The organism is Nisaea sediminum (genome assembly GCF_014904705.1).
GTDB classification, from domain to species: Bacteria; Pseudomonadota; Alphaproteobacteria; order Thalassobaculales; family Thalassobaculaceae; genus Nisaea; species Nisaea sediminum.
The window spans coordinates 168502-224107 of the sequence record NZ_JACZCQ010000002.1; the positions used below are offsets into that span (position 1 = coordinate 168502).

The window sequence follows — 55606 nt, forward strand, 5'->3', positions numbered from 1 at the left end:
AGCATGGTCATGCCGCTGTCCGCGAGTTCGACCATCACATCGAGCACTTCGGAGATCATTTCCGGATCGAGGGCCGAAGTCGGCTCGTCGAACAGCATGATCTGCGGGTTCATGCAGAGCGAGCGGGCGATCGCCACGCGCTGCTGCTGGCCGCCGGAAAGCTGGCCCGGATACTTGCCGGCCTGCTCCGGAATCTTCACGCGGCGGAGATATTCCATCGCGCGCTCTTCCGCCTCGGCCTTCGGGGTCTGCTTGACCCAGATCGGCGCCAGCGTGCAGTTCTCCAGCACGGTCAGGTGCGGGAACAGGTTGAAGCTCTGGAACACCATCCCGACATCGCTGCGGATCGCGTCGATGTTCTTCAGGTTGTTGTCCAGGGTCACCCCGTTGACGATGATGTCGCCGCCCTGATGCTCCTCAAGACGGTTGATGCAGCGGATCAGGGTCGACTTGCCGGAACCGGACGGTCCGCAGATGACGATCTTCTCGCCCTGATAGACGGAGAGATCAATGCCCTTGAGGACATGAAACTCGCCGTACCACTTGTTGACTCCGAGCAGTTCGATGACGACTTCGTCGCTCTTTGTCGACTTGTGGCTTTCGAGGTTTTCAACCTGAGCGTCCATGCTCATGTTCTGAACTCCTTGTTTCGAGGCACGAATTCGGAATTGGGAGGCCCGGAATTACTTCCGGACCTGTCCCGCTCCAAGCGTGCGTTCGAGGTGCTGGCTGTATTTCGACATGATGAAACAGAGAACGAAGTACAGCATTGCACCGAAGAAAAGCGGCTCCGTATGGATACCGTTCCATTGCGGGTTCTGGCTGACGGCCTTCAGCATCAGCAGCAGATCGTAGAGGCCGACGATGGACACCAGCGTGGTGTCCTTCAGCAGGCCGATGAAACTGCCGACGATATTCGGGATCATCAGTTTGAGAGCCTGCGGCATGACGATGAGGGTCATCATCTTCCAGTAGCTGAGACCCAAGGCCTGGGCCGCCTCGTACTGCCCTTTCGGGATCGCCTGGAGGCCGCCGCGAACGGTTTCCGCCATGTAGGCCGAGGAGAAGATACAGACCGCGATGATGGCCTGGACGATCTTCACCGGATTGATGGCCTCCGGCAGAAACAGCGGCACCATGGTCACCGCCATGAAGAGGACGGTGATCAGCGGCACCGAGCGGAACAGCTCGATGAAGGCGACGCAGAAGACCCGGATGATCGGCATCTTGGAACGGCGTCCGAGAGCCAGGACGATCCCCGCCGGAAGCGAGACCGCAATCCCGATGCCGGAAATCACCAGAGTGACGAACAGGCCGCCCCAGAGGTTGGTATTCTGTTCCTCAAGCTGCCAGCCCGCCTGAAGGGCGAAGACCACGACCGCAAGCGCGACGAAGAGTCCGATGACCGGATATTTCTGCGCCGAGTCAGGTTTGGCCGCGAATCCCGTCATCGAGACGATGACGTTCCGGAGCGTGTTTCCTGTCCCGAGACAGACCAGTACGTGGAGCCAGCTGAAGATGAACGAAGTGATCGCGATCGAAATCATGAGCTGCAGGAACAGCCCCTTCTCCCCGCCTGCGAACAGATATCCGAGCAGGAACGGCGAGATCAGGATCGCGGACGCGCCGATGGCGATCTTGCCGGTGACCCGAGGGAACCAGAACGGCGCCATCCAGAGGATGAGCGTTCCAAACCCGAGATTGATCCGCCAGACATCGGTGTCCGGATAGCGGCCATAGATGAAGTTCTTCATCCAGTGGCTCACGCCGGCCCAGCAAGCGCCCGAGAGCCCGACCTTGTCGAGACATTCGCGGCGCGTTTCGGCCTCCCAGACCGCGTTCAGAATGGCCCAATCGAAGACATTCGAGACCAGCACCCAGATCACATAGAGAGACAGGAGGGTGAGGAACGCGTTGAGCGGACTGCTGAACAGGTTCTTGCGGACCCATCCGACCGCTCCCACCGTGTTCGGCGGCGGCGGCAGGCTAGGCTTCGGCTTGAAGGTCACGTCCGAGGACGATGCGTCGAGATTTGCCATGTCTTACCGCTCCTTCAGCTGAACGAGCTTGTTGTAATAGTTCAGCGCCCCGGAGATCGTCAGGCTGACGGTCATGTAGAACAGCATCACCATGGCAACGATTTCGATCGCGTGACCCGACTGGTTCAGCGAGGTCTGCATGAAGACCGCGACGAGGTCGGGGAAGCCCACGGCGATCGCCAGCGACGAGTTCTTGACCACGTTCATCCAGTTGCTGATCAGCGGCGGCACGATCGCCCGCATGGCCTGAGGAATGATGACCAGGCGTAGTGTCAGGCCGGGCTTCAGGCCGAGGGAATAAGACGCTTCCGTCTGACCATGGCTGACCGACAGGATCCCCGCGCGAACCATCTCCGCGATATAGCAGGCGTGATAGATCACCAGTGCGATGAAGACCGCGCAGAAAGCCGGCGGAACGGACGCGCCCCCCCGGAAATTGAAGCCCTTGAGCTCCGGTATATCCCACTCAAGCGGAGATCCCGTAACCAGGAACACGAGCAGAGGAGCACCGACAACGATGCCAATGCCGGTCCAGAACGCCGGGAAACGCTCTCCGGTCGCATTCTGACGCTTCTTGGCCCAGACCGCGACCACATAGGCCGCAATCACGGCAGCCAGCAGGGTCAACATCGTGGCCCCGAAAAACTCTCCCGGTACCGGCGCCGGAAAATAGAATCCGCGGTTGTTCAACTCGAACAGGCCGAGACCGAGAACATCGAAGCTCTGCTTCGGACGTGGGAGAATTGCAAAGACCGCGAGATACCAGAAGAGGATCTGCAGCAGCAGCGGCGTATTGCGCAGGATCTCGACGTACCAGGACGCCAGCTGGGCCACCAGCCAGTTCTTCGAGAGCCTGAGAACGCCGATAATGAAACCGAGGATCGTCGTCGCCACAATGGAAACGAACGAGAGCAGCAACGTGTTGGTGATACCTACCAGATAGACCCACAGATAACTGTCACCGGCCTCATAAGGAATGATCGAAAACGAGATGGAGAACCCGGCCGTGCTTTGAAGAAAGCCGAAACCGGCGCTCATACCGCGCGCTTCGAGATTGTGCGCCGTGTTCGTGAAAAGGTACCAGCCGGCCCACATCACGACGGCAAACACGAGAATTTGGTAGAATACGGAGCGGTAGCGCTCGTCGTTCACGATTTCGGATAACGACGACCCCTGTCCTGACGCCCCTCTGTCAACGACAGCCATATCAGCCTATCTCCGAGTAAGAGTAGGGAAGCCTAGAAGCAGAGAGGCCCGGCCCTGAGGGCCGGGCCTGCTGCTTAGGAGGTCTTACCGGAACGGCGGGGAGTACATCAGGCCGCCTTTGGTCCACAGCGCGTTCGGGCTACCGTCGCGCGGGATTCCGATGGCGAACTTGCCCTTCTCGCCCATGTACTCGTCGTACACTTCACCATAGTTGCCGACATGCTTGATGATGCGGACAACCCAGTCCTTCTCGAGGCCGAGGCCCTTGTTGAGGTCGCCCTCGACGCCGAGCATACGGGCCATTTCCGGATTGGCCGGATTGGCGACCATGGCATCGATATTGGTGCTGTCGATCCCCATTTCCTCAGCCTGGATCAGCGCGAAGACGGTCCACTTCACGATGTCCATCCACTGGGAGTCGTTCTGGCGCACGACCGGGCCCAGCGGCTCCTTGGAGATGGTTTCCGGCAGAATGACGTAGGCGCTCTGATCCGGGAACTTCGCACGGGTGGAAGCAAGGCTGGACTTGTCGTTGGTGATCGCGTCGCAGCCGCCCTTGGCGAAGGTATCGTCACGGACGTTGGAATCCTCGAACACAACCGGCTCGATCTCAAGATCGTTGGATCGGCTGTAGTCGGTCAGGTTCAGTTCGGTCGTGGTACCGGTCAGAACGCAAACGGTCGCGCCCTTCAGCTCCAGCGCGCTCTTGATGCCGGAATCCTTGGTCACCATGAAGCCCTGGCCGTCATAGAAGTTGACGGCGGTAAAATCGAGACCGAGCTGCGTGTCGCGGAACAGCGTCCAGGTCGTGGTCCGGGAAAGGACGTCGGACTCACCGTTCGCCATCGCGGTGAAACGCACAGCGCTGGTCACGGACTGGAACTCGACTTTCGACGGATCGTCGAAAATCGCAGCGGCGATCGCCCGGCAGATGGCGACATCGCTGCCGTACCAGTTGCCCTGTTCGTCAAGCTGATAGAAGCCCGGCGCCGGCGTACCGACCTGGCACCGAAGCACGCCACGCTGCTTTACAATATCAAGCGTGCTCTGCGCGGACGCCTCGCCGGCAGTAACGCCGAGGCTGGCAAGCATGCCGAGGCCAAGGCCCAAAAGACTCAGTTTCTTCATCCTGAAACCCACCCTGTTATCGTTTCGGTTAACGACGGCCGGTTGTCCCGGTCTGCAAATCCCTGACATTTATTCTGGGATCGCCCCCGTTGATCCCGGTCGTTGTTCACCGCCATGGGTCCCGGCTTCGCGGCTTTTGACTTGGCCTCACTCCGTTCTGCTCGAACGAATACTGGGCGACCTGGGAGCCGGTCTGCATGGCAGTTGATTTAATTCCAACACGCAGTTGACGTGTTTTGCAAGTGCGAGAAGACCTGCGCGTACATATATGTTCACGCCTCGAACACCAATCTGTCCGGTTTTCGGCGGACAACCGTGGTTTTTTACCCCTAAGATTTCGGGCACCCGCCAGGTGCAGATCGCTTGTTATTTCCGGAGAAGTCATGAAACGCGGCGCCAAAACCCGAAAGAAAACGCTGATCACGCATGCCGGGCGCGATCCCCACGCCAACCACGGCGTCGTCAATCCGCCCGTTTTCCACGCCTCGACGATTCTGAAACCGTCGCTCGACGCCCTCGAAGCGTCACGGAAGGCAGACTTCAAGGGATATCGCTACGGGCGCCGCGGCACACCGACAACCCGGTCCTTCGAAGAGGCGGTCGCAGCGATCTACGGCGCCGATGACTCGATTGCGGTGTCCTCGGGCCTCGCCGCGATCTGCTCGGCAATTCTGAGCCAGGTTTCAGCGGGCGACCATGTCCTGATCACCGACAATGTCTATCTCCCGACACGAAAGTTCGCGTCAGGATTCCTGCAGCGGTTCGGTGTCGAAAGCACGTTCTTCGATCCGATGAGACCGGAAGAACTCGATGCGCTGATCCGGCCGGAAACCCGTGTGGTCTATCTCGAAGCGCCGGGCACGATGACGTTCGAAGTCTGCGACATCCCCGCTCTCGCCAAGATCGCCCACGAGCACGGTGCCACGGTCATCATGGACAATACCTGGGCGACGGCGCTCTATTTCGACGCGTTCGGGCACGGGGTCGATATCGTGGTCGAGGCGGTGACGAAATATATTTGCGGCCATTCCGACGTGATGATGGGGGCGATCGTCAGCAAGGAAGCCCATGCGGACGCCATTCGGGACTGCGCCATGATGCAGGGGAATTGTTCGGGTCCGGACGATCTTTACCTCGCGCAACGCGGGCTCCGGACCATGGCCGTCCGGCTCGCCGAAAACCAGGCGAATGCATTGGAGCTGGCGAAATGGCTCGAAACCCGCCCGGAGATCGCTAGGGTTCTTCACCCGGCACTGCCCTCCTGTCCCGGACACGACATCTGGAAACGAGATTTCACCGGGGCCAGCGGGCTTTTTTCCTTTGTTCTCAAACCTGTATCGCGCGCCGCACTGGCAGCCTTCCTGGACGGTCTTGAATACTATGGTATGGGCGCCAGCTGGGGCGGGTACGAGAGCCTGATCCTGCCGGGCGACCCCTCGGGAGCCCGGAGCGCCACGTCATGGGACGAACCGGGCCAACTCCTGCGGATTCACGCGGGACTGGAGGACGTGGAGGATCTCAAAGCCGACCTCGAGGCCGGCTTCGAGCGTATCGGGGCTCTCGCCTGAGCTCAGTGTCCGTCAGCGGTAGGACCGGAAGGAGATCCCGCCTTCGCGGCCGATCTGATCGACCAGGGCGACCTCCCAGGTGAGGTAGGCGTTCATCCGCCGCTCCATCTCCTCGCGGCCCGCATCCTTGTCATAGGGCCGCATATAGACGTCGTCGGGCTCCGCGAGCGGGTCCCCCATCCCGGCCGCCATCGGCAGTCCGGCGGCCTCCCATGCGGCCGTTCCGCCCGCCACGGCGGCCGCCTTGATCCCGATATCCGCGAGATCCTTCGCCGCAAGCCGGGCAAGCCGCTCGTCGGCGGAGATGAGAACGACACTGTCCGCCCCGCTCCGCGCGACTGCTGCCGATAGCCCTTCGCGCGGGCACCATCGTGCGCCCTCGGCATGATTGTCCCGGTAATTCAGGCTCCGCGTCAGGTCGACGAAAAGCGCACCTGCATCGACCCGCTTTTTCGCATCGCCGGGAGTTAGCGTCTCGATGGCGGGCAGATCCCCGGCCAGCGACGGTTGCCGCGATCCGGTCTCCAGCCGCTCCCCGTCCAGCCCGCCTTCAAGCACGTAAACCTCTTCCCAGCCGAGCTGCTTCAGCCAGCTACCTGTCATCTCCGCCCGCACCATCTCTGGATCGACCAGAACGACTCGCGCGCGCTGGGTCGCCATGTAGGCATCCGTCGACTGAACCAGCTGGCCGCCGGGTGCATGGCGAGAATCAGCCAGATGACCGGCGGCGAATTCCTCCGCGGTCCGGACGTCAAGAACGTAGAGAGTCCGGCGTTCCTGTTCGCTGCGCCATGTTGCGAGCGTCTTGCTGTCGACCCTGCGGACGCCGAACCGTTCGGCGGCCATGCGTGACCTGCTGCGGGCGGTTTCCGCCCCATCCGCACTTACCTCCGGCGGCGGACGCATATTCCCGTGCTCAAGTTTGTAGCCGGCGAGATGCCAGCCCATGGTCCCGTTGCGGAGCGCCACGACCTTGTTCGGAATGCCCGCATTGATCAGGGACTGCGCGCCGATGATGCTCCGCGTTCGGCCGGCGCAATTGACGACCACGGTCGTCCCCGGGTTCGGCGCCGCTTCCTGGACACGGTACACCAGTTCCGCCCCGGGCATGTCGATGCCGGTCGGAATGTTCATCATGGTGAATTCGCTCATCGGCCGGGAATCCAGCACCACCATGTCCTCGCCGGACTCCATCATCGCCTTCAGCTCCTCGGCGGAGACCGAGGGCGTGCCGTATTCGTGCTCGACGAACTCGCCGAACGCCTTGCTTGGGACGTAGAGGCCGCTGAACAGCTCCAGCCCCGCCGCCCCCCAGGCATTTACCCCGCCCTCGAGAATGGAGATATCGGCATAACCGAACCCGGCGAGCTTCGCGGCGGCGACCTCCGCCAGACCCTCGCCGCCGTCGCAGAGTGTGATCGGCGTGCCGAGCCGCGGCACAAGATCCGCGATCCGCAGCTCAAGCTGCCCGAGCGGAATGTTGCTCGCGAGCAGGATATGGTTGGAGCCGTAGGTCGCCTCGGGACGGACATCGATCAGGGCAATCTCGTTCGTGCCGTAGAGCGCGTCGCGCAGCTCTCTTGCGGTTATCGTGCGGGCCATGCCCTCCTCCCCTTCCATTTGTTTCTTTAGCTTGCTTCTTCCAGCGCGGATTCCGCTTCGAGCCACTCGGCCTCGACGCTTTCGATTTCCCGGTCCACGGCTTCCTTCTTCAGGATCACCTGCTTAAGATCCGCCGTCGGGCCTTCGTAGATTTTAGGATCGGCGAGCTGCTGTTCGAGCTTCGCCTTGCGTTCCGCGAGCTTCTCCAGCTTCTTCTCCGCCTCGCGGATCTTCTTGCGGATATCGGCCGTCTGCCGGCGACGTTCCGCGGAGTCCTGCCGGGCTTGCTTGCGGTCGTTTTTCTTCTCCGCCTCCTGGCCGGCATTTCCCGCACGTGCCGCACGCTCCTCCTGGCGCAGCCAGTCACGATAGCCGTCGAGATCCCCGTCGTATGGCTTCACGGTCCCGTTCGCGACCAGCCAGAGCCGGTCCACGGTAAGTTCGAGCAAACGTCGGTCGTGGCTGATCAGGATCACAGCGCCGGTATAGTCGTTCAGCGCCTGCACCAGCGCGTCGCGCGCGTCGATATCGAGATGGTTCGTCGGCTCGTCGAGAATCAGGATATGCGGGCTGTCATAGGTGATGAGCGCCAGCGTCAGCCGCGCCTTCTCGCCGCCCGAGAGATGCTTCGCCTTTGTCGTCTGCTTGTCCTGCACCAGCCCGACACCGCCGAGGCGCGCCCGAACCCTGTCCGCAGGCGCGTCCGGCATCAGCCGCGCCATCTGCTCGGCCGCCGTCGCCTCCGGATCCAGATCCTCGATCTGGTGCTGGGCGAAGAATCCGACCCGTAGCTTCGCGGTCCGATGCTCTTCGCCGTCGAACTTGGGAAGCCGTCCGGCGATCAGCTTCGCCAGGGTCGACTTGCCGTTGCCGTTGCGCCCAAGCAGACCGATCCGGTCGTCGCCGTCGATCCGGAACCCGAGCCCCTTCAGGATAGGTTTTCCGGCCTCGTATCCCACGCTTCCATTGTCGAAGGTCACCAGCGGCGGCGGCAGTTCCTCCGGGTTCGGAAAGGAAAAGCGCGTGGTCGGCTCGTTCACCGCATCCGGCAGCTTTTCCATCTTCTCGAGCGCCTTGATCCGGCTCTGCGCCTGACGGGCCTTTGACGCCTTGTAGCGGAAGCGCTCGATGAAGGATTCCATGTGCTTGCGCTGGGCGCTCTGCTTGGCGCGCTGCGCCTCGATCTGCGCCAACCGCTCCTCGCGGGTCTTCTCGAACCGGTCGTAACCACCCTGATAAAGCGTCAGCTTCAGGTTCTCGAGATGCAGGATCGCGTCGACGGCCTTGTTCAGCAGTCCGCGGTCATGGCTGACGATGACCAGGGTCTTCGGGTATTTCGCGAGATAGGATTCCAGCCAGACCGTGGCTTCGAGATCCAGGTGGTTGGTCGGCTCATCGAGCAGCAGGATTTCCGGCTCCGCGAACAGAACCGCGGCGAGCGCGACGCGCATCCGCCATCCGCCTGAGAAACTCGACATCGCCGCCGACTGCATTGCATCGTCGAAACCAAGTCCGGCCAGGATCGCCGCCGCGCGTGCCGGCGCCGCATGGGCGCCGATATCGGCGAGCCGGGTCTGCACCTCGGCGATCCGCATCGGGTCTTCCGTGGTCTCGGCCTCATGCAGCAGCCGCTCGCGTTCCTTGTCCGCGCGAAGCACGACCTCGAGTGGCGTGTCCGGTCCGCTCGGCGCTTCCTGGCTGACCATGCCGATCGGGTCCTCGACCCCGCGTCCGCCGCTGACGAGGATCTCGCCGCCGTCCGGATGGTATTCGTCGGTCAGTAGCTTCAGGAGCGTCGACTTGCCCGTGCCGTTCCGCCCGACGAGCCCGACCTTGTGGCCGTCGGGAATCGTGGCCGAGGCCGCTTCGAACAGGGTGCGGCCGGCAATGCGGAACGTCATGTCGGTTATCTGGATCATGGCACGCCTGATAGCACTTGCCTCGATGGACGCCAATCCCGCGCGAGCAGGCTTGCAAAAACAGCGGGAGCGGTAGAGGGTCGAAGGCAACAAAAGGTTCCCTCCCCCGTGTCTTCAAAAAAAGAAACCATCGTCGTCGGCGCTCAGCCGCTCAGCCCTTCCGCGACGCCGCTTCCTGTAAAGCCGGCCGAAGCCGAGACCGCTCCAAGGCTCGGATGGATGTACGGGGCAGCCTGCATGACCGGCGGCATTGGGCTCGTGACCCTGAATGACGGCATCGCAAAATGGCTGACGGCGGAATATCCGGTCGGGCAGGTCATCGCGTTGCGCGGTGTTCTCTTGCTGATCCTGCTGTTCGGCTTCGCCTTCACGACGGGACGGCGCGCCCAGTTGCGGGTGACCCGCTGGGATCTCCAGCTCACCCGCGCCTTCATCATCGTCGGCAGCACCTACAGCTTTATCTGGGCCCTGAAGCTGATGGCCATCGCGGACGCGACGGCGATCGCCTTCGCAGGTCCCATCGTGACCGCGGCCCTGGTCGTGCCGCTCCTCGGAGAGCAGGTCGGCTGGCGCCGCTGGACGGCGATCCTGGTCGGCTTCTGCGGCGTGCTCATCATGGTGAAACCGACACCGGCGACCTTCTCCACGGTGGCGCTCCTGCCCCTGCTGGCAACCGTGCTCGGCTCCTTCCGCGACATCGTCACCCGCAAGATGCACAAGACGGAAACCACCTTCTCCATGCTGGCGGTCGGCATGACCCTGGTCACGCTCTCGGGCTTCGCCAGCCTGGCCTTCGACGAGTGGAAGCCGGTCGGATGGGAGGAGGCCGGATTGCTGGCGGTCAGCAGCCTCTTCGTCGGCGCCGCCCAGTTCCTGATGATCGAGTCGTTCCGCTACAGCGAGGCCGGCTTCGTGACGCCGTTCAAATATACCAGCATCGTCTGGGCGGTTCTGATCGGCTTTGTCGTCTGGGGAAATATCCCGGATCTCTGGATCGTCAGCGGAACGGTGCTGGTGATCGGCAGCGGGCTCTACATCCTGCACCGCGAGCGGGTGCGCCGTGCCGAGGAAGCCGCGCGGTCAGACGGCTAGCTCACTGGCCTTTTTTGATATCCGCTTCGGCGCCACGAACCTGAATTCCCGCACCCCGGCAGACAGGGCATAGCAAGCGAGTTCGACCGCTTTCGGGATATCCAGCGGCTCGCCGTCGCGTTCGCCCTTTTCGTAATACTGGATCATGCGCCGTTTCAGCCCGAGGGCTTCGGCCATTTCCTTCTGCGACAGCTTCAGGAACTTGCGCAGTTTCTTGAACTCACCGGACGTCATGCCGCCTCCTTGGAAAGCGCATTATATGCGCTTTTCGACGGGAGGAAACTGTCATTCGAGTGCCGCCGGGATTGCTCCAGACGCTCAGGTCTCGGCCGGATTCCGAACCGTCGCCGGCCTCAGCGCTTCGGAATACGTTCGATAAAACTGCCGGAGAGCCGGGTTATCGGCCGCAAGATCGAGAGCCAGGCTCCGTGCCTCCTTCCCTTCGCCTCGCCGGCAATGATCGAGAAACGACGAATGCTTCTTTTGCAGCCGCTTAAAATTCGCCGTCGCTGCGAGTGCCGGTCCGCCCATCACGGCAAATATGTTCGCTGCACGGCTCCGCCCTTTGACCGTCACCGGCGCCAGCTCCAGAGCCGCCAGTCCCGGCGCATGGGCCAGCGTCTCCTCGCTAACGATCAGATCCGCGCCGAAAACCTTGCACTGGGATTCCAGACGCGAGGCCAGGTTCACCGTGTCGCCGATGGCCGTATAGTTGAAACGCCGGTCCGATCCCATGTTGCCGACGATGGCCTTGCCCGTATGAATGCCTATTCCGACGCGAAAGGCATCGTCCCCGCCGTCCGCTTTCCGCTCCGTATTTAGTTTGCGAACCGCCTCGAGCATCTCCAGCGCCGCGGAGACCGCGTTACGTGCGTGATCCGGATCGGCGATCGGCGCATTCCAGAATGCCATCACGGCGTCGCCCATATATTTGTCGACTGTCCCGCCATGTTTCAGCACCGGCTCGGTCAGAACAGACAATAACCGGTTCAGGAGTCGCACGAGCTCTTCCGGCCGGTCGGACATGCGCTCGGAAAAGGCGGTGAATCCGCGCATGTCGCAGAACAGGACGGTCAGTTCTCGAACCTCGCCGCCGAGATGGAGCTGCCCCGGATCGCGCATGATACGTTCCACCATTTCCGGAGCCAGATACTGCCGGAAGGCCCTGTGAATCCCGAAACGCTGGGCCCGCTCGCGAAGAAAACGTATGGGAAAGACCAGTAGCGTGCCGGTGAACCCGCCGACGACCGGGGCTGCGGGTGGCAGCCATATGGCACCGGACAGCAAGACGCAGGAAAGCCCGAAGATCAGGGCCGCGCCCATGGCGCCGAGTGGCAGAGACAGGGCCGGCGAAAGCGCCATCGCGGCCAGGACGCCAAAGCCGCTGGCAAGGCCGGTCAGGAGCGCGACGAAAGGCCAGTCAACCGTGTGGATCACCTCCCCGGAAAGCACGCTTTCCGCCGCAAGCGCATGCAGCAGAACACCGGGAACGCTCTCCGGGGAAATCGATGTGCGCAAGGCTGTCAGGCTGCAGCCTGCTGCGGTGGCGGCTTCGCCGGAAGATCGCTCCGGGAGTCGGACGAAACGGTTCGAGGATCGCTTGCGGTCTTCCTCGTCGAGCCAGCTTCCCACGAAGACGACGCGGCCGGCGAAAGCTGCACGGACAGCGGCCGAATCCGTACGGGAGCAAGCAAGAAGGTCCGAGAACGCATAAACCGGAAGTGCGAACGCCCGATCCCAGCCGGCGAGCATGATATCCGGCGGTACCCGGTGGCCCGCATTCGCGAGGGTCGCGGCAACAAGACCGGGCACGATCTCTCCGTTTTCGAGCCGCGTTCCGGACCTGACCTGGCGATAGGCGCCATCCGGTTCGGGCATGAGTTCCATCGCGCCGAGTGCGTTCCGGTCGAAGCCGAGCGCGGCGACGAAGGGATCCGCGGGCAGAGAATTCGAGGAGCGCCCGAGCACCACTCTCCCCCGTCCGTCGTAGAGAGCCCGGAGAAGGGGCCGGTCATGATCCGGCTTCCAGCGATTGCCCGAGTAGCTGAGCAGAATGTCGAACGCGACGGCGTCGGTTCCCGCAGCAAGGAGTGCTTCGAGCGCTTCCGCGAGAACGGGCTGCATGAGTGCTCGCGGGATTTTCGAGAGTGCCCCGGATGAGAGACTTTCCGCGTCGATCGCGACCACCGCCGTCCGCGTATCCGGTTGGGCGGCCGGGTCCGCGTTCAGCATGACAGCCAGATCGAAAAGCAGCCCGTTGCCCCATTCGAACCTGCCGACAAGGCCGCCGAACAAGCCTCCAATCAGGACGGCCGCGAACACGAGTCGTCGAATGGCCGGCCGGTCTTGTTTCAGGGGAGACAGGCGGAAGTTCTGTTCATTCGACACGTATCACCGCAAGGTTGCCGTGCGTAAGCGAGGAAATGACCGCTATCCGCAGGGCGCTCAAGCCGGATCGTTTCCGGAGTTCGAGTCTAAATTCCTCTCCCTCGTGCAGGTTCGCGGCAAGAGACGAAATATCGACGGTGTGATCGAGGAGTTCGATGGATTCCGGCGCGCCACTCCCCTTTCGAATTAAATCCGCGCGAACGATTTCGGGAGCGCCGGGGCCGGTGACGATCAGGGTCGCCTTGGGTGAAAGCCTGAGAATGTCATCCCCTCGGAAAAGAACGCCGCCCACATCCTGGGACGCGTCAGGCTCCCCGGTCTTGGGACACCCTCTCGCCGTGCGCGCGACAATATCTCCCCCGACGATGCGATAGCTCCCGGCGCGCAGGGTGAGAAGACCGCTCTCGACCGTGACTTCCTCGCAGCGCCGGTAATGCAGGAAGGTCACGCGTGTCCCGGTATCGAGCTGCAACTCCATGCCGTCTGCGATTTCAGAGAAGGCGGCAAGTTTCTGATCCGCCACCTTTCCCTCAACGCTGACCAGAAGGGCAACGGGTTCCGCCCTGGCAAGGGACGGCGCCAGAATGAGCTGGAGCATTAGGCCGAGCATCACGGCGGCCTGAAGGCATTTAGTATTCAGGAACAATGGCCCGCGCTCGGACATCCCGTGCCTCCGCAACAAACCCGGATCACGCTGCAACGAAGCTTTCGCAAAACCCGAGTCTTGTTATGTATAATAGCACCGGAATGCGGATTGACCACAGATGATGGAAAACCGCGTCAGTTTTCCGAGCAGGACGCGCCGGCTCGGTCTGCACCCCGGGAGGTACCTCATGTCCCGTATACGCAGTTTTCGTCTTGTCCCGCTTCTACTCGCATTTCTGGTGGCGATGACGCTTCGGCCCGGCGTGGCGCCTGCCGCGACGAACGGAAAAGCCTTCGCCCTCATCATCGGGATCGATGCCTATGACAGAGGCTGGCCACGATTGCGCAATGCGGTCAGCGACGCTAAGGCGGTAGCCGACACCCTCGGTACACTCGGGTTCGAAGTCGAGCTTCGCACGAACGTCACCGGCGAGGAGCTGCACCGTCTTCTCCTTGAATTCTTCGTTATCAAGGGCGCGGATCCCGAGGCCCGGCTTCTGCTATGGTATGCGGGGCATGGCGAGACGATCGATGGCGAGGGATACCTCGTCCCGCGCGACGCGCCGATCTCGGCCAAGCCGCAATTCCTCCTTGCAGCAACCCCTGTCCGGATGCTCGGGTCCTACGTCCGCCTTGCACAGGCCCGCCACGTCCTCGCCATCTTCGATTCCTGCTTCGCCGGAACGATCTTCGAGTCCCGAAGCGCTCCGGCGGCGCAAACAATCGCCCGGATGAGCGAGCCGGTTCGAGAGTTCCTCACCTCCGGCGATGCGGGCCAGAGAGTGCGCGACGACGGCAGCTTCCGGGATTATTTCCTGCGTGGAATTACGGGCGAGATCGCCGCGGATTTCAATAGCGACGGCTATGTCACAGGTGCGGAACTGGGACTCTACATGTCGCAGAAGATCACCGAACTGACCGGCTCGGCACAAACACCGCAATATGGAAAACTCCACGACATTCGCTTCAACCGGGGCGATTTCGCTTTTGCCGTCGGCGGTGCGTCGATCGGATCTGATTCCCCATCTCGCCGGGACCAGGACGGGCTGTTCTGGGACTCTGTCAGATGGAGCATGCATGCGGCGGAATACGAAGCCTATCTGCAGCAATTCCCGGACGGAATGTTCGCAGCACTCGCGAAGGAGCGCCTGTCCAGGCTCCGCGCAGGCGAGCCTTTGGTCGGCGACACCATCCCCGGACTCTGGCCACTGGATCAGTCGATGGTGATCGCCGGAAGCGCGCCGGTAAATATCCGTGGCTGGCCAAATCAGAATGCGCCGTTGCTCAAGGAGATCCGTCCCGGTACAGATGTCACGGTGACCGGCAAGACGACGAATGGCGAATGGTTCCAGACGATTCTGCAGGATGGCCGGACCGGATACCTGCTCGGAACCTATCTCGTGGACAAGACAGAAACCGCACCGGCGGGTCCGGGCCACGCCCTGCAGGCGACCTTCGGTCCGCCGGTAAACGAGACGGTCACCATCCGCTTCAATCCGCGGCAACCTGAAATCCGGCACACGGCCTATCTCAAGAGCGGCGCAATCGCGTGGTTCGACGGCGATATCTATGCGGATGAGATGGCGCTTTCGATCTTTGTCGATTCACCCGACTATCACAGTGTTGCCCCGACCTTCAGGCATGTCTTCAATACAGCGGTCCCCAATTCCGTGACGCTGGAGAATCTGACACCTGAAGCCGGCCGCGCATGGGCGGACATGAACATCGAGTACAAGACGCTAAACGTCCAGGTCGCCGTGACGATCCGGTAAGCCCGGATTTAGCCGCCGCTCAACCTCTCCTGCGGAAGGGAATGGAGGGGCACGGAGCGCCCCTCCGGATCGATGGATCAGAACGTCACCCTGATCCCGGTGATCGCATAGGCCGCCTGGATATCGCCGGCGCCGGCGGTATCGCTGGTATATTCGGAATATCCGATCGTCGCCTGTGCACTCACGCCCGGCCCGAGAATGTACTGCCCGCCGAGTGCGATCGTGTCCCGGTCCGCCTGAACGGTGCCCGGAGCGGTGCTGCCCGCCAGCCCGTCGCGCTCGCCATGCAGATAGGTCAGACTGACGCCGTACTGACCGAAATCGTACGACGCACCGAGCGTGTAACCGTCCCCGTCATTGGCGCCCGAATCCTGGAACCCGGCGAAGGAACCGCCGACCTGTAAACCGCCATAACCCAGCGTCAGACCGAAGGCATAGGCCTGCGGTTCGTCCTGGCCGGACGCCGTCTCGAGAAACGTGCCGTAGCCGGCCGACGCGGCGACGGTCACACCGCTGATTTCCCGGCTGACGTCGATGCTGGCCATGACGCCGTCTGAGAGACCCGCGTTGCGGTCCGGCTGCGTGTTGTTGTCCTGATTGCTGTCCGGCGAATAGGACATTCCGAGACGGACCCCTTCGATCCGGGGCGTGTAGTAGGTGAGCTTGGTCGAGTCGTTGGCCCGCACCGGCTCGACATAGGTGCCGCCGAACGGCGCGCGGAAGTAACCGCCGTTGCCGATCGAGGTCGCCCCGGTCAGTTCCCAGTCGACCGTATCCCCCGAATTGATCCCCATGCCGTATTCCTTCGGCGCCACATGGGTCTTGTAGAGGGCGGAATTCTCGTCGCCGATGTCGATCTGGCCGAAATTCCCCCGCAGGGTCAGATAGCTTTCGTCGATCTGGTCGCTGGAGTTGCTGTTGCCCTCGAGCTGGACATTGATCCCGACCTCGAGACCGTTGTCGAGCTTGGTGCTTCCGACGAAGTGAATTTCCGTGTCGGATTTCACGTCGAACCCGCTGAGGTCGAGACTGCTGTTCCCCTCGTCGTCGATATCCGTGTAGCCGAACCATTGTTCGGCATATCCCCCGACAGAAAGCTTCAGCTTTTCCGCCGCACCTGCCGGGTCTGCCGAAAGGATGAAACCGGCTGCAACGAGAGACGTTGTCTGCAAAAGTCCTGTTCTTGCTGAATATTTGAACGCCATGAGTTTCTCCGTGCACCGGTCCGGGGTTCCGCCCACCCGGTGCTGGTCAAGTGAACAAATCAGGCCGGCAGGCGGTAACCGTCTGCCCGACTCCGGCAGGTAGGACCGAAAACGGAAATCCACAACAAGCACGCGTCCCACTGTTTTGTGAGCCAGAGATGCACCGGCCTTTTTTCAAGGCCCGGCGCCGCATTTCAATCCCGCTCTGCAAGGGAAAATGATTGATGCCGGATGCGGGGAATTGAATCTCAGCCTTCCCGTGCCTAGGCGATCTTACACGACTTGCCGAAAGGCCGAATATGCAGTGGAGCGGCGTTCTTTCATCGGCAAGATTCTTGGGACCGCTTGGCAATTGTCGGCTCCGGACCGTCATGCTAACCCGGGGCAACGTGCGACCCTCTCCAGGGGATGCTCCCCTGCCGCAACCGGACTGTTCCACCGATCGCGACTGTCAGAAATTCGGAGATACGAGATGAAACAGGCCGAGTCGCTCCCCGGTCTTCTTTCCCGCCTCGCGGCAGAACAGCCTCACGACATCGCGCTCGTCGACGGCAGCCGCAGCGTGAATTTCAAGGAACTGGAGGAAGAGGTTAGTCGCGTCGCCGCGGGCCTCGCATCCATCGGGATCACCAAAGGGGACCGGATCGCAGTCTGGCTGCCGAACGGGATTCCGATGGCGGCGCTGGTCTTCGGCGCGGCCCGGCTCGGGGCGATCTCGGTGATCGTGAACACCCGCTACCAGAAGACCGAACTCGAGGGCCTGCTGAAACGGACGCGCGCGAAACTGCTGGCAATCGCTGCCGGCTTCCGGGGAATCCCGTTCCTCGACATCCTCTCCGCGGTGCCGGCCGGCTCCCTTTCAAGCCTGACGCATGTGGTGAACTGCTCGATCAAGCCCGCCACGGCGCCGGTCGGCGAGACCGTTTCCTATTCCACCCTTGCTGCGACGGCACCCGGAGCCTTGCCGCCGGTCGATCCCGCCCTGCCCTGCGCCATGTTCGCCACCTCCGGAACGACACGCGCGCCGAAACTTGTGATGCATTGCCAGCGGGCCATCGTGCAGCACGGCAAGGATTCAGGTTCGGCGCTCGGCTATACCGATGCGGATGCCGTCATGCTCGGCGCCCTTCCGCTCTGCGGCGTCTTCGGATTCTCCCAACTCATGGGCGCGCTGGCGAACGGGCGGCCGACGATCCTGATGGATGCCTTCAATTCTTCCGACGCACTGGAGTTGATCGAGCGCCACAAGGCGACCCATTTCAACGCGACCGACGACATGATCGTCCGCATCCTCGACGAGGCGAAACCCGGGCAGCTCGCGTCCCTGCGCGAGGTCGGTTTCGCCTCCTTCTCCGGAACCAATGCCGAAGCCCTTGTCGAACGTGCCGAGCGCGAGGCCGGCGTGATCCTGCGCGGCCTCTTCGGCATGAGCGAACTGCAGGCCCTCTTCGCCGCCCAGCCCGCCGGCCTGCCGCGCCTGGAGCGCGCCAAACCCGGTGGCCATCCGGTTTCTTCCGAAGGCCGGGCACGCGTCTGCGATCCTGAAACGGGCGCAGAGCTTCCTGTCGGAGAAATGGGCGCCCTCCAATTCAGGGGACCGAGCCAGTTCGTCGGCTATTTCGAGGATCCGGACGCGACGGCCGCCGCCGTCTCCGAAGACGGCTGGTTCTCCGCCGGCGATGCCGGCGTGATGGAGCCGGACGGCCGATTTCACTTCAAGGGCCGCATGGGCGACACCATGCGCCTCGGCGGTTTCCTCGTCAGCCCGCGCGAGATCGAGGGCGTGCTCGAGGACCATGCGGATGTCGCGAGCGCCCAGGTCGTCGGCGTGCAGGCGAGCGACGGCCCGGTCGCGGTCGCCTTCGTCATCGCGGCGACCGGCCGGACGGCAGATCCCGAGGCACTGCGCGCGCATTGCGTGGCGCAGCTCGCGAAATACAAGGTGCCGCGGCTCGTCCTTCCGGTCACCGAATTCGCGACCGTGACCGGCCCGAACGGAACCAAGGTGCAAAAGCAGAAATTGCGGGAAATGGCGGAAGCGGCGCTCAAAGGCGCCTGACAGGCCGGATATTGGCGACCCCGGCAGGACTCGAACCTGCAACCGTCGGATTAGAAGTCCGGTGCTCTATCCAGTTGAGCTACGGGGCCGCGAAACTCTGAAAAATCAGTGGGTCCAGGTGCCCCAGGTGGCGAAGCGGTCGGCGGCGAAATTGTCGGCATAGCCTTTCGGCTTCAGCTTGCGCTTGTGCTCGCCCTGGATGATGTAGTCGAGCCCGTGCTTCTTGGCGTAGGCGACCGCCTCTTCCTTGGTCTCGAAGGTCAGACGGATCTGGTTCTTGGTGTCGCCGCTGCTGACCCAGCCCATGAGGGGTTCCGGACGCCGCGCGGTCTCGAGTTCAGGCTCCAGCACCCAGCGCTTCGTCTTGGCCCGCCCCGACTGCATGGCGGTCTTGCTCGGCCGGTAAATCCGCACGGTCATGGCATTCTCTCTCCTCGTCCCCGAGATGCCTCCGGACCTTCTCGGTGCCCGGAAGTCACAGCTTCGGTTCCGTATCGCTCAAAGGCAGGCGGAGGTCAATGCGGCTGACGTTCAGCCGGGCGTGCGGACGATCTTCGGTCCGAGATTCGAGATCACGTCCCGTGCATCGTAAGCGTCCGTGCCCTCGGCTTTCAGCTCGGGACCGCCGATCACGATCTCCGCGACGGCCTCGTACCGGGTCACAGGTATGCTGTCCGACGGACCGGCGAACATGCTCTGACGGAAAAAGTATCCGCCATGATGGCCGTAATAGCCGAATGATCCGAAACCGAACGGATAGAAATCATGGTGAATATAGCGCTCGTTCTTGTCGAGATCCCGCGCCACGACGACGAAATGGCTTCGTCCCTTTTCAAGGGTCAACTCGGCCGCACGGTATAGCAGATAGGTCTCGACGGTTTCCCTGTCCGTCACCGAGTTGCCGCTGAAGCTGACCCGGTATCTGTCCTGCTCGATTACACTGTCTTTGAAGCCGAAGCGCTCGGATGCCGGAGCATAAGGGGTCGGTGTCGAACAGGCCCCCAGCATCGCGGCGAGGACGAAGCCCCCGAGCAGTTGGGTCATTCGCCGTGCCGGCAGATCTGTTCTCATGACAGGCACCTCCCGAATGCGGAGCTTTCCGGACAGAATAAGACGACAATAGGTCTCATTCTCAATTTCTGCCATCCACACGGGTCGCCGGAGCGCGAACAGCCTCACAAAGTGATGATGGTCGGGGTGGACGGATTCGAACCGCCGACCCTCTGCTCCCAAAGCAGATGCGCTACCAGACTGCGCTACACCCCGACATGGCTCAAAAGCGCGGAATTCCTAACTTCTCCGTCAATCCCGCGCAACAGTTCATTTCCGCGCTCCCGAAATTGTCCCCGAGACAACAACGTTCGGCGGCTGCGGACGTGACAGAACGGCAAGCGGCCACTGTCAATTCGCCTCCGCTCATTCTAAAACCGTGCGGAGCCGGATGCAGGCGGAACGAGTTCAGGCCGCCCCTTACCGCCGCCCAAGCAATCGCCGACGTCCGTGACGGAGAACAAGCGTGTTCATCAACATCGTGAATATCGGGAACCGCTTCAATCTCTACCGCAACCTCTATCAGCTTCTCTATGCGAGCCTCACGGACCTCGGCCATCAGGTCCGGGTCTCGGACAACGCCATCGAGGCCGGCGCCCTCAATCTCATCGCGCCGCCGATGGCCTTCCGCCTGAAGGAACTGACGGACGCCATGATCAAGGGCGGCGTTCGCTATGCCGTGCTCGGTGTCGAGCTGTTCGACGGCTTTTCCCATCTGACGCAGCCGGGCCAGGATCAGACGGATGAGGAATTCAGGCGCTTTGTCGGCAATGCCGCCGCCGTCCTCTGTCTCTTTCGCCAGGACGTTCCTCTCTACGCACCATTGACGGAGCGCGCCCATTATCTGCGTTACGGCTTTCATCCGGCTGTCTCGGAGATTCCCTCTCTGAAGGAGCGACCGATCGACGTCTTCTTCTTCGGCGACACATCCGCCTATCCGGACCGGAAGCGGGTCCTCGAAACGCTTTCGGCACGGGGCCTCAAGGTCGTGACCACTGAAAACGCCGGTGCGTCCAATGCACCCGACGACCTGGTCCGCAATTCCCGCGCCGCGCTGGCAAAGGTGAACCTGAACCTCGCGCATGGACGGCACGCGAGCCCGCAGCGCGTCGTCTATCTCGCCAACAACGCCATCATGCCGCTGTCGGACGCGACGGAGGATCCCGACGGTTATCTGGAGGCTGCAAGAGTCTTCCCGGATCGCGACGCCCTGATCGAAGGCTGCCTCGAGGCATGCGGCGCCGGCAGATGGATCGAAGACGGCAGCGAAGCCTATGATATCGCGGCGCGCCATCCGATGACTGTGCTGCTGGCGGAGGCCCTCGAAAAGCTACACTGATCGGGACCGGATCAGCGCGCGGGCTCCAGCGTGGCGTGCTCGACGCGATCCCCTTCCCTCAGACCGAGCCGCGCCACGGTTCCGGCGACGACTTCGAGAACCGCCTTCACCCGCAGCCGCGAGGATATGACGTCGGTCGAATGCGGAACGGCCCGCTCCGCAATATGAAGAATGGTTCCGTCACGGTCGAGGAACAGCATGTCGAGGCTGACATAGGTGTTCTTCATCCACATCGAAACCTTGGCCTTTCCGGGATAGATGAAGAGCATGCCGGCATCATCCGCCAGTTCCTTGCGGAACATCAGGCCGCGCGCCCGCGCCTCCGGCGTATCCGCGACCTCGACAGAAAAAACATGCTCCTGTCCGCCGCTCAGGATCACCAGTCGCGACGTGCCGTCCGTCGCGTTCGCCGGTCCCGCCGCTCCAAGCGCGATCAATCCGAGCAGGATGACGCGAAGAAACTTTCGGAAGCTGCTCGTGGGGTGCTGTTTCATCGTTTCGTCCAGATGTCAGGCAAGAAGTTTCTAGGCGGTCAGGGAAGCGAGCGCGGCACGGAAACCGTCGCCCGGCGGTCCGCGACGCAGCGAGAGCGCCACGATGTGGGTTTGCCAGGGCAGCGGCATCGGTGGAGAGACCATGGACCAGCTCTCATCGAAGGGATATTCCGCGAGCCGCACCACATCCCCCGATGTGCTCTTCTCCAGCGCATTCACGCAATAGAACTGCCCGTTCGATTTCGCCACCCGCTCCACGGTGCGGATATAGTCTGTAACGACGGATACCGGCATCTCCATGAAACTGCGGATGTTCGCCGCCAGATCCACGTATCCCTCCGGCACCCGTTCCGCCAGCGCGGCCGGAAGCAGGAGATAATCCGCACGCTCGAGAGCTGCCGCCATATCGTCCCGGGCGCTCCCAGCGCCAAGTATCGCCGCCCCCGGCTCCGCCTGGCTGAGATAGTAGCGCTGCACCGCATTCACTTCCGGAAGATCCAGAAGGATGCATTGCAGATCCGGGATAAGCTTCCGCAGCTTCGCGGCGAGCGATCCGTACCCCGCGCCGATCTCAAGATAGACCGGGCGAGCCGCGCTGCCCCCCGTCCCGAAGTCGAAGAGTTTCTTCAATTGCACCGCGAAGAAGACCTGACTGATGTCGTTCCAGTCCGCCTTCATATCCCGGCCATCGATCGGAACAGCCGGTGGGTTTCCGATGCTGCATTCCGACAGGAACGCGACCTCCTCCCAACTCAGAAGTCCCGTGACTTTCGCCATGAAATCGGCAATCCGGATCTGCACCGCCCGTCCGTCGAAGCGCCAGGTCTTCGCCTCTTCGAGCACCGCGTAGGACGGCAGCATCTCCCGTTTCCCGCGTCCGTTCCCGGTATGGAAACTGTCGTCGAAACGGTAGCTCACGCCCATCTGCCGGAACCTCGGCCAGAGCGCCTCGGTCCGGATCAACCTGTCGAAATCCGGGCGGAAGATATCCCAGTGCGCGCCGCGCGCACTTCGTTCGCCGATCTGTTTCGCCGCTTCGAAATCCTTCAGCATTTCTCGAAGCACCGGCTGATCCGGGAGATGCGAGGTCGGAGCGATCAGGATGGTCTGGTCCGAATTCATACGTTCTTGCTCAATTCAGATCGGGGAACACAGGCGGACGCATGACCTTGCAGGCGGCCTTCCAGCTAGCGCAAGAACCATCAGTCGGGATGCCTGACAAGACGCGCCAGGTCGATCACTTCGGAGCGGACGGCTCCTTCGTTCGGCCGGTCGGCCAGGGTCGCGAACCAATGTTCCGGCGGGTTGCGGCCGCGGCTGTGGTTCCAGAACAGCTCCCGCAGAATACTCTCTCCCGCCGGACCGATTTCGATGTCCCGCGGATCATGGCCGTTGAGTGTCGCCCATATGCCGGTCCAGCAGCGCGCCACGGCCCAGGGATTGTAGCCCCCTCCTCCAACCACCAGAACCCGGGGTGCGAGCTTGGTGAGGCGGGAAACCGCTTCCCAGAGCGCGTTGTTCGACAGCTCCAGCTTGCTCTGCGGATCGTCCGCAAGCGCGTCGCATCCGCTCTGGATCACAACCGCCTCCGGAGCGAATGCCTCGACGACGGGAACCACGCCTTCCTCGATCAGATAGCGGAACTCGGTATCGTTCAGGCCTTTCAGCGCCGGGAAGTTCCGCGCCATGCCGCCGGCGCGGTCCACGGCAGAACCGGTACGCGGCCAGCGGTCGTCCTCGTGGATCGAGACGGTCAGCACCCGGTCCTCGTCATGGAAGGCATCCTGCACACCGTCGCCGTGATGGGCATCGAGGTCGATATAGGCGATGCGGCCGAGCCCGCCGTCGAGCATCGCCAGAATGCCGAGCACCGGATCGTTGAAGAAACAGAAGCCGAACGCCATGTCCCGGCGCCCGTGATGGGTCCCGCCGGCGAGAGAATGTATGGTCCCGCGTTCGACCGACGCGAGGGTCCGGCCGGCCAGCAGCGAGGCGCCGGCGGCCGTCGCCGGTCTGCTGAAGATCTCCGGAAAGACCGGGTTTCCGGCACGGCCGATATTGTACTTCTCCTTGACCTCGTCGCTGACCCGCCCGTCCCGCTCGGCCGCCATGATTGCGGCAATGTAATCGGGCGCATGGAAGCGTGAAAGTTCCTCCGGAGAGGCGACAGGGCTGTCGATGAAGAGATCGTCCGATAGCAGATCCAGTGCGCGCGCGAGATCCATGACCGGCGTCACGCGCTGGATGGATAGCGGATGCTTCACGCCGTAGCGCGAACGCCGGTAGATCTCGCTCCCGATCATGACCGGCCGCTGCGGAAACGCAGGCGGGATCAAGGCTCCGGGCTGAGGCCCTTTATCGGCGGTCAACAGGCTCATGCCATCCTGCCGATGACCGGTTTCTGTGGTGCAGCCTGCCCATCCTCCCCGGGGAACAGGAATTCGGGCAGATCATATGCCTTCAGGCTGTCCCAGTGTTGCGCGACATCCTCCGTGAAGAGGTCGCGCACGATGCCGGAGACGAGTCGAGGCACCGCGAATTTCATCGCATTGATCGAGGAGCCCGACGGCCCGAAACTGAGCGTCGCGCCGAAGGTGAAGAGCCGCACATGCCGCAGCCATCCGGCAGTTCCAGGTTCGCGCTCCTGAAACGCATATGTGGGATCGAGATAGGGGTAGCGTCCCAGTCTCGGGTTCTCCTCCCCTGCCGGCGGCTGAAACCGGTCGCGCCAGAGGGCGGCATGCGCCGCTATGTCCGAGAATTCGGGAACGGCCGCAAGATCGATATCGAAACCGGTCCCGACGATCAGGAAGTCAGCTTCAAGTTTCCGCTTCGGAGTGACGATTTCAACCCGTCCGTCCCGCACATCGCAGGAAAGCCAGGGCGCCCCCGTCAAGAGCTCGAACGCGTCGTGCCGCGCCGTGCGCTCCCAGGTCTCCTTCGGAAAGGCCTCGCGGAGGGTCAGCAGATGGTTCATGAATCGCCAACGCCAGGGGTCGTCGAGCTCGGCGAAATGGCCGAGAAATCCGGGGAACGACAGCCACTTGAACGGCTGAACCCTCTGCAGTTCCTCACGCCGGCAGCAGACCGTCACGCGAGCCGCCCCAGCCTCCAACGCCGTCGCCGCATTGTCGAACGCGGACGCGCCGGCACCGAGCACCGCGACGCGCCGTCCTTTCAAGGACTCGAAATCGATGTCCTCAGAGGCATGCGCCCAGTATTTCCGGTCCAGCGCGGCAATCTCGGGCGGCGTCCACCATTTGCCGGGGCTTTCGATACCGGTCGCGATGACGACCTTGCGCGCAAAGACGGTCTCGCGGGCCCCGGATCCGGTTTCGACAAGATCCACCGAGATCAGGTCTCCGGACACCAGCGGCGAGATCCGTTCCGCCGAAACGCCGTTTTCGATGCGGATCTCGAGCACGCGCCTGAGCCAGAGGAGATAGGCGGCCCAGTCCTCTTTCCAGATCTTGTTCAGTTCCACCCAACGCACCTCTCCGTGCTGCGCCACGAACCACGCGCGAAAGGTCAGGGATGGAATATCGAGGTCCGGACCGTTGACCTGCTTCGGCGATCGCAGCGTCGGCATGCGGGCGTAGGTCATCCACGGCCCCTCGCGCCCCTCCGGCGCACGATCGACGATGCGCACGCGTTCGATCCGCGCCCGCTTCAGCGCGTGGGCAATGGCGAGGCCGCCCTGTCCGCCGCCGATGACAAGCACGTCGAGCGCCGTGTGCCCGTCGGGTCCGGTCCGCTCAGGGATCCAGTTCGCGTCGGGATAGGAAATGCACCCGAGATCGTCGCGGACCCGCGCTTCAAGCGCTTCAAGTCCGATGGGCGGTCCGGCGTCGCTCACATGATCCCCGCAGAAATATGTTTCCCGGCCTTCTAGGTAGCGCGCTTCGGCGCCGTCATCCAGAGGAGCGGTATCGTCCGCTTGCCTTCACCGCGAAGCTCGCCCATTATCTGCCGCGTTCAGGGGAGCCGCGTCGGCGGCTGAGAGGTTCCGGAGGGAACGACCCTTAACCTGATCCGGGTAATGCCGGCGGAGGGAGAGCCAGATGATTGACGGCACACGGCCGCGCACTTCACCGACAAAACGTCCTGACATGTGCGCAGAGTGCCGATGATGCGCACGCTCGTGATCTTCGCCGGATTGCTCGCGCTCTGGCAGAGCGTCGTCAGCCTCAGCGGCGCACCACCCTACATTCTGCCGGGGCCCGCGCCGGTCGCGGACGCGCTCTGGCAGCGCTCGGACCTCATTCTCGGGCATGCCGGGACGACCTTGGCAGAAATCCTTCTCGGCCTCGGTCTCGGTACGGTTTTCGGTGCGGCGGCGGCCCTGATGTTGAGCTGGTCGGCGCGCGTCAGACCCTGGTTGCTGCCGGTGCTCGTGATCAGCCAGGCCGTGCCGGTCTTCGCCCTGGCGCCGGTCCTCGTCCTCTGGCTTGGCTACGGCATGGCCTCGAAGGTCGCGATGGCGGCACTGATCATCTTCTTTCCGGTGACAGCCGCCATGTTCGACGGGCTGCGGCGCACCGACCCGCTTTTCATCGACTGCGCCCGAACGCTCGGTGCCGGACGGCTTGATCTCCTGCTGCATGTCCGCCTGCCCGCCGCGCTGCCCGCCTTCGCGTCCGGATTGCGTGTGGCGACCGCCGTCGCGCCGATCGGCGCCATCGTCGGCGAATGGGTGGGCTCCAGTTCCGGGCTCGGCTACCTGATGCTGCATGCCAATGCCCGTCTGCAGATCGACCTGATGTTCGCCGCTCTCTTCACCCTCTCGATCCTGGCGGTCTCGCTCTATTACGGGATCGATTTCCTGCTCAGGGCCGCGATGCCCTGGCAAGCCGGCGAAGCCCGGCCCACTACCGCTACCGGAGGATTTTGAATGTTCATCCGCACCGCCGCCTTGCTGCTGGCTCTCGTCACGCTCGGCACAGGCCCGGCCAGTGCCGCCGAAAAGCTGACCGTCCTGCTCGACTGGTTCGTCAATCCGGACCACGGACCGCTGATCGTCGCCGAGAAAAAGGGTTTCTTTGCCGCAGAAGGTCTGGAGGTCGAACTGATCGCGCCAGCCGATCCGAACGATCCGCCGAAACTGGTTGCCGCGAAGAAGGCCGAGATTGCCGTCTCCTACCAGCCGCAGCTGCACATCCAGGCCGCGGAAGGCCTGCCACTGGTGCGCTTCGGAACCCTGGTCGCGACACCGCTCAACACGCTGGTCGCGCTCGAGAGCGGTCCGATCAAGTCGATCGCGGACCTGAAGGGCCGCAAGGTCGGCTTCTCCGTCGGTGGCTTCGAGGATGCGCTGCTCGGCGCCATGCTGAAGAAGCACGGCCTCGCGCTCTCCGATGTCGAGCTGATCAACGTGAACTTCTCGCTCTCGCCCTCGATCATCTCGGGCCAGGTCGACGCCGTGATCGGCGCCTTCCGGAATTTCGAGCTGAACCAGATGGATATCGTCGGGAAGCCCGGCCGGGCCTTCTTCGTCGAGGAGGAAGGCGTGCCGCCCTACGACGAGCTGATCTATATCGCCCACAGGGAAAATCTCGGCGATCCGCGGCTGAAGAAGTTCCTGTCCGCCGTCGAGCGGGCGACCCAGTATCTGGTCAACCATCCGAACGACGCCTGGACGGCCTTCATCGACGGACGCAAGGAGCTGGACGACGAGCTGAACAAGCGGGCCTGGCGCGATACCCTGCCCCGTTTCGCGCTCCGCCCGGCGGCGCTCGATACCGGCCGCTACGAGCGCTTCGCCGCCTTCATGCGCGAATCGGGATTGATCAGCAAGACACCCGACGTCGCGAGCTACGCGACGGAACTGAAGTGACCTGCGTGCTCCCGCGCCCTGCCTGAGCAGGGCGCGGGAGCAGGCCGTCATTCGGCAGCGGCCTGCGCTTGCCGTTCGCTGTCGACGAAATCCATATAGAGCTTGCGGGCACGCTCGAAGACCCGTCCCGGAGCCATCTCCTTCTCCTCGTACCGCGTGACGGCCTGGATCTTCCCGAAATTTCCACAGACGATCATCTCGTCCGCATTCGCGAGATCCTCAGGAGAAAGGACCGCCTCCTCGACCGGGATGCCGTCCTTTTTCAGCAAGCCAATCAGGCGCTTGCGCGTAATGCCGGCAAGAAAGGTCCCATTCGCGGCAGGGGTCTTCGCCACCCCGTCCTTCACGATCCAGATATTCGCCGTGGAGAATTCCGCGACATTGCCGTCCGGATCGAGCATCACCGGCAAATCGAAGCCGCGCTCGCGCGCCTCCTTCAGGGCCCGCTGACCGTTTGGATAGAGACAGCCTGCCTTGGCGTTTGTCGGCGCCTGATCGGTCGCGCAGCGCCGGAAACTGGAGAGGCAGGCACTGCCTGCGACCGGATCCGGAAGCGGTGCTTCGAAGACCGCAAGCACGAACTCGGTATCGTTGCCTTCCGGTGCCACGCCCTGACCCGTCGAGTAGAACATCGGCCGGATATAGTAATCGGTATCCGCCGGCAACCGGCTCGCCGCCTCGCGGCAAAGCCCCTCGATGGTCTTCGCATCAAGACCCGGGCTGAGCAGCATGGCCCTTGCCGAACTAACCACCCGCTCGGCATGGCGAGCTATGTCGGGAAGCGCCCCTCTGATGGCTCGGGCACCGTCGAAAACGGAACTTCCGGACCAGAAGGAAATCTGCAGCGGTCCGCTGACCATCGGTTCGTTTGATAGCCATTCGCCATTGCGCCAGAATATTTGTTTCATTTTACGGTCTCCACGAGCAACAAAACAGGACAGTATTTCTGACCTATATGCTGCGACCCCGCTATCGCAACTTTGTCATGGAGACAATTTTTCCGGCGGAAAACCGGTGTCAGTCACTCGGTATCGGGAACCACACTGGCCGCAATGCTCCCATCCAGGGCTTCGTATTCACTGTAACCGATATGTTTGTAGATATCCTTGCGGCTCATCAGGCGGTCGAGGAAGCCCTCCTGGCTACCCTGATCGGCAAGATGCGCATAGAGGTCCCGCACGATCCCGGCGGCAGCCCTGAGGGAGGTCACCGGCCAGATCACCATCTTGAAGCCCCAGGTCTCGAACTGTTCCGCCGTGTAGTATGGCGTCTTTCCGAACTCTGTCATGTTGGCAAGCAGCGGCACGTCAAGCGCCTCCGCGAATGCTCGGAAATGCGCTTCCTCGGTCAGCGCTTCAGGGAAAATCGCATCCGCGCCGGCCGCGACATAGGCTTGAGCGCGCGCGATCGCAGCATCCAGTCCCTCCGACGCCATCGCGTCGGTCCGCGCTATGATCCGGAGATGACGCCGCGCCTTGCTGGCCGCGGCGATCTTGGCGCACATCGAGTCCCGGTCGTTCAGCAGCTTGTCCGAAAGATGTCCGCACTTCTTCGGCAGCACCTGATCCTCGAGCTGGACCGCGGCCGCCCCCGCCTCTTCGAGCTCCCGGCAAAGCCGCATCACATTCAGAGCCTCGCCGTACCCCGTGTCACCGTCGACCACCAGCGGCAGTGCGGAAGCCCGGACGATGCTCCGCACCTGCCCGACGAGTTCCTCCATCGTCATCATGCCGAGATCCGGCAGAGCCAGACTTGCCGAGAGAGCACCGCCCGAGAGGTAAAGCGATTCGAACCCGGTATCGCGCGCGATAACCGCCGAGAGAGCGTCATGGGCACCAGGAATCCGGACAATTCCCGGGCGCTCCCAAAGAGCGGCCAAGCGGTCACCGGCAGCTGTACGATCAGCCTCGTCCTGCAAGAGCCAAGACATGTTTATATTGCCTCCACGCGTTTTGCCGCTTCGTCGGAATGCGGAACAGGATATTTCCGCGACGGAGATTGCACTCCGATCCGCCCCTGTGTCATTGCATTGTCGTCATTCAGTTGACAATGCCGGCTTGCTGTCGGATTGGTTCTTGGTACACCAGACCGCCGCCCGCCGGGGTAAACGAGTCTGGTAGAGGAACGAGAGGGAACGGGTTGATGGGGCACATCTTAAGTCTGGGGGCGAGTCTTGCCGCCTTCTGGATGCTGCTTTCAGGTTCAATCAGTCTCGACCATAAACTGGTCCTCGGCTTCGGCGTTGCGTCTCTGGTTCTCAGCGTCTGGCTCGCGGTCCGGATGGACCGGATCGACGGCAATCCCGTTTCCGTCAATCTGCGCCCCAGCCTCATCAAGTACTGGATCTGGCTGGCGAAGGAGATCGGCAAGGCGAATATCGACGTCGCCAAGATCGTCCTTTCTCCGAAAATGGAGATTTCGCCACGCATGATCCGCGTGAAGGCTACACAGAAGACAGATGTCGGCATCACGACCTTCGCCAACTCGATCACCCTCACTCCCGGAACCGTCTCGGTCGATATCGACAATGACGAGATCCTGGTTCACGCGATCACCGACGAGATGGCGCAGGGGCTGCTGGAAAGCGACATGGATGCGCGCGTGACCGCCGTGGAGGCGAAAATCCGATGATGTTCGCCGTGGCCGCGGCCGGCCTTATCATTCCGATGCTGATGGCGCTCGCCCGGGGACTCATGGGGCCGACGCTCTATGACCGGGTGCTCGCGGGCAACAGCTTCGGCACCAAGACCGTCCTGCTGATCGCCGTACTCGGCTTCATCGGCGGACGCCCGGACTTTCTCGATATCGCCCTGCTCTATGCGCTGATGAATTTCGTCGGCACCATCGCGATCCTCAAATTCTTCCGCTACCGCAACCTCGGTATCGCGGGCGACGCGGAAAACGGAAACGGCAATGGGGGAGTGAAGTGATGCAGCTCCTCATCGACACCCTCTCCTGGGGTTTCATCCTGGCCGGCGTGTTCTTTGTCTTCACCGGCACCCTCGGCATGCTGCGGCTGCCCGACTTCTATACGCGCCTGCATGGCGCCGGAATCACCGATACGCTCGGCACGGAACTTCTGCTGATCGCCATGATGCTGCAGGCCGGCTGGTCCCTCGTCACCGTGAAGCTGGCGATGATCTCGCTCTTCATCTTCTTCACCAGCCCGACCGCGACGCACGCGCTCGCCAATGCCGCCAACTCGGTGGGCCTCCGTCCGTTCGGCGTCCCGGCCAAGGACCTCGAGTCCGGCAACGGGGAGAAGCGCTGATGGGCTCCGGACTCGTGAATGTCGCCGTCGATATTTCGCTGATGACGCTGCTGGCGGTGACCGCCATCGGAATAATCCGCTCCCGCAACCTTTTCGCGACCGCCATGCTCTCGGGCATCTACAGCCTGATCTCGGCCGCGCTCTTCGTCACGCTCGACGCCGTCGACGTGGCCTTCACCGAGGCCGCGGTCGGCGCCGGCATCTCGACCGTCCTGATGCTGGGCGCCATGACCCTGACGCGGCGGAGCGAGAAGCATGCCGTCAAACTGCATATCGGCCCGGTTCTGGTCTGCCTCGCGGTCGGCGCGGCGCTGATCTACGGCACCGTCGACATGCCTCCGTTCGGCTCGACCGAGGCCGCCGGGTTCAAGCATATCGTGCCGGAATACATCGCCGGTTCGCGCGACGACATCCAGGTCCCGAACATCGTCACCTCGATCCTGGCCAGCTATCGCGGCTTCGACACGCTCGGCGAGACGGCGGTGATCTTCACCGCCGGGATCGGCGTCTGGTTCCTGATCGGACGCCGGCGGCGCGAGGACGAAGCCGACGAAGAAGCGCAGAAAACTTCGGGAGATGAGGCATGAGGCATCATCTTATCCTCCGCGTGGTCTCGAAGCTGCTGATCCCCTTCATCCTGCTCTATGCGCTCTATGTGCAGTTCCACGGCGATTTCGGACCGGGCGGCGGGTTCCAGGCGGGCGTCATATTCGCGGCCGCCTTCGTGCTCTATGCCCTGATCTACGGCGTCGAGACCGCGCGCAAGGCCTTCCCGGCGCGCTGGCTCGCCATCCTGGTTCCGCTCGGTGTGCTGATTTATGGCGGGACCGGGATCGCCTCCCTGCTGCTCGGCGGCACCTATCTCGACTACGACGTGCTCGCCGCGACGCCGACCGGCGGCCAGCATCTCGGCATCCTGGTCGTGGAATTCGGCGTGGGTGTGACCGTGACCGCGGTGATGATCGCGATATTCTTCGCCTATGCCGGCCGCACCGACGACATTCAGGACGACGACTGGTAAGCCATGCTTGAGCTCCTCCTCGACAAATACAATTACTGGATCGTCGTCGCCCTGATGCTGTTCGGGCTGTACATCGTCATATCCCGCGGCAATCTGGTGAAGAAGCTGGTCGGCCTGAACGTCTTCCAGACGTCGGTCTTCCTCTTCTACATTACCCTCGGCAAGGCCGAGGGCGGCACCGCGCCGATCCTGACGGGCAAGCCGGAACTGTTCTCCAACCCGCTGCCGCATGTGCTGATCCTGACCGCCATCGTCGTCGGCATCGCGACGACAGCGCTCGGGCTGGCGCTCGTCGTACGCATCCAGGAGAACTACAGCACGATCGAGGAAGACGAGCTGGAAGACCTCAACGTGGCCGTGATGAAAGGCGAACAGGTCCGCGTTAAGGGTTCGGAAGGAGACGCGCGATGATCGCCGCCGAACATCTTCCGGTCCTGCAGGTCGTCGGCCCGCTGCTGGCGGCACCGATCTGCTCGGTGCTGCGGATCCGCAACCTCGCCTGGTTCTTCACCCTGATCGTCAGCCTCGGCGCGTTCCTATGTTCCGTCTACCTGCTGCAGACGGTGATGGAGAACGGCCCGATCAGTTACGAGATCGGCGGCTGGATGGCACCGCTGGGGATCGAGTACAGGGTCGACGCGAGCAACGGGATCGTGCTGCTGATCATCTCGGGCATTTCCTCGGTGGTGCTGCCCTTCGCGAAGCGAAGCTTCGAAGCTGAGGTCCCGGAGAAGCTGCACAGCTTGCTCTACACCGCCTACATCCTCTGCCTGACCGGCCTGCTCGGGATCACCGCGACGGCCGACGCCTTCAACGTCTTCGTCTTCCTCGAGGTCTCGTCGCTTTCGACCTATGTTCTGGTCGCGGCCGGTGCCACGAACGACCGGCGCGCCCTCACCGCCGCCTATAACTACCTGATCCTCGGCACCGTCGGCGCGACCTTCTTCGTGATCGGCATCGGGCTGCTCTATATGGCGACGGGCAGCCTCAATATGGCGGACATCGCCAACCGGCTCGGCACCATCGCGGAAACGCGTACCGTCGATGTCGCCTTCGCTTTCGTCGTGGTCGGGCTGGCGCTGAAACTCGCCCTCTTCCCGCTCCACACCTGGCTACCGAACGCATACACGCATGCTCCAAGCGCGGTGACCGCCTTCCTCGCCGCGACCGCGACCAAGGCCGCCGTCTATCTCCTGCTGCGGTTCTCCTTCACGGTGTTCGGCACCGGCTCCGGCCTGCTCGCGCCGATGGCTGCGACAGTAGGGATCCCGCTTGCTGTCCTCGGGATGTTCGCGGGCTCCATTGCCGCGATCTACCAATACAATCTGAAGCGCATGCTGGCTTATTCCAGCGTCGCGCAGATCGGCTACATGGTGCTCGGCTTCGGACTGCTCAGCGTCACCGGCGTGATGGCGACGACGCTGCATCTCTTCAATCACGCTCTGATGAAGGGCGCGCTCTTCATGGCGCTCGGCTGCGTCTTCATGCGCGTCCGTTCGGTCCATATCGCCGACCTCGCCGGCATCGGCCGGCAGATGCCCTGGACCATGGCCGCCTTCGTGATCGGTGGTCTCAGCCTGATCGGCGTTCCGATGACCGTCGGCTTCATCAGCAAGTGGTACCTGATTTCCGCCGCCCTCGAGCAGGAAGCCTGGTGGCTCGTGCTGCTGATCGTCGCCAGCTCGCTGCTCGCGGTGATCTATATCTGGCGGGTGGTGGAAGCCGCCTATCTGAAGGACCCGGTTCCGGGCCGGACGGTGACCGAGGCGCCGCTCTCCATGCTGATCCCGACCTGGGTTCTGGTCGCTGCGAATGTCTATTTCGGCGTTAATGCGGACTTTACGGTCTCCGTCGCGCGCGCCGCAGCCGAAGGGCTGGTGGGAGTGATGCAATGAGCGCCGAAACCGCCCTTCTCGCGACCCTGCTCCTGCCGCTCGCCGGCACGGTTCTGATCTGGCTAACCGGCAAGTCGCCCAACCTGCGCGAAGCGGTGACGCTGATCACGTCGGTCCTACTCTTCGCCATCGTCCTGTCGCTGCTGAGCGATGTGCTCGACGGCGCGCGGCCAAGCGTCGATCTGCTGGAAGTGATGCCGGGGCTCTCGCTCGCCTTCGAGATCGAGCCGCTGGGCATGCTGTTCGCCTGCATCGCCTCCGGGCTCTGGATCGTGAATTCGCTCTATTCCATCGGCTACATGCGCGGAAACGACGAGAAGAAGCAGACCCGCTTCTACATGTGCTTCACGATCGCGATCTCCAGCGCCATGGGCATCGCCTTCGCCGGCAACATGTTCACGCTCTTCGTCTTTTACGAGATCCTGACGCTCTCGACCTACCCGCTCGTCGCACACAAGGAGACCGAGGAGGCAAAGCGGGGCGCGCGGATTTATCTCGGCATCCTGATCGGGACCTCGATCGGCTTGCAGCTGGCCGCCATCATCTGGACCTGGATTGCCGCCGGAACGCTCGATTTCACCGCCGGCGGCATTCTCTCCGGCAAGGTCGACCCGGTGCTGCTGCCGGTACTTCTCGCGCTCTACATGTTCGGCATCGGCAAGGCGGCGCTGATGCCGTTCCATCGCTGGCTGCCCTCGGCCATGGTCGCGCCGACGCCTGTCAGCGCCCTGCTGCACGCCGTTGCCGTCGTGAAGGCCGGCGTCTTCACCGTCCTCAAGGTCGTGGTCTATATCTTCGGGATCGATTTCCTGGCCGGAACCGGGGCTGCCAACTGGCTGATCTGGGTCGCGTCCTTCACCCTGCTGACCGCCTCTCTCGTTGCCATGAGCAAGGACAACCTGAAGGCCCGGCTGGCCTATTCGACGATCAGCCAGCTCGCCTATATCGTCCTCGGCGCCGCGCTGGCGAACCATTACGCGATCCTCGGCGGGGCACTGCATATCGCGACTCACGCCTTCGGCAAGATCACCCTTTTCATGTGCGCGGGCGCGATCTACGTCGCGACCCACAAGACCGAGATCAGCGACATGCAGGGCCTCGGGCGCAAGATGCCCTTCACCTTCGCGGCTTTCTGCATCGGCGCCTTCTCGATCATCGGGCTGCCGCCGCTCGCGGGGACCTGGAGCAAATGGTACCTGGTGCTCGGCGCGGCCGAGAGCGGCATGCTAGTCGTCGTCGCGATCTACATGATCAGCTCTCTGCTCAACATCGCCTATCTGATGCCGATCGTCGCGCGAGGATTCTTCCGCCCGGCACCGGAGCTCGCGACCGCTTCCGCCGGAGCCGCGGTCGCGCCGTCCAAGAGCGGCATCCAGGAAGCGCCGTTGCTCTGCGTGCTGCCGCCATGCCTGACGGCACTCGGCTGTTTCGTACTCTTCTTCTACGCCGACGCGATCATCGCGTTGCTGCGCCCAATCGTAGAGTGAGGCTGGCTGCATGAGCGATCACAGCGAAAACCATCACCACGGCGCGCCCGCAGGGGAAGCTCCCCGCTGGCTCGACGACAAGCGAAACGTGAAGAAGATCATCTATGCGCTCTTCGCCGTCTGCGCCGCGCTGTTCGCCGCCGATGCCTTCTATCACAAGCATCCCTATTTCGAGGCTGAGTCCTGGTTCGGATTCTATGCCGTCTACGGCTTCGTGATGTGCGTCGGGCTGGTGCTCGCCGCCAAGGGCATGCGGGTCTTCCTGATGCGGGACGAGGATTACTATGACCGCGATCGCTGATCTCCTCCTCCCGATGAGCCCCGGCATCCTGCTGGCGCTCGGCGGCCTTCTGGTTCCGTTCCTCAGCGCCCGGATCTCGCGCATCTACGTGCTTGCCCTTCCGGCGGTGCTGCTCGCCTACATTTTCGCGCTGCCCGACGGTTCCCACGCCGCCGTGAGCTTCCTCGGTTACGAGCTGGAGCTGCTGCGGATCGACAATCTCTCCCGCATCTTCGCCACGATCTTCATGATCGCGGCGATCCTCGGAAACCTCTATGCCTGGCACGAGGCCGATCCGGTCCAACGCACGGCGGCGCAGGTCTATGCCGGCAGCGCGATCGCCGCCGCGCTCGCGGGCGACCTGATTTCCCTCTTCGTGTTCTGGGAACTGACCGCGATCTCCTCCGTCTTCCTGATCTGGGCCAGCGGCACCGAAAGCGCGTTCCGCTCCGGCATGCGCTACCTGATCATCCAGGTCGGCTCCGGCGTGATCCTGCTCGCCGGCCTGATCGTGCATGTGAACGCGACCGGATCGATCGCGTTCGAGCATTTCGGTCTGGACGCGCCCGGTGCGCCGCTGATCCTGCTCGCTTTCGGCATCAAATGCGCCTTCCCGCTGCTGCATAACTGGCTGCAGGACGCTTATGCCGAAGCCACGGTGACCGGCACCGTCGTGCTCTCCGCCTTCACCACCAAGCTGGCCGTCTACACGCTGGCCCGCGGCTTCGCCGGAACCGAGATGCTGATCTGGATCGGCGCCGCGATGACCGCGTTCCCGATCTTCTATGCGGTGATCGAGAACGACCTGCGCCGCGTTCTGGCCTACAGCCTGAACAACCAGCTCGGCTTCATGGTCGTGGGGGTCGGGATCGGCAGCGAGCTGGCACTGAACGGCACCGCGGCGCACGCCTTCTGCCACATCCTCTATAAAGCACTGCTTTTCATGTCGATGGGCGCGGTCCTGTTCCGCACCGGAACCTGCAAAGGCTCGGAACTCGGCGGGCTCTACAAAACCATGCCGCTGACGATGATTTTTTGCGTCGTCGGCGCCGCCTCGATCTCAGCCTTTCCGCTCTTCTCCGGATTCGTCTCCAAGTCCCTGATCATGTCGGCGAGCGGCAAGGAGGGATACTGGTTCGTCTGGGGCGTGCTGCTCTTCGCCTCCGCCGGCGTGTTCCACCATTCCGGCATCAAGATCCCCTACTTCGCCTTCTTCGCCCACGACAGCGGACGGCGGCCGAAGGAAGCACCGCTCAACATGCTGCTGGCGATGGGGATCGCAGCCGCGTTCTGCATCGGTATCGGTATCTGGCCGGAGCCGCTCTATGCGCTGCTGCCCTACGATGTCGATTACGTGCCCTACACAACCTCCCACGTCATCACGCAATTGCAGCTGCTGATGTTCTCGGCTCTGGCCTTTACCGTGCTGATGCTCTACCGGATCTATCCACCGGAACTGAAATCGACCAATCTCGATTTCGACTGGGTCTACAGGCGCCTGCTGCCGCGTGGACTTGTCGCAATCGGACGGGCGATCGATACCGGCTACAAGCACGTGACGGACGATGCCAAGACCGTCATCCGCTCGGCAATGTCCCTGTCGGCCTCGGTCTTTGCGCCTGGCGGCCTCTACGGGCGGACTTTCGGCGTCGGAAATGCGGTGGCGATCATCGCCTTCCTTCTCCTCGTCGCACTGATGGTGAGCTACTCGGCGGTATAATCTCCGCGGTCACATATGGTAACGGGCAGCAAGCCGTCCCATCTGGAACGGGTCTGGAAAAAATGATAAGTCGACCCTTCCGGGTTTCCTCCTGATAGAGAAAGGTTCATCGCTATGGACATGAGCGGCGAGTACCTCGTCCCCGCGCCCCGGCAGAAAGTCTGGGAGGCGCTGAACGATCCCGAGATCCTCAAGCAGTGCATTCCCGGATGCGAGGAAGTCAACCGCACTGGGGACAATGCGTTCGACGCCAAGGTGTCGGCGAAGGTAGGGCCGGTGAAGGCGAAATTCACCGGGGCGGTGACCCTGTCCGATATCGATCCGCCGAACGGCTATACGATCAGCGGCGAAGGCAAGGGCGGTGCGGCGGGTTTCGCAAAGGGCGGCGCCAAGGTCGCGCTTTCGGATGCCGAAGGCGGAACCCTGCTCAAATACGACGTCAATGCCCAGGTCGGCGGCAAGCTCGCACAGATCGGTGCGCGGCTGATCGACTCCACGGCTAAGAAAATGGCGAACGATTTCTTCAAGACCTTCAGCGAGGTCGTTGGAGAAGGCGGTGAAGCACCGGCGGCGGCAACGGCGCCGGCTCCGGCAACAGCAGACGAAGGAAAGGACAAAGCAATGAGCAAAGACGGCGTTCCGGCGGAAAACGTATATCACGGTCTGCACTGGACCGCGGTCCTGACGACCGGCGTGGCGATCGCCAGCCTGGTCTGGTTCGCGATGACGGCGCTCAGCTTCTGATCCGTTGAAAAACTCCGGCCTATCATGGCCGGCACGAAACGGCGCGGCACACTCGTTCCGCGCCGTTTTTCTATGCCTTCCGCTCCCTTCGATCACGAATTCGCGGCGTCTTCTATCCGTCGCTTGACCTTGACCGCGATTGGCTGTGAGACTGAGCGCCAAGGTCGGAAGGAGCGAACTTTTCGGCATATTCAGGATCTTGGGATCCGAGGGCGGCCGCCACGACGGCGCCCTGGGGAGATTGCAGGGAGAGAAGATATGACCACCGTGTCCATGACGGTGAACGGGAAAGCTGTCAGCGGCGAAGTCGAACCGCGCACGTTACTCGTTCAATTCATCCGCGAACAGCTCCGTCTGACCGGCACCCATGTCGGTTGCGACACCAGCCAGTGCGGCGCCTGCGTCGTGCATGTGAACGGCAACTCGGTGAAAAGCTGCACCATGCTCGCGGTTCAGGCAGACGGCGCCGACGTGACCACGATCGAGGGCCTCGCCGATGGCGACAAGCTGCATCCGATGCAGGAAGCCTTCCGCGACAACCACGGCCTGCAGTGCGGTTTCTGCACCCCAGGCATGGTGATGAGCGCGGTCGACCTGTTGCAGAAGAACCCGAAGCCGAGCGAGCACGAGATCCGCGAATGGCTCGAAGGCAATATCTGCCGCTGCACGGGCTACCACAATATCGTCAAGGCGGTGCAGCAGGCCGCGGGCGTCTAAACACCTGAACAAAGACAGCGGACCAACCGCTTCAGGATCTGGGAGGATAAAATGCCGGACGGAACCACGGGTACGGGCATAGGCGCCGCCGTAAAGCGCGTCGAGGATTTCCGCTTTCTGACAGGACGGGGCAACTATACGGACGACATCAATCGCCCCGGTCAAACATACGCCTATATTCTGCGCAGCCCGCACGCACATGCGAAGATCAAGTCGATCGACAGCACCGCGGCGAAAGCTGCGAAGGGCGTTCTCGCCGTCTTCACCGGCGAGGACATGCAGGTCGGCTCCCTGCCGTGCGGCTGGCAGATCCATTCGAAAGATGGATCGCCGATGCATGAGCCGGAGCACCCGCCGCTCGCCAAGGGCAAGGTTCGGTATGTGGGCGATCAGGTTGCCGTCGTGATCGCGGAAACCTACGCCGAAGCGAAGGACGCGGCGGAGCAGATCTCCGTCGATTACGAGGTTCTGCCGGCCGCAGCCACCATGGCCGCGGCGTTGTCCGATAAAGTCGTCCTGCATGAAGATGTCGGAACAAATCTTTGTTTTGATTGGGAAATCGGAGACGAGGCTGCGGTCGATGCGGCGATCGCCGGCGCAGCTCATGTGACCAAGATCGATCTGGTCAACAACCGGTTGGTTCCGAACGCGATGGAGCCGCGGGCTGCCATCGGCGAGTTCGACGCCGCGAGCGGCGAGTACACTCTCTACACAACAAGCCAGAACCCGCATGTGATCCGCCTGCTCATGGGGGCATTCGTGCTTTCCATTCCGGAGCACAAGCTCCGGGTTGTCGCGCCGGATGTCGGCGGCGGCTTCGGCTCCAAGATCTACCATTATGCAGAGGAAGCGATCGTCACCTGGGCGGCGCCTAAGGTGGGCCGCCCAATCAAATGGGTCGCGGAACGGAGCGAGAGCTTCATCTCGGACGCCCATGGACGCGACCAGATCAACCACGCCGAACTTGCGTTGGACAAGGACGGAAAATTCCTGGCGCTGAAGGTTCAGACCCAGGCGAACATGGGGGCCTATCTTTCGACCTTCGCGCCCTGCGTTCCGACCTATCTCTCGGCCACGCTGCTTGCAGGCACCTACACCACGCCGGTGATCCACGCCAATGTGAAGGCGATCTTCACGAACACCGTGCCGGTCGACGCCTATCGCGGCGCCGGACGGCCGGAGGCAACCTACCTGCTGGAGCGTATCGTCGATCAGGCGGCGCGCGAGACCGGGATCGACAAGGTGGAAATCCGCCGCCGGAACTTCATTCCGGCCGATGCCTTTCCTTACCAGACGCCGGTAGCCCTGCAGTATGACAGCGGCGATTACGAGGCCACCCTCGCCTCCGCGACAAAACTCGCCGACGTCGCCGGGTTTGCCGCCCGCAAGGCCGAAGCGGCAAGCCGCGGCAAGCTCCGGGGCATGGGCTTCTCGACCTACCTCGAGGCCTGCGGTATCGCACCGTCGGCCGTCGTCGGTTCCCTCGGCGCTCGTGCCGGACTCTACGAGTCCGCAGAGGTCCGGGTGCATCCGACCGGTTCCGTGACCGTGTTTACAGGAACCCACAGCCACGGCCAGGGTCACGAGACGACCTTCGCCCAGCTGGTGTCCGAGCGGCTTGGCCTTCCGATGGAAAACATCGAGATCAGCCATGGCGACACCAATAAGGTGCAATTCGGCATGGGAACCTACGGCTCGCGCTCTCTCGCCGTCGGCGGCGAGGCCCTGATCCGCGCCGTGGACAAGATCATCGACAAGGCGAAGAAAATCGCGGCCCATGTGCTCGAAGCCTCGGCCGAGGATATCGAGTTCAAGGACGGCAACTTCACCGTCGCCGGTACCGACCGCTCGATGGCTTTCGGCGAGGTCGCCCTCACCGCCTATGTCCCGCACAACTTCCCGCACGACGAGTTGGAACCGGGACTGGACGAGAAGGCCTTCTACGATCCAGCCAACTTCACCTATCCGGGCGGATGCCATATCTGCGAGGTCGAAATCGATCCGGATACCGGCACTACCACAGTCGTGAATTTCACCGCCGTCGACGATGTCGGACGCGTGGTCAATCCCATGATCGTCGAAGGCCAGGTGCATGGCGGGGTCGCCCAGGGGATCGGCCAGGCGCTGCTCGAATATGCGGCCTACGATGAGAACGGACAGCTCGTGACCGGGTCCTATATGGACTACACGATGCCGCGTGCCGATAACCTGCCGAGCTTCAATGTGGCCACGCAGAGCACGCTCTGCACCCACAACACCCTCGGCGTGAAAGGCGTCGGCGAGGTCGGGGCCATCGGCTCCCCGCCGGCGGTGATCAACGCCGTCATCGACGCGCTCTGGGACAAAGGCGTGCGCGATATGAGCATGCCGGCCACGCCGGAGAAGATCTGGTCCGCCCTGCAGGCGGCCGAGTAAGAGAAAGCCAGGAAGGAACCCTGACGATGTATGAGTTCGAGCATCACAAACCGGCCAGCGTCGCCGATGCGGTCAGCGCCCTGAAAGGCGCCGACGATGGCAAGCTGCTCGCCGGCGGTCAGACCATGATCCCGACCCTGAAGCAGCGGCTGGCGAGCCCGTCGGACCTGATCGATCTGTCCGGCGTCGGCGAGCTGAAAGGCATCACCGCCGGCGGTGGGACGGTCACCATCGGGGCGATGACGAAGCATGCCGAAGTCGCGGCCTCCGCGGACGTGAAGTCGGCGGTCCCGGCGCTGGCCGAACTCGCCGACAATATCGGCGATGCACAGGTCCGCAACATGGGCACGATCGGCGGTTCGGTGGCGAACAACGATCCGGCGGCGGATTATCCGTCGGCCTGCCTCGCCCTCGGCGCGACCATCCACACCAGCAAGCGCGAGATCGCCGCGGACGACTTCTTCACCGGCCTGTTCGAGACGGCGCTGGACGAGGACGAGATCATCACCAAGATCTCCTTCCCTGTGCCGAAGAAGGCCGCCTACGAGAAGTTCCCGAACCCGGCGTCGCGCTATGCCCTGGTCGGCGTCTTCGTCGCCGAGACCGGCAGCGGCGTCCGTGTCGCGGTGACCGGCGCGGGTCAGAACGGTGTCTTCCGGGTGCCGGAGATGGAAAGCGCGCTCGGCGGGAATTTCTCCGCCGACGCGGTGTCCGGCATCAAGGTCTCCGAGAGCGATCTCAATGCGGACATCCACGCCAGCGCCGCCTATCGCGCGCACCTGATCACGGTGATGGCAAAGCGGGCGGTCGCGAAAGCCGGCTGATCTCCGCAACATTTCGGTTCCGAGCCCCCGGTGCTTTCTCCGGGGGCTTTTTTTGTCGACGCAATGGATGCGCGGGGAGATAGACTGACACCGCAATCCGAAACGGGATCGCGTCATCTTTTCCGGAGTAGCGATATGGAATTTCTTCCGAGCCTCCTCGCCCTCGCCGGCATGCATTTTCTCATGGCGATGATCCCGGGATCCAACACCATCGTGGTCAGCTGGCTTTCCGCCACGCGCTCCCGTCGGGACGGCCTGAAAGCAGTGGCCGGCGTTGTCCTCGCATCCCTGATCTGGGTTGGCTGCGCCCTCTTCGGCGTCGGCGCCCTGCTGCTCGATACCGGCTGGTTATACAAGCTGCTGCGGCTCGCCGGCGCCGCCTATCTCATCTATGTCGGCATACGGATGCTCGGGGCCGGTTTCTCGCGCCGCTCCGTCAGCACCGGTAGCGCAAATCGATTTGCTGCGCGGAGCCCCTTCGTGACCGGCCTCCTGACGACACTGAGCAATCCGAAATCAGCGGTCTTCTGGACCAGCGCGTTCCTGGTTGCCGTACCCGCCCATGCGCCGGGCTGGGTCTATCTGGCGATCCTTGTCATCATCGCCGTTCAGTCCGCTCTTTGGTACGGCGCCCTCGCCCTGTTTCTCTCGACGGGCTATGCGCGGGCATTCTATTTCCGCCTCACGCGTTATCTGGACCTGGTTGCCGGAGGTGTGATGCTCGCGCTCGGGCTGAAGCTCGCCAACGAGGTAAGGCTTGAGTTATCGACCTCGGATGTCTCGCCCTGACGAGATGCGCCGGGTCTATTTTCCGGTGAACCGGCTCTTGCGATCGTTGTAGCTGGAAATGGCGCCGGCAATCTGATCCACCAGATCGCCTGTGCTCTCGGAGGGATAGAACGCTTCCAGGATTGCACGGGAGAGAGGTTTCAGCAGTTCGACATCGTCCGGCGAAGACTGTGCAGGGTCGGCGGCAATGCGTTGTGCCAGCTTGTGCAGCGAACGGCAAAGCTGCGAGATGCCGGCGTATTTCGTGTCTTCCAGCCTCTGCACCGCCTCGCCGCTCATCCGCGCAAGCCGTTCCAGATGCTCGACCGTCTCCTCGTTGAATTCGCCGATGCCGAATTTCGGCAGCACGAGATCGACAAGGAAAGAAATCTGGAAGCCGATCCGGCGCAGTTTCTCCTCCTTGATCTGCATGTTGCTTTCGGCAATCCGCTCCTTCAGGGAGACCGTATCGACCTTCTCGCCTTCCTGGCGCATGCGCAGCGTGTTCGGCGGCTCGAAGGTCGGAATATTGCTTTCACGGCTCGGATCCCGCCGGCGCTCCGGACCGACATAGTCACTGGTCGCGATGAAGGGTTTGCGGTCCGTGATCATCTTCTGGATCCGCTCCAGAAGCTGCCCCGTCGAGTAGGGTGCGACAATCAGGTCGTCGACCCCGCTGTTGATCGCGGCGCGGACATTCTCGGGGTCGTTTGCCCAGGTCGTCATTATGACGACGGCAAACGGATTCTCTCCGAGATCGCCATTGCGGATTTCCCGGACCGTCCTGATTGCCGCGCCCTCGTCGAGCTGGTGATCGGCAACGATAAGATCTGGAATACCGGTCTGGATCCAGCGGCGGAGCTCCTCATCGGACCGAATCCATTCGGTCCCCTGATAGCCGATGCTCATGAGTTCCGAGCGCACCGGAAGGAGAACCTGCCTGTTCAAACCACAAAGGGCGATGCGGATCTGTGCCAGATCCACCTTGGATGCCTCTTTGTTCATCAACTTCCCAATCGCATTCCGGGCCAGTGCTCTCCCCTGTATCAGGAAACATAAGTTAGCGCCGGATGGCCAGAAATCAGATCACATTCAATGACTTCTGTGTACGATATGGTGCCATTTCGTCACACTACCCGCCTAAACAGCCGAGAAATTCACCGATAAGTGTAATCTGATGGTCCAGCATGTGCCGGCCGTAGTGGACCTTGCATCCTTTTTCTAGCGCGCGCTCCAGCAACCTCGTCCGCTCGGGAATCATGATGATCTCGGAAATCAGGAGATCGGAGGTCAAGAGACCCTCTTCGATCGGAAGCGGGTCGGTGTCGTGAAGACCCGCCGACGTCGTATTGACCACGATTTCGCAGCCGTCCGGTGCGGCTTCGCCGACGGCGACCGGTATCTTTGGATAAGCTGCCGAAACGGCGGCTGCCAGTTCCTCCGCCTTTGACCGGGTCCGGTTGTGGATCACCAGCCTGCCGACGCCTGCGTCGGCGAGCGCGAAGGCAATCGCCCGTCCAGCGCCGCCGGCCCCAAGCTGCAGCACAGCGCGGCCGTTAACTTCATGACCCTCCGCCCGCATTCCGGCAACGAAGCCGGCGCCGTCGAAATTGTCTCCGATCATCCGCCGCTCTGCATCGAACTTGACGGCGTTCACGGCACCGACGAGCCGGCCCTGCCTGCCGACTTCGTCGCAGAGTGCCATCAGGCGGAGCTTGTGCGGCACGGTGACCGCCATGCCGCCGAAATTGCGCTGCGCTTTCAGCCCGGCGACCGCCGCTTCGAGCCGGTCCGGCGGGACATGCACCGGAACCATAACGGCATCGATGCCGCGTGACTCGAAGATCGGGTTGAAGACCATGGGAGCCCGCACATGATCGATCGGATCGGCGATGCATCCGAAGACGCGGGTCTTCCCGGTGATGTCGAGTGTGGCTCCCATGGGATCAGAACTTCACCTGGTCGCCGCCCTTGAGCGCGAGCATTTCGCGGGCTTCCTTCGGTGTCGCGACTTCGAGGGAAAGATCCTCGACGATGCGCTTGATCTTCGCGACCTGGTCCGCATTGCTCTCGGCAAGCTTGCCCTTGGAGATGAACAGACTGTCTTCGAGGCCGACACGGACATTGCCGCCCAGCATCGCCGCCATGGTGCAGAAATTCATCTGGTGGCGTCCGGCAGCCAGAACCGACCATTGGTAATCGTCGCCGAACAGCTTGTTGGCGATCCGGCGCATATGCATGAGGTTCTCCTCATCCGCACCGATACCGCCCAGAATGCCGAAAATCGTCTGCACGAAGAACGGCGGCTTCACCAGCCCGCGGTCGGCGAAATGCGCCAGCGTGTAGAGGTGGCCGACATCGTAGCATTCGAATTCGAAACGAACACCGTGCCCCTCGCCCAGCTCCTTCAGGATGTATTCGATGTCCTTGAAGGTGTTGCGGAAAATGAAGTCACGGGAGTTCTCGAGGAACTGCGGCTCCCACGGGTGCTGGAACTCCTTCATCTTGTCGAGGATCGGGAACAGGCCGAAATTCATCGAGCCCATGTTCAGCGAGGTCATTTCCGGGCTGGCCCGGAACGCGGCCGCGAGGCGCTCTTCCAGGCTCATGCCGTGACCGCCGCCCGTGGTGATGTTCACGACCGCGTCGCAGGATTGTTTGATGCGCGGCAGGAACCGCATGAACATGTCGGGATCCGGCGTCGGGCTGCCGTCCTCGGGATTGCGGGCATGAAGGTGGAGGATGGACGCGCCGGCCTCGGCGGCCGCGATCGCGTCCGTCGCGATTTCGTCCGGCGTAATCGGCAGATGGGGGCTCATCGTCGGGGTGTGAATGGACCCCGTCACCGCACAGGTAATGATAACTTTCTTGCTCGCCGCGGCCATCGCTTCCTCCCAAATTTTTCCAAGCCGTTGAACTGGTTGCAGGCTACTCCGGGGACACGCGGTTTAAAAGCACCGCGTCGTCGCGGGAGGATTTTTCACGCAGCCGCGACGGATTTCCCGAGCCCCATCGTTTGAACAGGTAACCCGCTCGATTGGAACGGGATCACGCAACAAGGGATCTATTCAGATGAAGAAGATTTTTGCCGCTGCGCTGCTTGGCACCGTCATTCTGACGCCGGCCATTGCCGAAGCTCAGGGAATGCAGGGTGGCCCGCGTGCAGCCGAACATAAAGCCATGATGCTGGAGCGCTTCAAGGAAGCCGACGCAGATGGCGATCAGAAGCTGACGAAGGCCGAGATGTATCAGGCCCGCGGCAAGCGCGCGTCGGAGATCGATACCAACAACGACGGTACCATCGACGCGGCGGAAATGGATGCGGCCCGCAAGGATCAGCGCCTGAAGCGGATGGGACGCTTTCTTGCCATGCTCGACACCGACGGCGACGGCGTCGTGACGACCGAGGAATATGCCCGCGCCGGTGCCCATCGCATGCAGCGCATGGACAGCGACCGGGACGGCGTGGTGACGCTCGAAGAAGTGACCGAGATGCGCGGCCCGCGTGGCGGCCCTCATGGCGGCCCTCATGGCGGTAAGTATGGCGGCTCTTGCGAGGGTCGGGGTTACCGGCGCTAATAACTGCTCCCCTCGACGGAGATGCGGAAACGCGTATGGCGGAGTCCGATAACGACTTGCTCGGCCTGGTCGCCAATGGCGACCGGGCTGCCTTCGACAGACTCGTACTGCGCCATCGCGGGCCGCTGTCCGCATTTGCCTATCGCCTTCTTGGCAACCGGAGCGACGCGGAGGAAATCGTGCAGGAATGCCTCGCCCGGGTGTGGAGCCATGCGCCACGCTGGGATCCGGAAGGCAGTGCCAAGGCCTGGATCTACCGGATCGCCCACAATCTCAGTGTCGACCGGTTGCGCGGCCGACGCCCGACCGTGGATATCGAGAGCCGCGAGTTCGAGGACGGCAATCCGACCCCGGAGCAGGCTCTGTCGAACAAGAGGGCGAAAGTCAGCGTCCGCGATGCCGTCGCGGCGCTGCCGGAGCGCCAGAGAATCGCAATTTCCCTCTTTCACCTCAAGGACATGACGGCCGACGAGGTGGCGAATACGATGGAGATAAGTGTGGACGCCTTGGAATCTCTGCTGCGGCGCGCACGGGCGAAACTGAAAGAGATTGTCCGGCAAGAACAGCCGGAAGCCTATGCCAGAACGGCGGCAGGAGAGCGCAGATGACACACATGAGCGAAACACGTTTCACGGAACTGGCGGAGGCCTTCGGCAGCGATCTCGCGAAATGGCCCGCGCCGGAACGCGATGCCGCACGCTCTCTGCTCTCGGAACAGCCCGGCCTTGAAGCGGTCCTGAACGAATGGGCCAATCTGGATGCCGCCCTCGCCGGCTTCCTCAACGAGGCGGAACTGCCTTCTGTTCCAGTCGCCAAACCGAGCATCGCATTCGATCTTCGCGGGTTGTTCAGCGCGCTCTGGCCGTTCGGAGGGCTCTGGCAGCCTGCGGCCGGGCTGGTCGCGGCCAGTGCGGCGGGATTCATCGTCGGGATCAGCCTGACCGATCTGCCGGCAGACACGGCAACTGTCTTTGACGATCAACTGACGATCGTGGAACGCGCGCTCGGCGCGGAGACACTGGAGATCAACCAATGACCTGGACCCGGACCCGCACTCTGGCACTGCTGCTGTTTCTGTCCGTCGCCCTCAACCTGTTCGTCGCCGGAATGGTCGTCGGCCGCTGGGACCGCTGGGATGGTTTCAGAGGTCATGGTGGACCGCGGCATGGCAAGTCGATGTCCGCGGTGATCGAATACGCGCTCGGCGACAGTCTGACGCCGGCCTTGCGCGACCGCTTGGCACAGCACGACGGAGCCATGCGCGAGAACTTCGAGGAAACGCGGGAAAGCCGGCGTGCGATCCGCGCGGCCCTGGTTCGCGAGCCGTTCGACAAGGATGCCTATCTCGAGGCCCTCGACCGAATGAACGCGGTCCACGACCGCATGCGGGCGGAGACACATTCCTTCATGATCGAGATCATGGATCAATTGACGCCCGAACAGCGCCGCAAACTGGTCGAGAAACTCGACCGCAAACGGAAATACGACTGAGGCGCGGACCCCGCGTTCATCCGATCAGCGAACGACGTTCCGCCTGACCCGCAGCGCCTCGAGGATGACCGCCTCGACCTGATTGGCCGGACGAAACCAGTAGAATATCCAGGGCGGGATCTGCTGATTGTCCCGCTCCAGCTCCCACAATAACCATCTCCGCATGCGCATGACCGTCTCCTCCGAGGTCCGACGATTGCGGGCGGCACCGGAAGGGATGCCGCTCCATTCGCTTAGACGCGAGACGGGAGCGGCATGTGAAATCAGCCGGCCTTTTCCATAGCGGCGGCACGGATCGCGGAGAGCGTGGTTTTCGGCGTGATCGCCTCCGGATCGATCTTCACCTCGATCAGGGTCGGCTTGTCCGCCGCCAGCGCACGCTCGAAGGCCGGCGCGAACGCGGCGGTCTCCAGCACCGTCTCGCCGTTCGCACCATAGGCACGCGCCAGCGCGGCGAAATCCGGGTTCTGCAATTCGGTATGCTTCACCCGGCCAGGGAACTCGCGTTCCTGATGCATGCGGATGGTGCCGTACATGCCGTTATTGATCACGATGATGATAAGCTTGGCCCCGTGCTGCATGGCCGTTGCCAGTTCCTGGCCGTGCATCATGAAACACCCGTCGCCGTTCATCGAGACGACGACCCGTTCCGGATGGACCAGCGCCGCCGCGACCGCGGCCGGCAGCCCGTAGCCCATGGACCCGCTGGTCGGCGCAAGCTGGGTGCGGAAACCGCGATACTGGTAGAAGCGATGCATCCAGGTGGCGTAATTGCCAGCCCCGTTGGTGATGATGGCGTCTTCCGGCAGCGTCTTGTTCAGCCAGGCGGCAATATCGCCCATCTGCACCGCCCCCGGAACCGGCAGCGGCTCCAGCGTGGCGAGATAATCGGCATGGCCCTTCGCGATATCCTTCTTCCGCTTGGCCCCGTCGACCGGCTTCATCGCGGCCAGCGCGGACGCGAAGGCGCGCGGGGATGCGTTGATCAGCAGGTCCCCCTGATAGACCCGGCCCAATTCCTCGGCACTGCCGTGGATATGCACCAGCCCCTGTTTCGGGCGCGGAATGTCGAACATCGTGTAGCCGCCCGTGGTCATCTCCCCCAGCCTCGTCCCGAGGGCGATCACCATGTCGCTCTCCTTGATGCGGGCGGCAAGCGAGGGATCGATGCCGATGCCGACATGGCCGACATAGTGCGGGTGGCGATTGTCGAAATAATCCTGGCAGCGGAAGGAGGCGCCGACCGGAATGCCGTTGGCGACCGCGAACCGTTCGATCTTCTCACAGGCGTCGCGGTCCCAGCCACCGCCGCCGACGATCATCATCGGCCGCTCGGCCTTCTCCAGCATGGCGCGGAATTCGGCCATCTGCTGCTGGCCCGGATGCGGCTCGACCGGAACATAGGGTGCAATCTGAGGCGCCTCGGCATAGTCCATCAGCATGTCTTCCGGCAGCGCCAGGACGACCGGCCCCGGACGGCCTGACACCGCCGTATGGAAGGCCCGGCTGATATATTCCGGAATGCGTGCCGCATCGTCGATCTGCGCCACCCATTTGGCCATCTGGCCGAACATGCGGCGATAGTCGATTTCCTGGAACGCCTCGCGCTCGACCATCCAGCGGGCGACCTGACCGACCAGCAGCACCATCGGGGTCGAATCCTGGAAAGCGACATGCACGCCGGCGCTGGCGTTGGTCGCGCCCGGTCCGCGGGTCACCATGCAGACACCCGGACGGCCGGTGAGCTTTCCATAGGCATCCGCCATCATCGCGGCGCCGCCTTCCTGGCGGCACATCACGGTGCGGATCCCGTTGGTCTCCTGCAGCCCGTCGATTACCGCGAGATAGCTCTCGCCCGGCACGCCGAAGACAAGATCCACCCCTTCGGTCACCAGTGCATCGACAAGAATGTGGCCGCCGAGGCGACCGGCACCGGAACCGTTACTTGAGGGAGAGGAGCTCATCTACATAACTCTTATAGCGTTGGGATTTGGGTTTCTGACGGTCCGCCTCGTTCAGATAGCGGATCGAACTCTTGCCCTTGAGGTCCTTGGGCAGAAGGAGAACGCGGATAAAGCGCGTGCATTCGTCGGTGCAGGCATTGGCCCAGACGGCCTGACCGCCCGGTTCGAACCAGGCGTCACCGGGATGGTAATCCTGCGATTTCGTATCGCTCGAAAGGGTCAGCTTGCCGTTGCGCATACAGCGGATACCCGGGCCCATATGAGTGTGTGGCACGGCAGCGCCGCCTGTCGGAAAAAGCACGCTGTCGCAACGGATCAGCCAATCTTCCAGCTTCTCGACGCTCGGGACCGCATTGCTGACAATGAGCTCGCTGTGAATTCCCTCGCCGAGATCGAGATCGGGTTTCGCTTTCGCGTCGCCGATTTCCCAGCGCCAGAGTTCTCCGCCTTCGGTCCCCGCCCGCAGGGCGTAACCGGTCCGCATATACCGCGCCTCGTCAGGCTGCAGAACATTGCCGCCCTCGAACGCCAGATCTCCCGTGTTGCAATACAGAATCCGGAAGGCGTCAGGCAGGTTCTTCGAAACGGCATGCGGAGAGAAAACGTCTTTGACGAGACGCAAAACGTAGGTGGATGTCACCATCAAACCATCAGGCAGGATCTTCGCCTGCCTCCCTTGTTCGTCCCGCTTCACGCGGGTTGAAGTTCTCGTATTACCTCGCCTGAGGCGTCCCCAAGGTCAAGGATCGCTTTGCGATCAGTTTCTTTCGAATCCGAGACGAACAATCGTTCCAGGAAGGATCCGCTCAGCTTTCGAACACCAGTTGGAAGCGATCCGCGGCATAGCGGGCAATGCCGTACTCAATAGGTTTGCCGTCGGGCGTCACATTTATCGACTCGACGACCAGCACAGGACGGCTGCGCGGCTGCTGCAGCAGATCCGCGTCGGCAGCGTCCGGCATCCGGGCCGTCACGCGCGTGACCTTTCGGGTATATTCGCCATGGCCGAGCCGCGTCAGAACCTTGGTGATCGAATCCAGTTCCCTATGCAGATCCGCGAAGCCGGGCACGCGGACCGAGGGGAAATAGTGGCTGCCGACCGAGATCGGCCTGCCGTCTACCTCCCCGACTCGGTCGAGGCGCGTCAGCTTGCTCGATCTGGTGAGGCCGAGCTGCTTTAGGATAGCGGGGTCTCCCTCTTCCTCCTGCAGCAGCAGAGTACGGCCACCCGGCGTGCGTTTCTGGCTCAAGACGTTGTCGGAGAAGCGGGTCTTCTTCGCGACGAGATAATCGAGCACATGCTCCTGGACGAAACTACCGCGCCCCTGCTCGACCCGGATCACGCCGTCTTCCGCCAGTTCGGAAACGGCCCGGCGTAACGTATGCCGGTTGACCCCGTAAAGCTGCGAGAGCTCCGCCTCGGTCGGCAGCTTGCTGCCCGGTGCGTAGTGTCCGGAACGGATCGCGTCGGAGATATCGGTCGCGATCTGCCGCCAAATGGCCTGTCCGCTGTTGCGTTCGATCAAGGCGCCTCTCCAACAGTCATCAAAGTTTCATCCAGCCCCCATTGCGTGGAGCGTCGGGCGGGTCTATAACACATAAAGATATAGACATCTAGACAAATTATGAATTTGTCGAACAAAAGGACAAGCCGATGGAACCGCAAGCCTCGCCGCCACACTCGAAAGAGCGCAAGCGCTGGATGTCCATTCTTGCGAAGGCGTCCTACGAAGATCTGAACAGCCTCTGGCAGAACCTCCCGGACAAACCTCAATGGAACCGGATCCGCGCACCGGAAATCGGCATGGTGATGGTCCGCGGACGCATGGGCGGCACCGGAAATCGCTTCAATCTGGGCGAAATGACGGTCACGCGCTGCACGGTGGGACTGTCCTGCGGCCTCGTCGGACACGGCTATGTCTCCGGGCGCAATAAGGATCACGCAGAAGTCGCAGCCGTCATCGACGCGCTGATGCAGCGCAGGGAGCGCTCCGAGACCATCGAACATTCGATCATCAAGCCGCTCGAACTGCGGCATCTCGACCGGCGTAAGCAGGCCAGCCGCAAGGCGGCGGCGACCAAGGTCGAATTCTTCACCGTGGCACGGGAGAACTGAGCCGATGTCCGCCGACAATCTGGCCCACGCGCCGCATCTCACGCCCGGTTTCGCCGATACGGTGACGGAGTCCCAGCAGGTGTTCCGGCATCTTCTTGAAGCCATGGCCCGCCCCGGAACGGTGCAGACCATAGACATCGACCTTGAGGGTCCGAGCACGCTCGACCGAGCGGCAACGGCCATCGCCCTCGCCCTGGTCGATTTCGAGACGCCGCTCTATGTCTCCCCCGCCCTTTCGACGAATGCGGCGGAGACCTACCTGAAGTTCCACTGCGGCACGCGGATCACCGACGACCCGATGGAAGCCGCCTTCGCGATCCTCGATAAAGCGCCGGAGAGCCTTTCCGGCTTCAATTCGGGAACCGACGAGTATCCGGAGAACGGAGCGACCCTGCTGATCCAGGTCGATACCGTAGAAGCCGGCGGTCCGCTGGTTCTCAGCGGCCCCGGCATCAAGGACACGACGCGTCTCGACCTGCCGGACGTTCCCGCCGGCTTCTGGACCGTGCGCGCCGCGCAGCAGCGCTACTTCCCCCGCGGCATCGATCTGGTCTTCGTCTCGGGCGCCTCGATGGTGGCGATCCCCCGGACGACGACGGTCTCGCTCACGGCAGGAAAGGAATAGCGCTATGTATGTAGCAGTCAAAGGCGGCGACAAGGCGATCGAGAACTCGCTGCGCTACCTCGCCGATATCCGCCGGGGCGACCGCAGGGTTCCGGAACTCTCCATCGCGCAGATCCGCGAACAACTTCCGCTCGCCGTCGACCGGGTGATGACCGAAGGTTCGCTCCACGACCCGGATCTGGCCGCACTCGCGATCAAGCAGGCGAATGGCGACATCCAGGAAGCCGTCTTCCTGCTCCGGGCCTACCGCACCACCCTGCCCCGGTTCGGCGCCTCGCTGCCGATCGATACCGCGAAGATGCAGATCCGCCGGCGGATATCCGCCACCTACAAGGATCTCCCCGGCGGCCAGATCCTCGGCCCGAGCTTCGACTATACGCACCGCTTGCTCGATTTCACGCTGGCGGCGAACGGCGAGACCAGGGAAGCGCCGAAATCGGACGAGCCGGTTCCGGAAGGCATGCCGCGGGTTGCCGACATCCTCGATCATGAGGGCCTGATCGAGCTCGAAATTCCCGACGACGAGGATGGAACGGTGCCGGATCTCACCCGGGAGTCGATGAGCTTCCCGGCCGACCGGGCGACGCGCCTACAGAACCTGGCGCGCGGCGACGAGGGCTTCCTGCTCGCGCTCGGCTATTCGACCCAGCGCGGCTTCGGCAATGCCCACCCCTTTGCCGGTGAGATCCGCATGGGAGAACTGCCCGTGTCTTTCGTGCCAGAGGAACTCGGATTCGAGATCGAGATCGGCGAGATCACCGTCACCGAATGCCAGATGGTCAACCAGTTCAAGGGCTCCTCGAAGGTGCCGCCGCAATTCACCCGCGGCTACGGCCTGACCTTCGGCCATTGCGAGCGCAAGGCGATGTCCATGGCGCTGGTCGACCGGGCGCTTCGGGCGCGGGAGTTCGGAGAGGAGATCGAGGCCCCGGCGCAGGACGAGGAATTCGTCCTCTACCATTCCGACAATGTCGAGGCCTCCGGCTTCGTCCAGCACCTCAAGCTTCCGCACTATGTCGATTTCCAGGGCGAACTCGTGACCGTGCGCGAGCTCCGCGCCGAGATCGAAGCGCGCGAGAAAGAGAACCGAACCGATGACGACGAACTGGCCGCGGCCGAGTAGGACGAGAGCATGAGCACCAATCAAAGCCCCCAGCCCTGGCAGGCCCCGGAACACGACCAACCGGTCGCCCAGGTCGAGGGATACAACTTCGCCTATCTCGACGAGCAGACGAAGAGGATGATCCGCCGCGCGATCCTGAAGGGCGTCGCGATCCCGGGCTACCAGGTCCCCTTCGGCAGCCGGGAAATGCCGCTGCCCTACGGCTGGGGTACCGGAGGGATGCAGGTCACGGCCGCGGTGATCGGCCGCGACGACACGCTGAAAGTGATCGACCAGGGCGCGGACGACACGACGAACGCCGTGAACATCCGCCGCTTCTTCGCCAAGACGGCAGGCGTCGCGACCACCGAGAAGACCGCGGAGGCCACGGTCATCCAGACCCGGCACCGGATACCCGAGAAGCCGCTGACCGAGGAGCAGATCCTCGTCTACCAGGTGCCTATCCCCGAGCCGCTGCGCTGGGTCGAGCCGCGCGAGACCGAGACGCGCAAGATGCATGCGCTCGAGGAATACGGCGTCATGCATGTCAGCCTCTACGAGAGCATCGCGCGCTTCGGCCGCATCACCACCTCCTACAACTACCCGGTCCAGGTGAACGGCCGCTATATCATGGCGCCGAGCCCAATCCCGAAATTCGACAATCCGAAAATGCACCAGATGGCCGCGCTGCAGCTGTTCGGCGCCGGGCGCGAGAAGCGGATCTACGCCGTGCCGCCCTATACCGACGTGAAGAGCCTCGATTTCGAGGACCATCCCTTCACCATCCAGTCCTGGGAAGACACATGCGCGCTCTGCGGCGCCGATGACAGCTATCTCGACGAGGTCATCACCGACGATGCAGGCGGCAAGATGTATGTCTGCTCGGACAGCGACTATTGCGCGGAGCGCCGCGAGGCAGGCCATGTCGGCCACCTGGGCGTTCCGGCAGGCACCGAAACGAAGGGAGATGCCCAATGACGGCACGGCGCGAGGACGGTCCCCTGCTCCAGGTCGAGGGCGTCACCCAGAAATACGGCCAGAATATAGGCTGCCAGGACGTCAGCTTCTCCCTTTATCCGGGCGAGGTGCTGGGCATCGTCGGCGAGTCCGGTTCTGGCAAGTCGACCCTGCTGCGCTGCGCCTCCGGGCTGATGCAGCCGACCGAGGGAATCGTGCGGTTCAACACCCGCGTCGACGGCTTGCAGGACATCTACGCCCTTTCGGAGGCCGAGCGGCGCATGCTGATGCGGACCGACTGGGGGATCATCTACCAGAACGCCCGCGACGGGTTGCGGATGAACGTCTCCGCCGGCGCCAATGTCGGCGAGCGGCTGATGGCGGTCGGCGAACGGCATTACGAGACCATTCGCGAGACCTCTTCGGAATGGCTTGAGAAGGTCGAGATGGATCTCGGCCGCATGGACGATCTGCCGCGCACCTTCTCCGGCGGCATGCAGCAACGCCTGCAGATCGCCCGCAACCTCGTGACCAAGCCGCGCCTCGTCTTCATGGACGAGCCGACCAGCGGGCTCGACGTCTCGGTCCAGGCCCGCCTGCTGGACCTCGTCCGCGGTCTCGTGCGCCAGCTCGGCATCGCCTGCATCATCGTGACCCACGATCTCGGCGTCGTCCGCCTGCTCTCCGACCGGTTGATGGTGATGCGCCGCGGCAAGGTCGTCGAACAGGGCCTGACAGACCAGGTGCTCGACGATCCGCAGCACGCCTATACCCAGCTTCTCGTCTCCTCGATCCTGCCGGTGTGATCCGATGACCGAAAATCCGAACGAAATGATCCGCGTCGAAAGCCTGGTGAAGCGTTTCACCCTGCACAATCAGGGCGGCGTCACGCTGACGGTGCTGGAGAACGTCTCGCTCTCCGTCGAGAAGGGCGAATGCGTGATCCTCGCGGGGCCCTCGGGCGCCGGGAAATCGACGCTGCTGCGCTCTCTCTACGCCAACTACCTGCCGCAGCAGGGCAGCGTCTCGATCCGCCATGACGGAGAGATGGTCGATCTGGTGACCGCCCCGCCGCATGTCGTGCTCGATATCCGCGCGCGCACGCTCGGCTATGTCAGCCAGTTCCTGCGCGTCATCCCCCGGGTCACGACGCTCGATCTCGTGATGGAGCCCCTGCTCTCCCGCGGGATGAACGAGATTGCCGCGCGCGAGAAGGCTGCCACGCTGCTGGCCCGCCTGCGCATTCCGGAGAGCCTCTGGTCCCTGCCACCCGCGACCTTTTCCGGCGGGG

General features: G+C 62.8%; 57 protein-coding genes, 2 tRNA genes and 1 riboswitch (2 of these 60 running past the window's edge). Of the genes, 32 read left to right on the forward strand and 27 right to left on the reverse strand.

The genetic code is table 11. The annotated features are described in order from the left end of the window. The 4 genes from IG122_RS04300 to IG122_RS04315 all read right to left on the reverse strand — a co-directional run. Positions 1 to 632, reverse strand: partial view of an amino acid ABC transporter ATP-binding protein gene (locus tag IG122_RS04300; protein WP_193180807.1) — the 5' portion only. It extends 160 nt beyond the left edge of the window; the window shows 632 of its 792 coding nt (coding positions 1-632); the start codon lies at positions 630 to 632; the stop codon falls past the left edge of the window. 51 nt (positions 633 to 683) lie between these two features. Then, positions 684 to 2039: an amino acid ABC transporter permease gene (locus tag IG122_RS04305; RefSeq protein ID WP_193180809.1), complete on the reverse strand. Its 1356-nt coding sequence runs from the start codon at positions 2037 to 2039 to the stop codon at positions 684 to 686. Positions 2040 to 2042: 3 nt separating this feature from the next. Next, on the reverse strand, positions 2043 to 3245 hold the full coding sequence (locus IG122_RS04310) for an amino acid ABC transporter permease (protein ID WP_193180811.1): 1203 nt from the start codon (positions 3243 to 3245) through the stop codon (positions 2043 to 2045). An 84-nt stretch (positions 3246 to 3329) separates the two neighbouring features. Then, on the reverse strand, positions 3330 to 4373 hold the full coding sequence (locus IG122_RS04315; protein ID WP_193180813.1) for an amino acid ABC transporter substrate-binding protein: 1044 nt from the start codon (positions 4371 to 4373) through the stop codon (positions 3330 to 3332). 383 nt (positions 4374 to 4756) lie between these two features. Here IG122_RS04315 and metC point away from each other — a divergent pair, with 383 nt between their 5' ends. Next, positions 4757 to 5941 (forward strand): cystathionine beta-lyase, encoded by a 1185-nt coding sequence (gene metC, locus IG122_RS04320; RefSeq protein WP_193180815.1) that lies wholly within the window; start codon positions 4757 to 4759, stop codon positions 5939 to 5941. 12 nt (positions 5942 to 5953) lie between these two features. Here the strand turns inward: metC and IG122_RS04325 are convergent, their stop codons facing one another. After that, positions 5954 to 7543, reverse strand: coding sequence for a rhodanese-like domain-containing protein (locus IG122_RS04325; RefSeq protein WP_193180817.1), 1590 nt, complete (start codon positions 7541 to 7543; stop codon positions 5954 to 5956). A 26-nt stretch (positions 7544 to 7569) separates the two neighbouring features. After that, the gene (locus IG122_RS04330; protein WP_193180819.1) at positions 7570 to 9462 is read right to left on the reverse strand and encodes an ABC-F family ATP-binding cassette domain-containing protein; all 1893 of its coding nucleotides are present in this window, start codon (positions 9460 to 9462) and stop codon (positions 7570 to 7572) included. A 108-nt stretch (positions 9463 to 9570) separates the two neighbouring features. On the opposite strand from IG122_RS04330, the gene IG122_RS04335 reads away from it, so the two are divergent. Further along, positions 9571 to 10554, forward strand: a complete 984-nt coding sequence (locus IG122_RS04335) for a DMT family transporter (RefSeq protein ID WP_193180821.1) — start codon at positions 9571 to 9573, stop codon at positions 10552 to 10554. Here the strand turns inward: IG122_RS04335 and IG122_RS04340 are convergent. The 3 genes from IG122_RS04340 to IG122_RS04350 form a co-directional block, all read right to left on the reverse strand. Further along, entirely contained in the window at positions 10543 to 10788 is a 246-nt protein-coding gene (locus IG122_RS04340; protein WP_193180823.1) for a helix-turn-helix transcriptional regulator, read from the reverse strand. The two genes, IG122_RS04335 and IG122_RS04340, sit on opposite strands and share 12 nt — an antisense overlap. An 84-nt stretch (positions 10789 to 10872) precedes the next feature. Beyond that, positions 10873 to 12942: an adenylate/guanylate cyclase domain-containing protein gene (locus tag IG122_RS04345; protein ID WP_404924152.1), complete on the reverse strand. Its 2070-nt coding sequence runs from the start codon at positions 12940 to 12942 to the stop codon at positions 10873 to 10875. Continuing rightward, positions 12932 to 13606 (reverse strand): hypothetical protein, encoded by a 675-nt coding sequence (locus tag IG122_RS04350; RefSeq protein WP_193180827.1) that lies wholly within the window; start codon positions 13604 to 13606, stop codon positions 12932 to 12934. Before IG122_RS04350 ends, IG122_RS04345 begins: the two co-directional genes overlap by 11 nt. Positions 13607 to 13775: 169 nt before the next feature. Between IG122_RS04350 and IG122_RS04355 the strand changes: the two genes are divergently transcribed. After that, the gene (locus tag IG122_RS04355; protein WP_193180829.1) at positions 13776 to 15359 is read left to right on the forward strand and encodes a caspase family protein; all 1584 of its coding nucleotides are present in this window, start codon (positions 13776 to 13778) and stop codon (positions 15357 to 15359) included. A 77-nt stretch (positions 15360 to 15436) separates the two neighbouring features. Here IG122_RS04355 and IG122_RS04360 read toward each other — a convergent pair whose 3' ends face one another. After that, positions 15437 to 16564: a porin gene (locus IG122_RS04360; protein ID WP_193180831.1), complete on the reverse strand. Its 1128-nt coding sequence runs from the start codon at positions 16562 to 16564 to the stop codon at positions 15437 to 15439. Positions 16565 to 17036: 472 nt separating this feature from the next. On the opposite strand from IG122_RS04360, the gene IG122_RS04365 reads away from it, so the two are divergent. After that, on the forward strand, positions 17037 to 18623 hold the full coding sequence (locus IG122_RS04365; protein ID WP_193180833.1) for an AMP-binding protein: 1587 nt from the start codon (positions 17037 to 17039) through the stop codon (positions 18621 to 18623). Between the two features lie 12 nt (positions 18624 to 18635). Here IG122_RS04365 and IG122_RS04370 read toward each other — a convergent pair. From IG122_RS04370 to IG122_RS04385, 4 genes are all read right to left on the reverse strand, one after another. Next, positions 18636 to 18712 (reverse strand) — tRNA-Arg (locus IG122_RS04370). A gap of 16 nt (positions 18713 to 18728) precedes the next feature. Then, entirely contained in the window at positions 18729 to 19043 is a 315-nt protein-coding gene (locus tag IG122_RS04375) for an ETC complex I subunit (RefSeq protein ID WP_193180834.1), read from the reverse strand. Between the two features lie 111 nt (positions 19044 to 19154). Next, positions 19155 to 19694, reverse strand: a complete 540-nt coding sequence (locus IG122_RS04380) for a CC0125/CC1285 family lipoprotein (RefSeq protein ID WP_193180837.1) — start codon at positions 19692 to 19694, stop codon at positions 19155 to 19157. Between the two features lie 118 nt (positions 19695 to 19812). Further along, positions 19813 to 19889 (reverse strand) — tRNA-Pro (locus tag IG122_RS04385). 250 nt (positions 19890 to 20139) lie between these two features. Between IG122_RS04385 and IG122_RS04390 the strand changes: the two genes are divergently transcribed. Next, on the forward strand, positions 20140 to 21012 hold the full coding sequence (locus IG122_RS04390; protein WP_193180839.1) for a CgeB family protein: 873 nt from the start codon (positions 20140 to 20142) through the stop codon (positions 21010 to 21012). An 11-nt stretch (positions 21013 to 21023) separates the two neighbouring features. On the opposite strand, the gene IG122_RS04395 is transcribed toward IG122_RS04390, so the two are convergent. From IG122_RS04395 to IG122_RS04410, 4 genes are all read right to left on the reverse strand, one after another. After that, the gene (locus IG122_RS04395; RefSeq protein ID WP_193180841.1) at positions 21024 to 21506 is read right to left on the reverse strand and encodes a DUF192 domain-containing protein; all 483 of its coding nucleotides are present in this window, start codon (positions 21504 to 21506) and stop codon (positions 21024 to 21026) included. A 30-nt stretch (positions 21507 to 21536) separates the two neighbouring features. Then, the gene (locus IG122_RS04400; RefSeq protein WP_193180843.1) at positions 21537 to 22628 is read right to left on the reverse strand and encodes a putative sugar O-methyltransferase; all 1092 of its coding nucleotides are present in this window, start codon (positions 22626 to 22628) and stop codon (positions 21537 to 21539) included. An 80-nt stretch (positions 22629 to 22708) separates the two neighbouring features. Next, entirely contained in the window at positions 22709 to 23809 is a 1101-nt protein-coding gene (locus IG122_RS04405; RefSeq protein ID WP_226893323.1) for an acetoin utilization protein AcuC, read from the reverse strand. Between the two features lie 71 nt (positions 23810 to 23880). Next, a complete protein-coding gene (locus IG122_RS04410) occupies positions 23881 to 25362 on the reverse strand; it encodes an NAD(P)/FAD-dependent oxidoreductase (protein WP_319024811.1) in 1482 nt (493 codons plus the stop codon). 111 nt (positions 25363 to 25473) lie between these two features. Continuing rightward, a riboswitch (TPP riboswitch) is annotated at positions 25474 to 25577 on the forward strand. A gap of 55 nt (positions 25578 to 25632) precedes the next feature. Here IG122_RS04410 and IG122_RS04415 point away from each other — a divergent pair. Both IG122_RS04415 and IG122_RS04420 read left to right on the forward strand, forming a co-directional pair. Next, positions 25633 to 26397 carry an ABC transporter permease gene (locus tag IG122_RS04415; protein ID WP_193180847.1) on the forward strand — a complete coding sequence of 255 codons (765 nt, stop codon included), beginning with the start codon at positions 25633 to 25635 and terminating at the stop codon, positions 26395 to 26397. Continuing rightward, positions 26398 to 27339 carry an ABC transporter substrate-binding protein gene (locus tag IG122_RS04420; RefSeq protein ID WP_193180849.1) on the forward strand — a complete coding sequence of 314 codons (942 nt, stop codon included), beginning with the start codon at positions 26398 to 26400 and terminating at the stop codon, positions 27337 to 27339. It begins immediately after the preceding gene. 47 nt (positions 27340 to 27386) lie between these two features. Here IG122_RS04420 and IG122_RS04425 read toward each other — a convergent pair whose 3' ends face one another. Both IG122_RS04425 and prpB read right to left on the reverse strand, forming a co-directional pair. Next, entirely contained in the window at positions 27387 to 28247 is an 861-nt protein-coding gene (locus IG122_RS04425; protein WP_193180851.1) for a branched-chain amino acid aminotransferase, read from the reverse strand. 113 nt (positions 28248 to 28360) lie between these two features. Then, positions 28361 to 29269, reverse strand: coding sequence for a methylisocitrate lyase (gene prpB, locus IG122_RS04430; protein WP_193180853.1), 909 nt, complete (start codon positions 29267 to 29269; stop codon positions 28361 to 28363). Between the two features lie 212 nt (positions 29270 to 29481). Here prpB and IG122_RS04435 point away from each other — a divergent pair, with 212 nt between their 5' ends. From IG122_RS04435 to IG122_RS04505, 15 genes are all read left to right on the forward strand, one after another. Next, complete coding sequence (locus IG122_RS04435; RefSeq protein ID WP_193180855.1) at positions 29482 to 29970, forward strand: Na+/H+ antiporter subunit E; 489 nt, start codon at positions 29482 to 29484, stop codon at positions 29968 to 29970. After that, positions 29967 to 30269 (forward strand): monovalent cation/H+ antiporter complex subunit F, encoded by a 303-nt coding sequence (locus IG122_RS04440; protein ID WP_193180856.1) that lies wholly within the window; start codon positions 29967 to 29969, stop codon positions 30267 to 30269. The genes IG122_RS04435 and IG122_RS04440 overlap by 4 nt, the downstream gene beginning before the upstream one ends. Further along, the gene (gene mnhG / locus IG122_RS04445) at positions 30269 to 30610 is read left to right on the forward strand and encodes a monovalent cation/H(+) antiporter subunit G (protein WP_193180858.1); all 342 of its coding nucleotides are present in this window, start codon (positions 30269 to 30271) and stop codon (positions 30608 to 30610) included. Before IG122_RS04440 ends, mnhG begins: the two co-directional genes overlap by 1 nt. After that, a complete protein-coding gene (locus IG122_RS04450) occupies positions 30610 to 31197 on the forward strand; it encodes a DUF4040 domain-containing protein (protein ID WP_193180860.1) in 588 nt (195 codons plus the stop codon). The genes mnhG and IG122_RS04450 overlap by 1 nt, the downstream gene beginning before the upstream one ends. Continuing rightward, positions 31194 to 31631: a Na(+)/H(+) antiporter subunit B gene (locus IG122_RS04455; protein WP_193180862.1), complete on the forward strand. Its 438-nt coding sequence runs from the start codon at positions 31194 to 31196 to the stop codon at positions 31629 to 31631. The genes IG122_RS04450 and IG122_RS04455 overlap by 4 nt, the downstream gene beginning before the upstream one ends. A 3-nt stretch (positions 31632 to 31634) precedes the next feature. Then, positions 31635 to 32042: a cation:proton antiporter subunit C gene (locus IG122_RS04460; protein WP_193180864.1), complete on the forward strand. Its 408-nt coding sequence runs from the start codon at positions 31635 to 31637 to the stop codon at positions 32040 to 32042. Further along, complete coding sequence (locus IG122_RS04465; RefSeq protein WP_193180866.1) at positions 32039 to 33526, forward strand: monovalent cation/H+ antiporter subunit D family protein; 1488 nt, start codon at positions 32039 to 32041, stop codon at positions 33524 to 33526. Before IG122_RS04460 ends, IG122_RS04465 begins: the two co-directional genes overlap by 4 nt. Continuing rightward, a complete protein-coding gene (locus IG122_RS04470) occupies positions 33523 to 35013 on the forward strand; it encodes a monovalent cation/H+ antiporter subunit D family protein (protein ID WP_193180868.1) in 1491 nt (496 codons plus the stop codon). Before IG122_RS04465 ends, IG122_RS04470 begins: the two co-directional genes overlap by 4 nt. A 10-nt stretch (positions 35014 to 35023) precedes the next feature. After that, a complete protein-coding gene (locus tag IG122_RS04475; protein ID WP_226893324.1) occupies positions 35024 to 35314 on the forward strand; it encodes a hypothetical protein in 291 nt (96 codons plus the stop codon). Beyond that, positions 35298 to 37013 carry a Na(+)/H(+) antiporter subunit D gene (locus tag IG122_RS04480; RefSeq protein WP_193180870.1) on the forward strand — a complete coding sequence of 572 codons (1716 nt, stop codon included), beginning with the start codon at positions 35298 to 35300 and terminating at the stop codon, positions 37011 to 37013. Before IG122_RS04475 ends, IG122_RS04480 begins: the two co-directional genes overlap by 17 nt. Before the next feature lie 114 nt (positions 37014 to 37127). Beyond that, positions 37128 to 37757: an SRPBCC family protein gene (locus tag IG122_RS04485; RefSeq protein ID WP_193180871.1), complete on the forward strand. Its 630-nt coding sequence runs from the start codon at positions 37128 to 37130 to the stop codon at positions 37755 to 37757. Between the two features lie 258 nt (positions 37758 to 38015). Continuing rightward, positions 38016 to 38474, forward strand: coding sequence for a (2Fe-2S)-binding protein (locus IG122_RS04490; protein ID WP_193180873.1), 459 nt, complete (start codon positions 38016 to 38018; stop codon positions 38472 to 38474). 51 nt (positions 38475 to 38525) lie between these two features. Continuing rightward, the gene (locus IG122_RS04495) at positions 38526 to 40889 is read left to right on the forward strand and encodes a xanthine dehydrogenase family protein molybdopterin-binding subunit (protein WP_193180875.1); all 2364 of its coding nucleotides are present in this window, start codon (positions 38526 to 38528) and stop codon (positions 40887 to 40889) included. A gap of 26 nt (positions 40890 to 40915) precedes the next feature. Next, complete coding sequence (locus tag IG122_RS04500) at positions 40916 to 41713, forward strand: FAD binding domain-containing protein (RefSeq protein WP_193180877.1); 798 nt, start codon at positions 40916 to 40918, stop codon at positions 41711 to 41713. A 135-nt stretch (positions 41714 to 41848) separates the two neighbouring features. Next, positions 41849 to 42502, forward strand: a complete 654-nt coding sequence (locus IG122_RS04505; RefSeq protein WP_193180879.1) for a LysE family translocator — start codon at positions 41849 to 41851, stop codon at positions 42500 to 42502. Positions 42503 to 42517: 15 nt separating this feature from the next. Here IG122_RS04505 and IG122_RS04510 read toward each other — a convergent pair whose 3' ends face one another. From IG122_RS04510 to IG122_RS04520, 3 genes are all read right to left on the reverse strand, one after another. Further along, positions 42518 to 43486 (reverse strand): response regulator, encoded by a 969-nt coding sequence (locus IG122_RS04510; RefSeq protein ID WP_193180881.1) that lies wholly within the window; start codon positions 43484 to 43486, stop codon positions 42518 to 42520. Positions 43487 to 43613: 127 nt separating this feature from the next. Then, positions 43614 to 44423, reverse strand: a complete 810-nt coding sequence (locus IG122_RS04515) for a shikimate dehydrogenase family protein (RefSeq protein WP_193180883.1) — start codon at positions 44421 to 44423, stop codon at positions 43614 to 43616. A gap of 4 nt (positions 44424 to 44427) precedes the next feature. Next, positions 44428 to 45366, reverse strand: coding sequence for a BKACE family enzyme (locus IG122_RS04520; RefSeq protein WP_193180885.1), 939 nt, complete (start codon positions 45364 to 45366; stop codon positions 44428 to 44430). A 187-nt stretch (positions 45367 to 45553) separates the two neighbouring features. On the opposite strand from IG122_RS04520, the gene IG122_RS04525 reads away from it, so the two are divergent. Genes IG122_RS04525 through IG122_RS04540 form a run of 4 tightly spaced genes read left to right on the forward strand, consistent with a single transcriptional unit; the run spans position 45554 to position 47551 of the window. Beyond that, complete coding sequence (locus IG122_RS04525) at positions 45554 to 46060, forward strand: EF-hand domain-containing protein (protein ID WP_193180887.1); 507 nt, start codon at positions 45554 to 45556, stop codon at positions 46058 to 46060. A gap of 35 nt (positions 46061 to 46095) precedes the next feature. Next, entirely contained in the window at positions 46096 to 46668 is a 573-nt protein-coding gene (locus tag IG122_RS04530; RefSeq protein ID WP_193180889.1) for an RNA polymerase sigma factor, read from the forward strand. A 5-nt stretch (positions 46669 to 46673) separates the two neighbouring features. Further along, positions 46674 to 47096 (forward strand): hypothetical protein, encoded by a 423-nt coding sequence (locus IG122_RS04535; protein ID WP_193180891.1) that lies wholly within the window; start codon positions 46674 to 46676, stop codon positions 47094 to 47096. Beyond that, positions 47093 to 47551, forward strand: coding sequence for a periplasmic heavy metal sensor (locus IG122_RS04540; protein WP_193180893.1), 459 nt, complete (start codon positions 47093 to 47095; stop codon positions 47549 to 47551). Before IG122_RS04535 ends, IG122_RS04540 begins: the two co-directional genes overlap by 4 nt. Positions 47552 to 47575: 24 nt before the next feature. On the opposite strand, the gene IG122_RS04545 is transcribed toward IG122_RS04540, so the two are convergent. The 4 genes from IG122_RS04545 to phnF form a co-directional block, all read right to left on the reverse strand. Beyond that, on the reverse strand, positions 47576 to 47722 hold the full coding sequence (locus IG122_RS04545; protein ID WP_193180895.1) for a hypothetical protein: 147 nt from the start codon (positions 47720 to 47722) through the stop codon (positions 47576 to 47578). Positions 47723 to 47814: 92 nt separating this feature from the next. Continuing rightward, entirely contained in the window at positions 47815 to 49515 is a 1701-nt protein-coding gene (locus IG122_RS04550) for a thiamine pyrophosphate-binding protein (RefSeq protein WP_193180897.1), read from the reverse strand. After that, positions 49493 to 50158 carry a cupin domain-containing protein gene (locus IG122_RS04555; protein WP_193180899.1) on the reverse strand — a complete coding sequence of 222 codons (666 nt, stop codon included), beginning with the start codon at positions 50156 to 50158 and terminating at the stop codon, positions 49493 to 49495. The genes IG122_RS04550 and IG122_RS04555 overlap by 23 nt, the downstream gene beginning before the upstream one ends. 163 nt (positions 50159 to 50321) lie before the next feature. Beyond that, positions 50322 to 51041: a phosphonate metabolism transcriptional regulator PhnF gene (gene phnF, locus IG122_RS04560; RefSeq protein WP_193180901.1), complete on the reverse strand. Its 720-nt coding sequence runs from the start codon at positions 51039 to 51041 to the stop codon at positions 50322 to 50324. A 128-nt stretch (positions 51042 to 51169) separates the two neighbouring features. Between phnF and phnG the strand changes: the two genes are divergently transcribed. The 6 genes in view from phnG to phnL are tightly spaced (at most 9 nt apart) and all read left to right on the forward strand, a layout consistent with a single transcriptional unit that may run on beyond the window. Next, on the forward strand, positions 51170 to 51631 hold the full coding sequence (gene phnG, locus IG122_RS04565; RefSeq protein ID WP_193180903.1) for a phosphonate C-P lyase system protein PhnG: 462 nt from the start codon (positions 51170 to 51172) through the stop codon (positions 51629 to 51631). A gap of 4 nt (positions 51632 to 51635) precedes the next feature. Then, positions 51636 to 52256, forward strand: a complete 621-nt coding sequence (phnH, locus tag IG122_RS04570; protein ID WP_193180905.1) for a phosphonate C-P lyase system protein PhnH — start codon at positions 51636 to 51638, stop codon at positions 52254 to 52256. Between the two features lie 4 nt (positions 52257 to 52260). After that, complete coding sequence (locus IG122_RS04575) at positions 52261 to 53379, forward strand: carbon-phosphorus lyase complex subunit PhnI (RefSeq protein WP_193180907.1); 1119 nt, start codon at positions 52261 to 52263, stop codon at positions 53377 to 53379. A 9-nt stretch (positions 53380 to 53388) separates the two neighbouring features. Continuing rightward, positions 53389 to 54336, forward strand: coding sequence for an alpha-D-ribose 1-methylphosphonate 5-phosphate C-P-lyase PhnJ (locus IG122_RS04580; RefSeq protein ID WP_193180909.1), 948 nt, complete (start codon positions 53389 to 53391; stop codon positions 54334 to 54336). Next, positions 54333 to 55121 carry a phosphonate C-P lyase system protein PhnK gene (gene phnK, locus IG122_RS04585; protein WP_193180911.1) on the forward strand — a complete coding sequence of 263 codons (789 nt, stop codon included), beginning with the start codon at positions 54333 to 54335 and terminating at the stop codon, positions 55119 to 55121. Before IG122_RS04580 ends, phnK begins: the two co-directional genes overlap by 4 nt. A 4-nt stretch (positions 55122 to 55125) precedes the next feature. Further along, a protein-coding gene (gene phnL / locus IG122_RS04590; RefSeq protein ID WP_226893325.1) for a phosphonate C-P lyase system protein PhnL crosses the window boundary here: on the forward strand, positions 55126 to 55606 show its 5' portion. Its footprint extends 230 nt past the window's final position; the window shows 481 of its 711 coding nt (coding positions 1-481); its start codon is at positions 55126 to 55128; its stop codon lies beyond the right edge, outside the window.

Coding starts and splice junctions, on each gene's coding strand:
- IG122_RS04455 (WP_193180862.1), top strand. CDS start 31,194: ATGAGGCATCATCTTATCCTCCGCGTGGTCTCGAAGCTGCTGATCCCC.
- IG122_RS04530 (WP_193180889.1), top strand. CDS start 46,096: ATGGCGGAGTCCGATAACGACTTGCTCGGCCTGGTCGCCAATGGCGAC.
- metC (WP_193180815.1), top strand. CDS start 4,757: ATGAAACGCGGCGCCAAAACCCGAAAGAAAACGCTGATCACGCATGCC.
- mnhG (WP_193180858.1), top strand. CDS start 30,269: ATGCAGCTCCTCATCGACACCCTCTCCTGGGGTTTCATCCTGGCCGGC.
- IG122_RS04545 (WP_193180895.1), bottom strand. CDS start 47,722: ATGCGCATGCGGAGATGGTTATTGTGGGAGCTGGAGCGGGACAATCAG.
- IG122_RS04315 (WP_193180813.1), bottom strand. CDS start 4,373: ATGAAGAAACTGAGTCTTTTGGGCCTTGGCCTCGGCATGCTTGCCAGC.
- IG122_RS04400 (WP_193180843.1), bottom strand. CDS start 22,628: ATGAATTCGGACCAGACCATCCTGATCGCTCCGACCTCGCATCTCCCG.
- phnH (WP_193180905.1), top strand. CDS start 51,636: ATGTCCGCCGACAATCTGGCCCACGCGCCGCATCTCACGCCCGGTTTC.
- IG122_RS04515 (WP_193180883.1), bottom strand. CDS start 44,423: ATGGGAGCCACACTCGACATCACCGGGAAGACCCGCGTCTTCGGATGC.
- IG122_RS04305 (WP_193180809.1), bottom strand. CDS start 2,039: ATGGCAAATCTCGACGCATCGTCCTCGGACGTGACCTTCAAGCCGAAG.
- IG122_RS04520 (WP_193180885.1), bottom strand. CDS start 45,366: ATGGCCGCGGCGAGCAAGAAAGTTATCATTACCTGTGCGGTGACGGGG.
- IG122_RS04340 (WP_193180823.1), bottom strand. CDS start 10,788: ATGACGTCCGGTGAGTTCAAGAAACTGCGCAAGTTCCTGAAGCTGTCG.
- IG122_RS04550 (WP_193180897.1), bottom strand. CDS start 49,515: ATGAGCTCCTCTCCCTCAAGTAACGGTTCCGGTGCCGGTCGCCTCGGC.
- phnG (WP_193180903.1), top strand. CDS start 51,170: ATGGAACCGCAAGCCTCGCCGCCACACTCGAAAGAGCGCAAGCGCTGG.
- IG122_RS04450 (WP_193180860.1), top strand. CDS start 30,610: ATGGGCTCCGGACTCGTGAATGTCGCCGTCGATATTTCGCTGATGACG.
- IG122_RS04510 (WP_193180881.1), bottom strand. CDS start 43,486: ATGAACAAAGAGGCATCCAAGGTGGATCTGGCACAGATCCGCATCGCC.
- IG122_RS04425 (WP_193180851.1), bottom strand. CDS start 28,247: ATGAAACAAATATTCTGGCGCAATGGCGAATGGCTATCAAACGAACCG.
- IG122_RS04555 (WP_193180899.1), bottom strand. CDS start 50,158: ATGGTGACATCCACCTACGTTTTGCGTCTCGTCAAAGACGTTTTCTCT.
- IG122_RS04395 (WP_193180841.1), bottom strand. CDS start 21,506: ATGAAACAGCACCCCACGAGCAGCTTCCGAAAGTTTCTTCGCGTCATC.
- IG122_RS04475 (WP_226893324.1), top strand. CDS start 35,024: ATGAGCGATCACAGCGAAAACCATCACCACGGCGCGCCCGCAGGGGAA.
- IG122_RS04435 (WP_193180855.1), top strand. CDS start 29,482: ATGGGGCACATCTTAAGTCTGGGGGCGAGTCTTGCCGCCTTCTGGATG.
- IG122_RS04360 (WP_193180831.1), bottom strand. CDS start 16,564: ATGGCGTTCAAATATTCAGCAAGAACAGGACTTTTGCAGACAACGTCT.
- IG122_RS04440 (WP_193180856.1), top strand. CDS start 29,967: ATGATGTTCGCCGTGGCCGCGGCCGGCCTTATCATTCCGATGCTGATG.
- IG122_RS04350 (WP_193180827.1), bottom strand. CDS start 13,606: ATGTCCGAGCGCGGGCCATTGTTCCTGAATACTAAATGCCTTCAGGCC.
- IG122_RS04580 (WP_193180909.1), top strand. CDS start 53,389: ATGAGCACCAATCAAAGCCCCCAGCCCTGGCAGGCCCCGGAACACGAC.
- IG122_RS04420 (WP_193180849.1), top strand. CDS start 26,398: ATGTTCATCCGCACCGCCGCCTTGCTGCTGGCTCTCGTCACGCTCGGC.
- prpB (WP_193180853.1), bottom strand. CDS start 29,269: ATGTCTTGGCTCTTGCAGGACGAGGCTGATCGTACAGCTGCCGGTGAC.
- IG122_RS04485 (WP_193180871.1), top strand. CDS start 37,128: ATGGACATGAGCGGCGAGTACCTCGTCCCCGCGCCCCGGCAGAAAGTC.
- IG122_RS04415 (WP_193180847.1), top strand. CDS start 25,633: ATGATGCGCACGCTCGTGATCTTCGCCGGATTGCTCGCGCTCTGGCAG.
- IG122_RS04325 (WP_193180817.1), bottom strand. CDS start 7,543: ATGGCCCGCACGATAACCGCAAGAGAGCTGCGCGACGCGCTCTACGGC.
- IG122_RS04540 (WP_193180893.1), top strand. CDS start 47,093: ATGACCTGGACCCGGACCCGCACTCTGGCACTGCTGCTGTTTCTGTCC.
- IG122_RS04575 (WP_193180907.1), top strand. CDS start 52,261: ATGTATGTAGCAGTCAAAGGCGGCGACAAGGCGATCGAGAACTCGCTG.
- IG122_RS04495 (WP_193180875.1), top strand. CDS start 38,526: ATGCCGGACGGAACCACGGGTACGGGCATAGGCGCCGCCGTAAAGCGC.
- IG122_RS04535 (WP_193180891.1), top strand. CDS start 46,674: ATGAGCGAAACACGTTTCACGGAACTGGCGGAGGCCTTCGGCAGCGAT.
- IG122_RS04490 (WP_193180873.1), top strand. CDS start 38,016: ATGACCACCGTGTCCATGACGGTGAACGGGAAAGCTGTCAGCGGCGAA.
- IG122_RS04380 (WP_193180837.1), bottom strand. CDS start 19,694: ATGAGAACAGATCTGCCGGCACGGCGAATGACCCAACTGCTCGGGGGC.
- IG122_RS04375 (WP_193180834.1), bottom strand. CDS start 19,043: ATGACCGTGCGGATTTACCGGCCGAGCAAGACCGCCATGCAGTCGGGG.
- IG122_RS04365 (WP_193180833.1), top strand. CDS start 17,037: ATGAAACAGGCCGAGTCGCTCCCCGGTCTTCTTTCCCGCCTCGCGGCA.
- IG122_RS04470 (WP_193180868.1), top strand. CDS start 33,523: ATGAGCGCCGAAACCGCCCTTCTCGCGACCCTGCTCCTGCCGCTCGCC.
- IG122_RS04525 (WP_193180887.1), top strand. CDS start 45,554: ATGAAGAAGATTTTTGCCGCTGCGCTGCTTGGCACCGTCATTCTGACG.
- IG122_RS04465 (WP_193180866.1), top strand. CDS start 32,039: ATGATCGCCGCCGAACATCTTCCGGTCCTGCAGGTCGTCGGCCCGCTG.
- IG122_RS04480 (WP_193180870.1), top strand. CDS start 35,298: ATGACCGCGATCGCTGATCTCCTCCTCCCGATGAGCCCCGGCATCCTG.
- IG122_RS04460 (WP_193180864.1), top strand. CDS start 31,635: ATGCTTGAGCTCCTCCTCGACAAATACAATTACTGGATCGTCGTCGCC.
- phnK (WP_193180911.1), top strand. CDS start 54,333: ATGACGGCACGGCGCGAGGACGGTCCCCTGCTCCAGGTCGAGGGCGTC.
- IG122_RS04310 (WP_193180811.1), bottom strand. CDS start 3,245: ATGGCTGTCGTTGACAGAGGGGCGTCAGGACAGGGGTCGTCGTTATCC.
- IG122_RS04505 (WP_193180879.1), top strand. CDS start 41,849: ATGGAATTTCTTCCGAGCCTCCTCGCCCTCGCCGGCATGCATTTTCTC.
- IG122_RS04500 (WP_193180877.1), top strand. CDS start 40,916: ATGTATGAGTTCGAGCATCACAAACCGGCCAGCGTCGCCGATGCGGTC.
- IG122_RS04330 (WP_193180819.1), bottom strand. CDS start 9,462: ATGATCCAGATAACCGACATGACGTTCCGCATTGCCGGCCGCACCCTG.
- IG122_RS04355 (WP_193180829.1), top strand. CDS start 13,776: ATGTCCCGTATACGCAGTTTTCGTCTTGTCCCGCTTCTACTCGCATTT.
- IG122_RS04405 (WP_226893323.1), bottom strand. CDS start 23,809: ATGATCGGGAGCGAGATCTACCGGCGTTCGCGCTACGGCGTGAAGCAT.